53 protein-coding genes and 1 riboswitch (1 of these 54 running past the window's edge) are annotated in these 56,312 nt (G+C 72.0%); of the genes, 31 read left to right on the top strand and 22 right to left on the bottom strand.

The annotated features are described in order from the left end of the window. Positions 1-100: 100 nt before the first annotated feature. The 3 genes from ACFVJX_RS03510 to ACFVJX_RS03520 form a co-directional block, all read right to left on the bottom strand. Complete coding sequence (locus tag ACFVJX_RS03510; RefSeq protein WP_384124388.1) at positions 101-1,129, bottom strand: PHP domain-containing protein; 1,029 nt, start codon at positions 1,127-1,129, stop codon at positions 101-103. A gap of 75 nt (positions 1,130-1,204) precedes the next feature. Beyond that, positions 1,205-1,984, bottom strand: a complete 780-nt coding sequence (locus tag ACFVJX_RS03515; protein WP_384124386.1) for a maleylpyruvate isomerase family mycothiol-dependent enzyme — start codon at positions 1,982-1,984, stop codon at positions 1,205-1,207. Positions 1,985-2,023: 39 nt separating this feature from the next. After that, positions 2,024-2,575: a hypothetical protein gene (locus ACFVJX_RS03520; RefSeq protein ID WP_384124384.1), complete on the bottom strand. Its 552-nt coding sequence runs from the start codon at positions 2,573-2,575 to the stop codon at positions 2,024-2,026. 140 nt (positions 2,576-2,715) lie between these two features. Between ACFVJX_RS03520 and ACFVJX_RS03525 the strand changes: the two genes are divergently transcribed. Further along, positions 2,716-3,006 carry a hypothetical protein gene (locus ACFVJX_RS03525; RefSeq protein ID WP_384124383.1) on the top strand — a complete coding sequence of 97 codons (291 nt, stop codon included), beginning with the start codon at positions 2,716-2,718 and terminating at the stop codon, positions 3,004-3,006. A 34-nt stretch (positions 3,007-3,040) separates the two neighbouring features. Here the strand turns inward: ACFVJX_RS03525 and ACFVJX_RS03530 are convergent, their stop codons facing one another. From ACFVJX_RS03530 to ACFVJX_RS03540, 3 genes are all read right to left on the bottom strand, one after another. Continuing rightward, positions 3,041-4,114 carry a prenyltransferase gene (locus ACFVJX_RS03530; RefSeq protein WP_384124381.1) on the bottom strand — a complete coding sequence of 358 codons (1,074 nt, stop codon included), beginning with the start codon at positions 4,112-4,114 and terminating at the stop codon, positions 3,041-3,043. Continuing rightward, positions 4,111-4,872, bottom strand: coding sequence for a class I SAM-dependent methyltransferase (locus ACFVJX_RS03535; RefSeq protein WP_384124380.1), 762 nt, complete (start codon positions 4,870-4,872; stop codon positions 4,111-4,113). Before ACFVJX_RS03535 ends, ACFVJX_RS03530 begins: the two co-directional genes overlap by 4 nt. Before the next feature lie 66 nt (positions 4,873-4,938). Continuing rightward, complete coding sequence (locus ACFVJX_RS03540; protein ID WP_384124378.1) at positions 4,939-6,279, bottom strand: glycosyltransferase family 4 protein; 1,341 nt, start codon at positions 6,277-6,279, stop codon at positions 4,939-4,941. Positions 6,280-6,507: 228 nt separating this feature from the next. Here ACFVJX_RS03540 and ACFVJX_RS03545 point away from each other — a divergent pair, with 228 nt between their 5' ends. The 7 genes from ACFVJX_RS03545 to ACFVJX_RS03575 all read left to right on the top strand — a co-directional run bounded on the left by ACFVJX_RS03545 (position 6,508) and on the right by ACFVJX_RS03575 (position 12,963). Beyond that, the gene (locus ACFVJX_RS03545) at positions 6,508-7,119 is read left to right on the top strand and encodes a TetR family transcriptional regulator (protein ID WP_384124376.1); all 612 of its coding nucleotides are present in this window, start codon (positions 6,508-6,510) and stop codon (positions 7,117-7,119) included. 136 nt (positions 7,120-7,255) lie between these two features. Then, positions 7,256-8,521, top strand: a complete 1,266-nt coding sequence (locus ACFVJX_RS03550) for a substrate-binding domain-containing protein (protein ID WP_384124374.1) — start codon at positions 7,256-7,258, stop codon at positions 8,519-8,521. Between the two features lie 3 nt (positions 8,522-8,524). Further along, positions 8,525-9,316, top strand: a complete 792-nt coding sequence (locus ACFVJX_RS03555; RefSeq protein WP_384124372.1) for an ABC transporter ATP-binding protein — start codon at positions 8,525-8,527, stop codon at positions 9,314-9,316. Continuing rightward, positions 9,313-10,056, top strand: coding sequence for an ABC transporter ATP-binding protein (locus ACFVJX_RS03560; RefSeq protein ID WP_384124370.1), 744 nt, complete (start codon positions 9,313-9,315; stop codon positions 10,054-10,056). Before ACFVJX_RS03555 ends, ACFVJX_RS03560 begins: the two co-directional genes overlap by 4 nt. Continuing rightward, the gene (locus tag ACFVJX_RS03565; RefSeq protein WP_384124368.1) at positions 10,056-10,943 is read left to right on the top strand and encodes a branched-chain amino acid ABC transporter permease; all 888 of its coding nucleotides are present in this window, start codon (positions 10,056-10,058) and stop codon (positions 10,941-10,943) included. Before ACFVJX_RS03560 ends, ACFVJX_RS03565 begins: the two co-directional genes overlap by 1 nt. A gap of 77 nt (positions 10,944-11,020) precedes the next feature. Then, the gene (locus ACFVJX_RS03570) at positions 11,021-12,082 is read left to right on the top strand and encodes a branched-chain amino acid ABC transporter permease (RefSeq protein WP_384124401.1); all 1,062 of its coding nucleotides are present in this window, start codon (positions 11,021-11,023) and stop codon (positions 12,080-12,082) included. Further along, positions 12,079-12,963 carry an alpha/beta fold hydrolase gene (locus ACFVJX_RS03575; RefSeq protein ID WP_384124366.1) on the top strand — a complete coding sequence of 295 codons (885 nt, stop codon included), beginning with the start codon at positions 12,079-12,081 and terminating at the stop codon, positions 12,961-12,963. The genes ACFVJX_RS03570 and ACFVJX_RS03575 overlap by 4 nt, the downstream gene beginning before the upstream one ends. A 44-nt stretch (positions 12,964-13,007) precedes the next feature. Here the strand turns inward: ACFVJX_RS03575 and ACFVJX_RS03580 are convergent, their stop codons facing one another. Continuing rightward, the gene (locus tag ACFVJX_RS03580; RefSeq protein ID WP_384124364.1) at positions 13,008-14,483 is read right to left on the bottom strand and encodes a PHB depolymerase family esterase; all 1,476 of its coding nucleotides are present in this window, start codon (positions 14,481-14,483) and stop codon (positions 13,008-13,010) included. Positions 14,484-14,778: 295 nt separating this feature from the next. Between ACFVJX_RS03580 and ACFVJX_RS03585 the strand changes: the two genes are divergently transcribed. After that, entirely contained in the window at positions 14,779-15,600 is an 822-nt protein-coding gene (locus tag ACFVJX_RS03585; RefSeq protein WP_384124363.1) for a 3-hydroxybutyrate dehydrogenase, read from the top strand. 34 nt (positions 15,601-15,634) lie between these two features. Next, positions 15,635-17,632: a helix-turn-helix domain-containing protein gene (locus tag ACFVJX_RS03590; RefSeq protein WP_384124361.1), complete on the top strand. Its 1,998-nt coding sequence runs from the start codon at positions 15,635-15,637 to the stop codon at positions 17,630-17,632. A gap of 175 nt (positions 17,633-17,807) precedes the next feature. Here the strand turns inward: ACFVJX_RS03590 and ACFVJX_RS03595 are convergent, their stop codons facing one another. From ACFVJX_RS03595 to ACFVJX_RS03605, 3 genes are all read right to left on the bottom strand, one after another. Beyond that, positions 17,808-18,203 (bottom strand): Imm7 family immunity protein, encoded by a 396-nt coding sequence (locus tag ACFVJX_RS03595; protein ID WP_384124359.1) that lies wholly within the window; start codon positions 18,201-18,203, stop codon positions 17,808-17,810. A gap of 85 nt (positions 18,204-18,288) precedes the next feature. Next, positions 18,289-19,071, bottom strand: a complete 783-nt coding sequence (locus tag ACFVJX_RS03600; RefSeq protein ID WP_384124358.1) for a hypothetical protein — start codon at positions 19,069-19,071, stop codon at positions 18,289-18,291. Then, positions 19,068-19,418, bottom strand: a complete 351-nt coding sequence (locus ACFVJX_RS03605) for a hypothetical protein (RefSeq protein ID WP_384124356.1) — start codon at positions 19,416-19,418, stop codon at positions 19,068-19,070. The genes ACFVJX_RS03600 and ACFVJX_RS03605 overlap by 4 nt, the downstream gene beginning before the upstream one ends. Positions 19,419-19,790: 372 nt before the next feature. Here ACFVJX_RS03605 and ACFVJX_RS03610 point away from each other — a divergent pair, with 372 nt between their 5' ends. From ACFVJX_RS03610 to ACFVJX_RS03635, 6 genes are all read left to right on the top strand, one after another. Further along, a complete protein-coding gene (locus ACFVJX_RS03610; RefSeq protein WP_384124352.1) occupies positions 19,791-20,561 on the top strand; it encodes an AraC family transcriptional regulator in 771 nt (256 codons plus the stop codon). 260 nt (positions 20,562-20,821) lie between these two features. After that, entirely contained in the window at positions 20,822-21,874 is a 1,053-nt protein-coding gene (locus tag ACFVJX_RS03615) for an ABC transporter substrate-binding protein (RefSeq protein WP_384124350.1), read from the top strand. Next, positions 21,871-22,914, top strand: a complete 1,044-nt coding sequence (locus ACFVJX_RS03620; RefSeq protein WP_384124348.1) for a FecCD family ABC transporter permease — start codon at positions 21,871-21,873, stop codon at positions 22,912-22,914. Before ACFVJX_RS03615 ends, ACFVJX_RS03620 begins: the two co-directional genes overlap by 4 nt. After that, entirely contained in the window at positions 22,911-23,963 is a 1,053-nt protein-coding gene (locus tag ACFVJX_RS03625) for a FecCD family ABC transporter permease (RefSeq protein ID WP_384124346.1), read from the top strand. Before ACFVJX_RS03620 ends, ACFVJX_RS03625 begins: the two co-directional genes overlap by 4 nt. After that, complete coding sequence (locus ACFVJX_RS03630) at positions 23,960-24,862, top strand: ABC transporter ATP-binding protein (RefSeq protein ID WP_384124344.1); 903 nt, start codon at positions 23,960-23,962, stop codon at positions 24,860-24,862. Before ACFVJX_RS03625 ends, ACFVJX_RS03630 begins: the two co-directional genes overlap by 4 nt. Before the next feature lie 2 nt (positions 24,863-24,864). Then, complete coding sequence (locus tag ACFVJX_RS03635) at positions 24,865-26,151, top strand: MFS transporter (RefSeq protein WP_384124342.1); 1,287 nt, start codon at positions 24,865-24,867, stop codon at positions 26,149-26,151. Positions 26,152-26,264: 113 nt separating this feature from the next. Here the strand turns inward: ACFVJX_RS03635 and ACFVJX_RS03640 are convergent, their stop codons facing one another. Both ACFVJX_RS03640 and ACFVJX_RS03645 read right to left on the bottom strand, forming a co-directional pair. Then, a complete protein-coding gene (locus tag ACFVJX_RS03640) occupies positions 26,265-26,498 on the bottom strand; it encodes a ferredoxin (RefSeq protein ID WP_384124340.1) in 234 nt (77 codons plus the stop codon). Further along, positions 26,498-27,961, bottom strand: a complete 1,464-nt coding sequence (locus ACFVJX_RS03645) for an aldehyde dehydrogenase (protein WP_384124338.1) — start codon at positions 27,959-27,961, stop codon at positions 26,498-26,500. The genes ACFVJX_RS03640 and ACFVJX_RS03645 overlap by 1 nt, the downstream gene beginning before the upstream one ends. A 177-nt stretch (positions 27,962-28,138) precedes the next feature. Here ACFVJX_RS03645 and ACFVJX_RS03650 point away from each other — a divergent pair, with 177 nt between their 5' ends. From ACFVJX_RS03650 to ACFVJX_RS03665, 4 genes are all read left to right on the top strand, one after another. Next, positions 28,139-28,510 carry a VOC family protein gene (locus ACFVJX_RS03650; protein ID WP_384124336.1) on the top strand — a complete coding sequence of 124 codons (372 nt, stop codon included), beginning with the start codon at positions 28,139-28,141 and terminating at the stop codon, positions 28,508-28,510. Between the two features lie 136 nt (positions 28,511-28,646). Continuing rightward, the gene (locus tag ACFVJX_RS03655; RefSeq protein WP_384124334.1) at positions 28,647-29,687 is read left to right on the top strand and encodes an MBL fold metallo-hydrolase; all 1,041 of its coding nucleotides are present in this window, start codon (positions 28,647-28,649) and stop codon (positions 29,685-29,687) included. Between the two features lie 49 nt (positions 29,688-29,736). Next, a complete protein-coding gene (locus ACFVJX_RS03660) occupies positions 29,737-30,987 on the top strand; it encodes a lanthionine synthetase LanC family protein (protein ID WP_384124332.1) in 1,251 nt (416 codons plus the stop codon). 82 nt (positions 30,988-31,069) lie between these two features. Continuing rightward, positions 31,070-32,203 carry a winged helix DNA-binding domain-containing protein gene (locus ACFVJX_RS03665; RefSeq protein WP_384124330.1) on the top strand — a complete coding sequence of 378 codons (1,134 nt, stop codon included), beginning with the start codon at positions 31,070-31,072 and terminating at the stop codon, positions 32,201-32,203. Positions 32,204-32,264: 61 nt separating this feature from the next. Here ACFVJX_RS03665 and ACFVJX_RS03670 read toward each other — a convergent pair whose 3' ends face one another. The 5 genes from ACFVJX_RS03670 to ACFVJX_RS03690 all read right to left on the bottom strand — a co-directional run bounded on the left by ACFVJX_RS03670 (position 32,265) and on the right by ACFVJX_RS03690 (position 36,167). After that, a complete protein-coding gene (locus tag ACFVJX_RS03670; RefSeq protein ID WP_384124328.1) occupies positions 32,265-32,888 on the bottom strand; it encodes a sugar O-acetyltransferase in 624 nt (207 codons plus the stop codon). 99 nt (positions 32,889-32,987) lie between these two features. Continuing rightward, positions 32,988-33,593: a DUF6596 domain-containing protein gene (locus ACFVJX_RS03675; protein WP_384124326.1), complete on the bottom strand. Its 606-nt coding sequence runs from the start codon at positions 33,591-33,593 to the stop codon at positions 32,988-32,990. A 113-nt stretch (positions 33,594-33,706) separates the two neighbouring features. Then, a complete protein-coding gene (locus ACFVJX_RS03680) occupies positions 33,707-34,555 on the bottom strand; it encodes an amino acid ABC transporter ATP-binding protein (protein ID WP_384124324.1) in 849 nt (282 codons plus the stop codon). A gap of 5 nt (positions 34,556-34,560) precedes the next feature. Then, a complete protein-coding gene (locus tag ACFVJX_RS03685) occupies positions 34,561-35,346 on the bottom strand; it encodes an amino acid ABC transporter permease (protein WP_384124323.1) in 786 nt (261 codons plus the stop codon). 14 nt (positions 35,347-35,360) lie between these two features. Continuing rightward, positions 35,361-36,167 carry an ABC transporter substrate-binding protein gene (locus tag ACFVJX_RS03690; RefSeq protein WP_384124321.1) on the bottom strand — a complete coding sequence of 269 codons (807 nt, stop codon included), beginning with the start codon at positions 36,165-36,167 and terminating at the stop codon, positions 35,361-35,363. Between the two features lie 372 nt (positions 36,168-36,539). Continuing rightward, positions 36,540-36,613: riboswitch (cobalamin riboswitch) on the top strand. A 127-nt stretch (positions 36,614-36,740) separates the two neighbouring features. Between ACFVJX_RS03690 and ACFVJX_RS03695 the strand changes: the two genes are divergently transcribed. The 6 genes from ACFVJX_RS03695 to ACFVJX_RS03720 are packed head-to-tail and all read left to right on the top strand — an operon-like array spanning position 36,741 to position 42,606. Next, positions 36,741-38,009, top strand: coding sequence for a prenyltransferase/squalene oxidase repeat-containing protein (locus ACFVJX_RS03695; protein ID WP_384124319.1), 1,269 nt, complete (start codon positions 36,741-36,743; stop codon positions 38,007-38,009). Further along, positions 38,006-38,692, top strand: coding sequence for an SCO2322 family protein (locus ACFVJX_RS03700; protein ID WP_384124317.1), 687 nt, complete (start codon positions 38,006-38,008; stop codon positions 38,690-38,692). The genes ACFVJX_RS03695 and ACFVJX_RS03700 overlap by 4 nt, the downstream gene beginning before the upstream one ends. Then, positions 38,689-39,888, top strand: coding sequence for an energy-coupling factor transporter transmembrane component T (locus ACFVJX_RS03705; protein ID WP_384124315.1), 1,200 nt, complete (start codon positions 38,689-38,691; stop codon positions 39,886-39,888). The genes ACFVJX_RS03700 and ACFVJX_RS03705 overlap by 4 nt, the downstream gene beginning before the upstream one ends. Next, positions 39,885-41,627: an ABC transporter ATP-binding protein gene (locus ACFVJX_RS03710; protein WP_384124313.1), complete on the top strand. Its 1,743-nt coding sequence runs from the start codon at positions 39,885-39,887 to the stop codon at positions 41,625-41,627. Before ACFVJX_RS03705 ends, ACFVJX_RS03710 begins: the two co-directional genes overlap by 4 nt. Further along, positions 41,624-42,451 (top strand): ECF transporter S component, encoded by an 828-nt coding sequence (locus ACFVJX_RS03715; RefSeq protein WP_384124312.1) that lies wholly within the window; start codon positions 41,624-41,626, stop codon positions 42,449-42,451. Before ACFVJX_RS03710 ends, ACFVJX_RS03715 begins: the two co-directional genes overlap by 4 nt. After that, entirely contained in the window at positions 42,448-42,606 is a 159-nt protein-coding gene (locus ACFVJX_RS03720) for a hypothetical protein (RefSeq protein WP_384124310.1), read from the top strand. The genes ACFVJX_RS03715 and ACFVJX_RS03720 overlap by 4 nt, the downstream gene beginning before the upstream one ends. Before the next feature lie 80 nt (positions 42,607-42,686). Here the strand turns inward: ACFVJX_RS03720 and ACFVJX_RS03725 are convergent, their stop codons facing one another. Continuing rightward, positions 42,687-43,982: an alpha/beta hydrolase gene (locus tag ACFVJX_RS03725; protein WP_384124308.1), complete on the bottom strand. Its 1,296-nt coding sequence runs from the start codon at positions 43,980-43,982 to the stop codon at positions 42,687-42,689. Positions 43,983-44,080: 98 nt separating this feature from the next. Continuing rightward, the gene (locus ACFVJX_RS03730) at positions 44,081-45,250 is read right to left on the bottom strand and encodes a steroid 3-ketoacyl-CoA thiolase (protein WP_384124307.1); all 1,170 of its coding nucleotides are present in this window, start codon (positions 45,248-45,250) and stop codon (positions 44,081-44,083) included. Positions 45,251-45,553: 303 nt separating this feature from the next. Here ACFVJX_RS03730 and ACFVJX_RS03735 point away from each other — a divergent pair, with 303 nt between their 5' ends. Then, complete coding sequence (locus tag ACFVJX_RS03735; RefSeq protein ID WP_384124305.1) at positions 45,554-46,804, top strand: cytochrome P450; 1,251 nt, start codon at positions 45,554-45,556, stop codon at positions 46,802-46,804. A gap of 45 nt (positions 46,805-46,849) precedes the next feature. After that, complete coding sequence (locus ACFVJX_RS03740; RefSeq protein WP_384124303.1) at positions 46,850-47,887, top strand: AEC family transporter; 1,038 nt, start codon at positions 46,850-46,852, stop codon at positions 47,885-47,887. Positions 47,888-48,022: 135 nt separating this feature from the next. On the opposite strand, the gene ACFVJX_RS03745 is transcribed toward ACFVJX_RS03740, so the two are convergent. Next, a complete protein-coding gene (locus ACFVJX_RS03745) occupies positions 48,023-50,020 on the bottom strand; it encodes a bifunctional glycosyltransferase 87/phosphatase PAP2 family protein (protein ID WP_384124399.1) in 1,998 nt (665 codons plus the stop codon). A 380-nt stretch (positions 50,021-50,400) separates the two neighbouring features. On the opposite strand from ACFVJX_RS03745, the gene ACFVJX_RS03750 reads away from it, so the two are divergent. Continuing rightward, positions 50,401-51,492 carry a DUF2330 domain-containing protein gene (locus ACFVJX_RS03750; RefSeq protein WP_384124398.1) on the top strand — a complete coding sequence of 364 codons (1,092 nt, stop codon included), beginning with the start codon at positions 50,401-50,403 and terminating at the stop codon, positions 51,490-51,492. A gap of 16 nt (positions 51,493-51,508) precedes the next feature. Here ACFVJX_RS03750 and ACFVJX_RS03755 read toward each other — a convergent pair whose 3' ends face one another. Continuing rightward, positions 51,509-52,609, bottom strand: coding sequence for a serpin family protein (locus ACFVJX_RS03755; protein WP_384124301.1), 1,101 nt, complete (start codon positions 52,607-52,609; stop codon positions 51,509-51,511). Between the two features lie 60 nt (positions 52,610-52,669). On the opposite strand from ACFVJX_RS03755, the gene ACFVJX_RS03760 reads away from it, so the two are divergent. Next, positions 52,670-53,161 carry a GNAT family N-acetyltransferase gene (locus tag ACFVJX_RS03760; protein WP_384124300.1) on the top strand — a complete coding sequence of 164 codons (492 nt, stop codon included), beginning with the start codon at positions 52,670-52,672 and terminating at the stop codon, positions 53,159-53,161. Between the two features lie 12 nt (positions 53,162-53,173). Here the strand turns inward: ACFVJX_RS03760 and ACFVJX_RS03765 are convergent, their stop codons facing one another. Next, positions 53,174-55,219 carry a DHA2 family efflux MFS transporter permease subunit gene (locus ACFVJX_RS03765; RefSeq protein ID WP_384124298.1) on the bottom strand — a complete coding sequence of 682 codons (2,046 nt, stop codon included), beginning with the start codon at positions 55,217-55,219 and terminating at the stop codon, positions 53,174-53,176. A 135-nt stretch (positions 55,220-55,354) separates the two neighbouring features. Between ACFVJX_RS03765 and ACFVJX_RS03770 the strand changes: the two genes are divergently transcribed. Continuing rightward, positions 55,355-56,312, top strand: the 5' portion of a protein-coding gene (locus ACFVJX_RS03770; protein WP_384124296.1) for a peptidoglycan-binding protein. The gene runs 344 nt beyond the window's last position; only the first 958 of its 1,302 coding nucleotides appear in the window; the start codon lies at positions 55,355-55,357; the stop codon falls past the right edge of the window.

Below are 56,312 nucleotides of genomic sequence, written 5' to 3' on the forward strand. Positions count from 1 at the left end.
GTCGCCACCATGCACAACCTCGCCATGACAGGCTGACCAGCAGGTCAAACGCCATCCCGGCCTGCCCACACCCACCCTTCTGCAACAACCTTTAGTCAGGTCAGGACGGAAGACGGCCCTCGCGCGTCCAGGCGAGCAGCTCGTCCGCCGTCCATGTCGTGACGACGCGCTCCGCCGGGACCCCGCACTCCTCGGCGCGGGCGCAGCCGTGGATCTGCCAGTCCAGCTGTCCGGGCGCGTGCGCGTCGGTGTCGACGGCGAACAGGGTGCCCGCCTCGACGGCCCGGCGCAGCAGCCGCCGGGGCGGGTCCAGCCGCTCGGGTCGGCTGTTGATCTCCACCGCCGTGCCCGCCAGGGCGCAGGCGGCGAAGACCTCGTCCGCGTCGAACCGGGACTCCGGGCGGCCCCGGCCGGTGACCAGGCGCCCGGTGCAGTGCCCGAGGACGTTCGCCCGCGGATGGCGGACGGCCGCGAGCAGCCGCCGGGTCATCGCCTCCGGCTCCATCCGCAGCTTGGAGTGGACGGACACCACCACCAGGTCAAGCTGAGCGAGCAGTTCGTCCTCCTGGTCGAGGCTGCCGTCGAGGTTGATATCGCACTCGATGCCGGTCAGCAGCCGGAACGGCGCCCAGCGCTCGTTGAGTTCGGCCACCTCGGCCAGCTGCCGGCGCAGCCGCTCGGGCGAGAGCCCGTTGGCCACGGTCAGCCGGGGCGAGTGGTCGGTGAGCACCGCCCAGTCGTGGCCGAGCGCGGCGGCGGTGCGGCCCATCTCCTCGATCGGGCTGCCGCCGTCCGACCAGTCGGAGTGCAGATGGCAGTCGCCGCGCAGCAGCCCGAGCAGCCGCTCGCCGCCGTCGGCGAGCGGTCCGGCGCTCTCGGCCTCGGTCTCCAGGCGGGTCAGGTACGCGGGTACTTCTCCGGCCACCGCCTCACGGATGACCTGTGCGGTCCTGGGGCCGATGCCCTTGACCCGTTCCAGCGATCCGTCCGTCACCCGCCGTACGGCCTCGCCGTCGTCCATCGCCGCGACGGTGCGGGCGGCCGTGCGGAAGGCCTGGACACGGTAGGTGTCGGCCCTGCCGCGTTCCAGCAGGAAGGCGATCCGTTCCAGGGCCCGGACCGGGTCCATCGGCACCTCCTCGCCGGACGGGACGGGCTGCCGTTCCAGCTTGGCCCAGCGGGGCCCGCCCCGCACACCGGCCGCTCAGCCGAAGGAGGACCGTGCCAGCCAGAAGTCCAGCAGCTCCGCGTCGCCCAGGACCTCGACCCGGCCGCTGTCCGGCGCCAGCCGGCGGTTGAAGACCAGCATCAGGTCGGTGAGCGGCCCGCGCAGCGCCACGGTCGCCTTCTCGTGCGCGCGCCGCCAGACGAATCCGTCCTCGCCGAACTCGATCAGCCACTCGGCGCCGGGTTCGTCGGTGGCGTGCAGGTGGATGGAGCGCCCGGAGCCGCGCAGCTCGGCGGATTCCCGGTCGTGTCCGGAGGCCTGGGCGAAGGCGACGATCTCCAGCCATTCGTCGATGGTGTCCGCGGCGAGGTCGGGCGTCATGCTGTAGGGCACCTTCGCGGCCAGCGCCGCGTCCGCCTGGTGGACGACCGTCTCGATCGCCATGCGCCGCGCCCAGAATCCGGCGCTGTGGTCCCAGGACCAGGACCAGACCGGCAGCTCCGGTCCCGCGTCGCGCAGCGCCCCTGCGGTCAGTTCCGCGCCCTGTGCCAGCCAGGCGTCGAGCACGGCGGGATCGTCGCCCCCGGGGGTGAGGTGCGGCACCTTCTCCTCCGGGACCGGCTCGATCGCCCGGGTGCGCACGATCTCCGCTACCCAGCGGTGGGCGCCGCCGACGTGGACGGCGAGTTCGCGCAGCGTCCACTCCGGGCAGGTCGGTACGTTCGCGCCGAGGTCCGCACCGCGCACCGCGGCTCTCAACGCCGAGGTCCGCGCGACGATTTCGTCGCAGTAGCGCTCATGGGAAAGAAGGCTCATGCCCGCACCCTAAGGGCCGTGCCGATCCTCCCCCACGGATTATCCGCCCAGTTGCGAGGTGGACGGCACCTTGTCCTTCACCTCGGCGCCCGCGCTCTTTCCGGCTCCCTTGATGCTGTTGATGACGCTCTCGAAGGCGCCGATGTCTCCCTCGCCCGCGTCGCCCTTGCGGAGCTTGGTGCCGAGGCCCTTGAGCGATTCGATGCCCGCGGTCAGCGGTGCGACGGCCTTCGAGAGCAGCGGGTCGCCCTTGGCGTTGGCCGAGGCGGCCTTGAGGCGGTTGTAGGCGAAGCCGCCCGCAAGCCCGGCCTTGACGAGCGCGAAGGTCCGCCCGTCCGCCCCCTTCTTGAACTTCCCGGCGCGGTACGGCTTGACGATCCACTGGTACGTGGCGCCCGCGGCCAGTCCCGCGTTGGCGACGAACCGCGTCTTGGCGAACTTCTGCGCCTCGGCCGACGACGTGCCGGTGGGCGAAGCGGAACTGCCCGCGCCGGTGGCGTCGTCACTGCTGCACGCGGTGGCGCTCACCAGCACGGTGCAGGACAGCAGCAGTGCCACGAGCAGACGGCGAATCGGTACGGAACTGGGCACGGCGGGCCTCCCTGGCCGGGCACATCACGAGCGGTGCCGGGGCCCGGCACTCCCCCGCAAGGCTTGCCCCGGCCCGCCCCGCCCGCCACCCGGGTACGCCGTCCGGGTTTCACCGGGCGGAATGCGGCAACCCGGATGGCATGTCTCCCAGAACAGGCAACGGAAGCAATACCGCAGCACGTGTCATAGCCGTAGTGGCCGACATCATGGCCTTCATCATCGGCCTGTGGATTCTGATGTACCTGCTCGACGCCAACCGGGGCAACGACCTCGTCGAGTTCGTGCGGCACACCGCGCGCTGGCTCGCCGGCTGGTCGTACGACCTGTTCACGTTCGACGAGGCGTGGGCCAGGGTCGTCGCCGGTTACGGCCTCGCAGCCGTCGTGTACCTGTTCATCGGGCACGCGATCGCGGGCCGTATCCGCCACTGAGGCGGATACGGCACCAGGTCCGGACTGCCGCGGCTCAGCCGCAGCAGTCCGGCTCCAGTCCCTTCGGCAGCCGTTCCCCGCTGAAGACCGCGGTGGTCGCCTCGTCCCCACCGAGGGCGGCCACCGCGAGCAGCAGCGAACCGGCGGTCCAGGCCGTGCGCTCCTCCGGCCAGAACGCCCGGTTGCCCTCGAAGACGTACCCCGTCCAGTACAGGCCGTCGCCGGCCCGCAGGTGCTGGATGGACTGCAGTACCTCCAGAGCCCGGTCGGACTCGCCCATCACCCAGAGCGCCAGGGCGAGTTCGCAGCTCTCGCCGCCCGTCACCCACGGGTTGGGCAGCACACAGCGCACCCCGAGGTCCGGGACGACGAACCGGTCCCAGCCCTCCTCGATCCGCCGTGTGGCGGCCACTCCTTCGAGCGCGCCGCCGAGGACCGGGTAGTACCAGTCCATCGAGTAGTGGCTCTTGTCCAGGAAGCGTTCCGGATGGCTGCGGATCGCGTGGGCGAGTGCGCCGGTTGCCAGCTCCCAGTCGGGCTGCGGCTCCTCGCGGCGCTCCGCGATGGCGAGCGCGCAGCGCAGTGCCTGGTGGATGGAGGAGGAGCCGGTCAGCAGCGCGTCCTCGACGGGGGTGCCGTCGGCCTCCTGCTTCCAGCCGATCTGGCCGCCGGGCTGCTGGAGCCGCAGGACGAACTCGACGGCGGCGTAGACGGTCGGCCACATCCGGTCGACGAAGGCGTCGTCGCCGGTGGCGAGGTAGTGGTGCCAGACGCCGACGGCCACGTACGCGCAGAAGTTGGTCTCAAGACCGCGGTCGGTCGGCCGCTGCGGGTCACCGTCGTGGTAGGCGGCGTACCAGGAGCCGTCCGCGTTCTGGTTCCTGGCCAGCCACTCGTAGGCGCGTTCAGCGGCCTCGTGCTCACCGGAGGCGTCCAGGGCCATCGCCGCCTCGGTGTGGTCCCACGGGTCGAGGTGGTGCCCGCGGAACCAGGGCAGGGCGCCGTCCTCGCGCTGCACGGCGAGCACCGCCGCGACGGTCTCGGCCGCCTGGCCGGCGGTGAGCACCCCGGGCAGCACCAGGTGTTCGGTCCGCTCGGGAAGGGTCACGCCTCGGCCTTGGCGGAGTCGTCGGCCCGCACCGCGGCGGCGGGCAGGTGGGGCTTGGTCGCGTAGGCCACGAAGCTCTTGCCGACGACCGGGTTGAGCAGCTGCTCGGCGACCCGGGTGGCCATCGGCTTCTTCATGATGTCCCAGACCAGCAGCTTGTGGTACGCCCGCACCGGCAGCGCCTTGTCGTTGTCGACGCCGAACGCGCACTTCAGCCACCAGTACGGCGAGTGCAGCGCGTGCGCGTGGTGGGTGCCGTACGGCTTGAGGCCGGCGCCGCGCATCTTGCCGAGGAGCTCGTCGGCCCGGTAGATGCGGATGTGGCCGCCCTCGACCTCGTGGTAGGCGTCGGAGAGTGTCCAGCAGACCTTCTCGGGGCCGTAGCGCGGCACGGTGACCGCGATCCGGCCGCCGGGCTTCAGTACCCGGACCATCTCGGCGAGCACGCCCTTGTCGTCGGGGATGTGCTCCATCACCTCGGAGATGATCACGACGTCGAAGGACTCGTCGGGGAACGGCAGGTTGAGCGCGTCACCCTCCATCGCGGTGGCGGTGGCGCCCTCGGGGGCCTCCCCGGCCTCCTTCATCGCGGCGAACCACTTCGCGACCTCGCGGATCTCCTCACCGTTCTGGTCGAGCGCCACCACCTGGGCGCCGCGCCGGTAGCACTCGAAGGCGTGGCGTCCGGCGCCGCAGCCCAGGTCGAGCACTCGGTCGCCTGCGGCGAGCGGGAAGCGGGTGAAGTCCACGGTCAGCACGAATGCCTGCTTTCGCGGTCGGGGGTTCGAAGGGGGCGGGGGAAAGGCGTCAGGGGTGGTGCGGTGTCACCGGCGGCCGTCCGGCCCGGTGGCGGCACGGGCGGCGATGGCCTCCCGGTAGAGCGCGGCGGTACCGATCGCCGCCTGCTTCCAGGTGAAGCGGGCGAGGACCCGTGCGCGGCCCGCCGCTCCGAGCCGGGCGCGCAGCGCGGCGTCGCCGAGGAGCCGGCCGAGCGCGTCGGCCAGGGCCCCGGCGTCGGCGGGCGGGACGGCCAGGCAGGTCTCTCCGTCGGGGCCGGCCACCTCGGGGATCGCACCGCCGGTGGTGGCGACGAGCGGGGTGCCGGTGGCCATGGCCTCGGCGGCCGGCAGCGAGAAGCCCTCGTACAGGGAGGGGACACAGGCGATCTGGGCGCCGCGCACCAGGTCGACGAGTTCGGCGTCGCTGATGCCCTTGACGAACTCGACGGCGTCCCCGAGGCCGTGCCGCTCGATGGCCTGCGCGACCGGCCCGTCCTCGGCCCTGCGGCCGACGACCACGAGGTGCGCCGCCGGGTTGCCGGCCCGGATCTTGGCGAGCGCCTCCACGAGGTGGACGAGGCCCTTGAGCGGCACGTCGGCGCTGGAGGTGGTGACGATGCGGCCATCGACCTCGGCGACCGAGGGGTCGGGCGACCACAGGTCGGTGTCCGCGCCGATGTGGACGACGCGGACGCGGCGCTCCTCCACCCCGAGGTGCTCGACGATCTCCTGCTTGGAGGAGCCGGAGACGGTGAGCACGGACGGGAGCCTGCGGGCGACCCGCTTCTGCATCCGGGTGAAGGCGTACCAGCGGCGTACGGAGGCGCGGCGGCGGCGGGTCGGGGCGGCGTCCAGGTCGAGCTGCCGGTCGACGGTGATGGGGTGGTGGATGGTGGTGACCAGGGGGGCGCCGAGGTCCGCGAGAAGCCCGTAGCCAAGCGTCTGGTTGTCGTGGATGACGTCGAACTCGCCGCGCCTGGAGGCGAGATGACGCCGGGCCCGCAGGCTGAAGGTGAGCGGCTCGGGGAAGCCGCCGGTCCACATGGTGGCGACCTCGGCCGCGTCGATCCAGTCCCGGTACTCGCCGCGCTTCGGGGTGCGGAACGGGTCGGGGTGCCGGTAGAGGTCCAGGCTCGGCAGCTCGGTGAGCGGGACGCCCTCGTCGAGCACGGGGTAGGGCTGCGCGCCGATCACCTCGACGCTGTGGCCCAGCCGGGCGAGCTCGCGGGCGAGGTGGCGTACGTAGACGCCCTGGCCGCCGCAGAAGGGGTTGCCCTTGTAGGTGAGGAGCGCGATGCGCAACGGCCGGTCGCCGTCGGGGTCTGCTCCCGTGTCCGACGTACCGACGCCCGTGCGGGGGCCCGACTCTATGGCCTCAGCGGTCACACTCGGCCCCCTTCTCACTGCGTGTTCGCCGGAGCGTAACCGCTCGCGCTAATCTAGAACAAGTTACAGACCGGATCGTCGATGAGCTACGAATCTACCGGCAGGTAGCGTCGGTGCAACGGCCGGATCAGGTGATTCGCGCCACGACACACACCCTGGCATGCTGTGCGCCGCCGCACCGGCCGCCGCGTCCTCGCGGTCGCGGTCAGAAGCACGGGGATGGGACACATGACAGCGGAAGCCAGACCGGCATCGCCGCCCCTGACAGAACGCCAGGAGGCCCGCCGCCGCCGCATTCTGCACGCCAGCGCCCAGCTCGCCAGCAGGGGCGGGTTCGAGGCGGTCCAGATGCGCGAGGTGGCGGAGGCCGCCGGGGTCGCCCTGGGCACCCTGTACCGCTATTTCCCGTCCAAGATCCATCTGCTGGTCGCCACCATGCAGGACCAGCTCCAGCGCATGCACACGACCCTGCGCAAACGCCCGCCGGCCGGGGCCGACGCGGCGGACCGGGTCGCCGACACCCTGATGCGGGCGTTCCGCGCGCTCCAGCGCGAACCGCATCTGGCGGACGCGATGGTGCGCGCGCTGACCTTCGCGGACCGCAGCGTGAGCCCCGAGGTGGACACCGTCTCGCGGCTCACGACGGCGATCATCCTGGACTCGATGGGGCTGGAGCACCCGACGCCGGAGCAGCTCTCGGCCGTTCGGGTCATCGAGCACACCTGGCACTCGGCGCTGATCACCTGGCTGTCCGGCCGGGCGTCGATCGCTCAGGTGAAGATAGACATCGAGACGGTGTGCCGGCTGATCGACCTGACGGCACCGGATCCGGCCCGCTGAGCCATCCGGGGCACTGCCCATGTGCGGCACCCACACGCCTCCCGGGGCAGGTGGGGTGCCCTGCACCATATCGACGACGGCACGGTGTTCATACGGTTCGGCGACATCACAGGAATACGCCGAGGAGCCGGTCACCATGCGTCGTAGAACCGTCAGAGCCAGCGGAGCCGGCGGGGCCGCCCGCACCGTCCAGTCGAGATCCCTGTCCGCCGTCGCAGTGCTGGCCGCCGCCGGTCTGCTGCTGACCGGATGCACCGCCGCCGGGAAGGCGGGCGACTCCGGCTCGGGGAAGTCCGCCGACGACGCGGCCGTCGAGGTGGGCCTGGTCTACTCCCGGACCGGGCTGCTCGCCGACTACGGCAAGCAGTACCGGGACGGCTTCATGGCGGGCCTGGACTACGCCACGAAGGGCACCCGCAAGGTCGACGGACACCGCATCGAGATCACCGAGCAGGACGACGCGGGCGACCCCGGCAAGGCCGTCTCCGCGGCGAAGAGCCTGATCGGCAAGGGCTACAAGGTGCTGGCCGGCACCACCGACTCCGGTGTGGCCCTCCAGATGGCGCCGCTGGCCGCCCAGAACAAGGTGCTGTACATCAGCGGCCCGGCCGCGACCGACGCGGTGACCGGCATCAACGACTACACCTTCCGTTCGGGCCGCCAGTCCTACCAGGACATCCTCACGGCGGGCGCGATGCTCGGGGACGCCAAGGGCAAGAAGGTCACGGTGCTGGCCCAGGACTCGACGTTCGGCCAGGCGAACGTCGCCGCGGTGAAGGCGGTGCTCGGCGCGAAGGGCGCGAAGGTGGGCTCCGTCCTGGCGCCGCCCAGCGCGACCGACCTGACGCCGTTCGCCCGCCAGGTGAAGGCGGGCAGGCCCGATCTGGTCTTCGTGGCCTGGGCGGGTTCCACCGCGCCGGCGCTGTGGACCGCGCTGGACCAGCAGGGGGTGCTGGGTGCGGGCAAGGTCGTCACCGGGCTGGCCGGCACGGCCTCGTACCCGGTCTTCGGGACGGCCGGGGCCAAGGTCTCGTTCCTGGCCCACTACTTCCCGGGCGCGGGCGGTGGCAACGCCGCGGAGAAGGCCATGCTCGACGCGGTGACGAAGGCCGGCGGCACCCCCGACCTGTTCACCCCGGACGGTTTCACCGCGGCCCAGATGATCGTGCACGCCGTGGCCGAGGGCAGTGCCACCGACCCGGCCGCGATGGTGAAGGCCCTGGAGGGCTGGAGCTTCGACGGGGTGAAGGGCAAGGCACAGGTCCGGGCCGCGGACCACGCCCTGGTGCAGCCGATGTTCGTGGCCCGGCTGACCGGCAAGGGCGCCGCCGCGAAGCCGGAGCTGCTGGACACCGAGCCGATGGACGCCGTGGCGCCGCCCGCGAAGCCCTCGGCGGGCTGAACCGTGACCGCACCGCACACCCCCCTCCACCGCGACGGGCGGGCGGAGCAGGCCGCGCCGGTGCTCCGGCTGGACGGGCTCGGCTGGAGCATCGGGGGCGCGACCATCGTCGAGGACATCACGCTCGGCGTCCGCGAGGGCGAGTTCCTCGCCTTCATCGGCCCCAACGGGGCGGGAAAGACCTCCCTGTTCAACCTCATCAGCGGACTGGCCATGCCGACCGCCGGCACGATCGCGCTGGACGGCGCCGACATGACCGACCGGCCCGCGCACGTGCGGGCCAGGCGCGGCATCGGCCGGACGTTCCAGACGTCCAGCCTCTGGCCCGCCATGACGGTGGCCGACCACGTCCGGCTGGCGGCGCAGGCGGCCCGGGGCGGCTCCCACCGGCTCTGGCGTCGCGCCGATCCGTACACCGCGGAGGTGACCGGCGTGCTGGAACGCACCGGCCTCGGCCACCGGTCCGGGGCGACGGCGGCCGAGCTGTCGCACGGCGAGAAGCGGAAGCTGGAGCTGGCCGTGCTGCTGGTGGGTGAGCCCCGGCTGATGCTGCTCGACGAGCCGATGGCCGGGGTGAGCGCGGAGGAGGTCCCGGCGCTCACCGAGCTGATCCGCACCCTGCACCGGGAGGAGGGGCGCACGGTCCTCATGGTCGAGCACCACATGGACGTGCTGCTGGGCCTGGCCGACCGGCTCGCCGTGATGCACCACGGCCGGCTGCTGGCACTGGACACCCCGCAGGCCGTCACCGCCGATGCGACCGTGCAACAGGCCTACCTCGGGGAGGGGTTGTGAGCGAGACCCTGCTCGCCGTCCGGGACCTGCGGGTCCTGATCGGCGGCCGGCACATCCTGCACGGCGTCGACCTGGACGTCGCCGCGCACGGCGTGACCGCGCTGCTGGGCCGCAACGGCGCCGGGAAGACCACCACCGTACGGGGCATCCTCGGGCTCGTCCCGCGCAGCGGAAGCGTGCGGCTGGACGGCGAGGAGACCGTGTCCCTGCCCACCCACGCCGTGGTCCGCCGGGGTGTGGGGTACGCCCCGGAGGACCGCGGCATCTTCGCCGGGCTGACCGTGGCGGAGAACCTGCGGCTCGCCGAACGGCGCGGCGCGGGCGAGCCCCGCTACGCACTCGTCCATGAGCTCTTCCCCGAACTGAAGCAGCGAGCACGGCAGTTGGCCGGGACGCTCTCCGGCGGTCAGCAGCAGATGGTCGCCATCGGCCGCACCCTGCTCAACACCAACCGGCTGGTCATCGCGGATGAACCCACCAAGGGCCTGGCGCCGAAGGTGGTCACCGAGGTGGCGCAGGTCCTGGAGCGGGCCGCCGAGGCGGTGCCGGTGCTGCTCGTGGAGCAGAACCTCGCCGTCGTACGCCGTCTCGCCGAGCACTGTGTGGTGCTGGCCGACGGCCGGACCGCCCACCGGGGCCCGGCGGACGGGCTGCTCGGCGACGCGGAGGCGGCCCGCCGGCTGCTCGGTGTGGGCCACGGCCCGGTCACCGCGGAACCTGATCCGAAGGCGGATTCCTGATGTCCACCCTGGTCCTGCTCACCATGACCGGACTCGGTCTGGGAGCCCTCTACTTCCTCGTCGCGTCCGGACTCTCACTGATCTTCGGCCTGATGGACGTGCTCAACTTCGCGCACGGGGCCCTGCTGTCCATCGGCGCGTACGGCACCTGGTGGGCGGCGTCCGGGAATCTGCCCGGCGCGGGTCCCGGCGGGGCCGGCTTCGTCCTCGCGGTGCTGTTCGGCACGGCGGTGGGCACCGCGGCCGCTGTGCTCCTCGAACTCGCCGTCGTCCGCCCGCTCTACACCCGGCCGCGCGAGCAGGTGCTCGCCACGGTCGGGGTGGGGCTCGCCGTACCGGCTCTGCTGTCGGGGATCTGGGGCTCGGACGCCCGGACGTTCCCGGGCCCCGAGGCACTGTCCGGCACCTTCGGACTGCTGGGCGCCCAGGTACCCGTCAACCGTCTCGTCCTGGTCGCGGCGGCGCTCGTCGTGCTGGTGGCACTGCGGCTCTTCCTCGGCAGGACCCGGCACGGCCTCGTCGTACGGGCCGGGGTCGAGGACCGGGCGATGGTCACCGCTCTCGGCATCGACGTACGCAAGGCGTTCACCCTCGTCTTCGCGATCGGGGGGTGCGCGGCCGCACTCGGCGGGGCGCTCGGCGGGCTGTACTTCGGCTCGGTCGACCCCCGTCAGGGCACCTCGCTGCTGATCTTCGCGTTCGTCGTCGTGGTCACCGGCGGCATGGGTTCGGTGACCGGGGCCGCCGTGGCGTCCGTGGTCATCGGGCTGGTCCAGCAGTTCGCCAACTACTACACCGCAGCGGGCCTCGGCGATCTGGCGGTCGTCGTCCTGCTCGCCGCGCTGCTGCTGATCCGGCCGCGCGGACTGACGGGGAGGCTCGCGTGAGCGCCACCATCGAGACTCCCGGCCGAACCGACGGCGGAACCCCGGCCGCGTCCGCGCCTGCGGGCCGGTCCCGGCGGATGCTGCGTCTGTGGCCCGCCGCCGTCCTGCTGCTCCTGGTCGTGGTGCCGTACAGCGCGGTGCCGGTGCCGGGTTTGCTGGACGGGCCGCTCGGCAGCGCGGGGAGCCTGCAACTGCTCGCCACCTGCCTGCTGTTCGGCGCCCTGGCCACCGGCTACGACCTGCTGCTCGGCCGCACCGGACTGCTCTCCTTCGGCCACGCCCTGTACTTCGCGGCGGGCAGCTACGCCACGAACATGTTCCTGCTGGAGGCGGGGCTGCCCTTCGCGCTCGCCGCGGTCCTGGGCCTCCTCTTCGGGATCGCGCTGGCCGTGGTCCTGGGGTCGGTGAGCCTGCGCGTCACCGGCATCGGCTTCTCCATGGTGACTCTGGCCTTCGCCCAGGCGGGCTCGATCCTGGTCTCCCGCGACCCCGGTGGTATCACCGGCGGCGAGGAGGGCCGGGCCGCACCCGCGGATCTGCTGCCCTCCTGGCTCGTCGGCATCGACAACACGGCGAACCTCTACTGGATCGCACTCGCCTATCTCGTCCTCACCCTGGGCGTCGTCCACTGGGCGGTCCGCTCCCCCACCGGCCGCGTCTGGGAGGGCATCAGGGAGAACGAGCGCCGGGTGGAGGTGCTGGGGCTGAAGCCGTACGGGTTCAAGCTGGCGGCCTTCGTCGTGGCGGGCGCCCTCGCCGCGCTCGGCGGCATCGTGCACCTGCTGCTGACGGGCGGTTCCACTCCGCAGACGACCACGTCGGACTTCACGCTGTCGCTGCTGGTGATGGTCGTACTGGGCGGCTCCGGGACCCGCTGGGGGCCGATGGTCGGCGGCATCCTCTACACCTGGGCCGACCACCGGCTCGGCGATCTGGCCGGTTCGGGCGCGGTCGCCGGCCTCCCCGCCGTACTCCGCGTCCCGCTCTCCCAACCGCTGTTCCTGCTGGGCGTGCTGTTCGTGGCCGTGGTACATCTGCTGCCGGGCGGCCTGGCCCGGCTGCCGTCCAGACTGGCCGCGTCGGTCCGAAGCGGGCCCGCCGCCCAGATCCCGCCCCGGAAGGAGAACGGAACCCCGTGATTCCGTACGAAGAGATCAAGGTCCCCGTGGCCGGGGGCGAACTCGCGGCCGTGCGCTGGCCGGCCGACGATCCGCGGGCGCCGGTGGTGATCGCCCTGCACGGCATCACGGCCAACGCCCTTTCCTGGGGACCGGTGGCCCGGCAGCTGGCCGGACGCGTCACCCTGGTCGCCCCCGATCTGCGGGGCAGAGCGGGCAGTTCGCGACTCCCCGGCCCGTACGGCATCGCCGCGCACACCGACGACGTCGCCGCCCTGGCCGAGGCCCTGAGCCCGGACCGGGTGGTGCTGGCCGGCCATTCGATGGGCGCGTTCGTGGCGGCGCTCGCCGCGGTGCGCCATCCCGGCCGCTTCGGTCCGCTGCTACTCGTCGACGGCGGCATCGGCTTCCCGGCGCCCACGCATCTGTCACCGGACGAGCTGATGACGGCGGTGATCGGCCCGGCGATGGACCGGCTGTCGATGACGTTCACGGACCGGGCCGCCTACCGCGCCTTCTGGCAGGCGCACCCCGCGTTCGCGGGTGCCTGGTCCGACGAGGTGGACGCGTACATCCAGCGCGATCTGACGGGCGACGAACCGGCCATGCGCTCGACGTGCCGGATCGAGGCGATCCGCACGGACGGCATCGGCCTCTTCGACGAGGAGGTGCTCTCGGCGGTCCGGAAACTGCCCGCCGACGCGACACTGCTGTGGGCCGCACGCGGCCTGATGGACGAGGAGCAGGGCCTTTACGACGAACAGCGCCTCGCGGCGGCGGATCTCGCGGGTACCGGGCTGACACCGGTGGCGGTGCCGGACGTGAACCACTACACGGTCCTCACGGGCGAGCGCGGCGGGCGGGAGATCGCCGACCGGCTGGTGGCGTACGCACGCACCTGACACGTGGGCCGGGTCCGGCACGGGGTGCCGGACCCGGTCCACGCTCAGGCGGTGCAGCCGCTGTCCGCGATGACGAAGTACCCCGCCGGTGATTCCTTGAGGGTGTGGGTGACGAAGACGTTGTACAGGCCCATGTCGGCGTCCGAGCCGTTGGCGTAGACGTACCCGCCCGAGGTGTGGGCCCGGCCCGCCGCCACCTGGGCGTAGTTGGTGGCGGTGAAGCACTGCGCCGGCGCACCGCCCGTCGTGGTCGCCGTGGCCTCGGCCGACGCCGCACCGGTCGCGCCCTCCCCGTCGACCGCCGCCACCTTGTAGCGGTAGGCGGTGCCGGCGGTCAGACCGGTGTCCGTGTACGTCGTGCCCGTCGGCGACCCGACCTTCGTACCGTTGCGGAGCACCGCGTACGAGGCGGCGCCCTCGACCGCGTTCCAGGACAGCGAGGCCGTGGTGCCGGTGACGCCGGTGACCGTGACGCCCGCCGGGGCGGGCAACTGGTCGTCGCCGCCACCGGGGTTGCTGCCGCCGTCCAGGCCCCAGAAGACTCCCGTGTAGTACGAGGAGCAGATCGTGTTCAGGAAGTACGCGCCCGCCGAACCGCACTGATCCGCACCCGAACCCGGGCTCACCGGAAGGCCGTGGCCCATGCCGGAGACCGAGTACGTCTCGACGGCCGGCCGGCCGGCGGAGTCCTCGTAGACGCTGCGCGTGGTGTTCCCGGGAAGGGTGTCGGTGGAGGACGGGGTCTGGCCGATGCCCCAGACGTCCGTCCACTGGTCGCGCAGGGCGGTGGCGTTGGCCGGGTACACCGTGTAGTCGGAGGTGCCCTGCCAGATGGCCACCCGGGGCCACGGGCCGCCGTAACCGGGGTAGGCGCCGCGGACCTTGTCGCCCCACTGCGCGGGGGTGAGCTTCTGCGGGCCCGTCTGGCAGCCCGAAGCGGCGGCCTGGCTCGTCGCGCACTGGGCGGGCAGCCCCGAGGCCACCGAGCCGCCCGCGAACACGTCGGGGTAGGCGGCCAGCAGGTCCGCGGTCATGCCGCCGCCCGCCGAGAGCCCGGTGACGTACACCCGGCCGGCGTCCGAGCCGCGGCTCTGCTTCGCGTGCTCCACCATCTGCACGACGGAGGCGGCCTCGCCCTTGCCCCGGCTGTCCTCGGCCGGGTCGAACCAGCCGAAGCAGGAGAGCGCGTTGTTCGCGGACGTGGTCTGCGGGAAGACGACGTCGAAGCCCCACCGGTCGGCGAGGGCCGGCCAGCCGGAGTTGCTGTAGTACGCGTCGGCCGTCTGCGTACAGCCGTGCAGGGCGACGACCAGCGGCGCGTTCGCGGGGAGGCCGGCCGGGGTGTACTCGTACATCTGCAGATTGCCCGGGTTGGAGCCGAAGCCGGTGACCTGCTGGAGGCCGCCGGCCGCCGCGGCCGGCTCCGCGCCCGCCGTGATGCTCAGTGTCGCCGCGAGCAGGCCGAGGGCGGCCGTGGGCGCGGCGCGGCGGAAGAGACGTCTCAGGATCGATGGGCGCACGGGTGCCTCCCTGGTCGGTGCGTGCGGGGGTACGGACTGCTGCCGGAACCTACGAGCAGGGCCCTCCCGCGCCCATGGGACAGGCGGACACTCCCCGGCCCCGGCTGTGTGCGCCGCCGCCCTTGCGCGGCCCGCCACCACCACAGCTGTCCGGGCCGGACCTGCCGGGCCCGCGCCCCCGGCCGGGTGGCCCGGGCCGGGGCACGCACCATGTACGCCGCCACCATGCCGGGCCGGGAGGGTATGTGCACCGGCCCCGTGTGACGCGGGCCTTCGCGTACCTACGGTGACGGCCATGGAGACTTCCCGCAGACCGGATCACGAGCCCCCCGCCCCCTCCCCCGGCGGCGGAACACCGCAGGCGCCCCCGGAACCGTTCCTGGCCGGACGGACCGCGCTGGTGACGGGCGCGGCGAGCGGTATCGGGCGGGCCTGTGCGCAGGCACTGGCGGCGGCCGGCGCCCATGTGCACGTCGTGGACAAGGCGGACGGGGCCGCCAGGGACCTGGCCGGGGAGATCGGCGGGACGGCCTGGGTGGTGGACCTGTCCGACCCGGCCGTGGTGGACACGCTGCCGGCCGACGCGGACGTGGTGGTCAACAACGCGGGGCTCCAGCACGTCGCCCCCGTCCACACCTTCCCGCCGGACCGCTTCGCGCTGATCCAGCGCGTGATGGTGGAGACCCCGTTCCGCATCTTGCGCCGGACCCTGCCGGGCATGTACGAACGCGGCTGGGGGCGCGTGGTCAACATCTCGTCGGTGCACGGGTTGCGCGCGAGCCCGTACAAGTCGGCGTACGTGACGGCCAAGCACGCACTGGAGGGGCTGAGCAAGGTGGTGGCGCTCGAAGCGGCGGAGCACGGGGTGACGAGCAACTGCGTCAGCCCCGGTTACGTACGCACCCCGCTGGTCGAGAACCAGATCGCCGACCAGGCCCGTACGCACGGCATCTCGGAGGAGGACGTGGTGGGGCGGGTGATGCTGGAGCGCAGTGCGATCAAGCGCCTGATCGAACCGGCGGACGTCGCCGAGGCAGTCCTGTGGCTGTGCGGTCCGCGCACCGGGCACATCACCGGCACCTCGCTCTCCATGGACGGCGGCTGGACCGCCAACTGACCCCCTACCGCCCTGTCGACGAACGCTGGCCGCCATGTCTGAACCGTCCCCCTCCGCCGCGCCCCACCTCCGGCACCTGTTCGACCTGCTGTCCGACGACGCCCCGGCCGAGGCTTTGGGCGCGGTCCTGTCGACGGCTCGGGCCGACGGGGTGCCGGCCCGGGAGCTCGCCGAGGTGGAGCGGGCCACCGCCACCGCGCTGCGGATCAGGGGCGCGCTGCGCCAGCACCGGCGCCGTGAGCTCCAGCTCACCGCGCTCTTCGACACGGCGGGCGACCTGGCGGCCTCGCGTGATCTGGACGACGTGCTGAAGGCGATCGTGCGGCGGGCCAGGATGCTGCTGGGCACGGACACGGCGTATCTGACCCTCCCGGACGAGGAGGCGGGCGACACCTACATGCGGGTGACCGACGGTTCGGTGTCGGTGCTCTTCCAGCGGCTGCGCCTGGAACTCGGCGAGGGCCTCGGCGGTCTCGTGGCGCAGACGGCGAGCCCGTACGCGACCCCGGACTACCGCACCGACGAGCGCTTCCACCACACCCACAACATCAACGCCGGGGTCCTGGACGAGGGCCTGGTCGCCATCCTGGGCGTTCCGCTGCTGCTCGGCTCCAGCCGCGGGGACACGGGAAAGGTGATCGGCGTCCTCTTCGCGGCCGACCGGGCGCCCCGCGTCTTCAGTCCCGACGAGGTGGCCCTGCTGTGCTCGCTCGCCGCCCATGCCGCGATCGCGATCGACACCGCCCGCGCACTGGCCGACACCACCTCGGCCCTGGCCGAACTGGCCGAGGCGAACGCGGAGCTGGCCGAGGCGAACGCCTCCGTTCGGGCCCACTCGGCGGCCATGCGGAGGGCCGAGGAGTCGCACGACCGGCTGACGGATCTGGTGCTGCGCGGCCGGGACGTCAAGGACGTGGCGGCGGCCGTCGCCGGACTCCTCGACTCCCCCCTGACGATCCACGACCCGGGCGGGCGCCCACTGGCGGCGGTCCGCCCGGACGGCACGGGCTTCGCCGCCGACAGCATGGACGCCGGCTGGCTCGCGGAGGCCGCCGAGGAGTCCCGTACGGGGGCACGTGCCGTGCACCGCGACGGGCGGGTGGTCTGCGCGGTGCTCGCCGGGCAGGAGCTGCTGGCCGGTCTGGTGCTGCACCGCAGCCGGCAGCTGGACGACTCCGACCGGCGGCTCTTCGAGCGGTCCGCCGTGGTCACCGGACTGCTGCTGCTCCTGCGGCGGACGGTGGCCGAGACGGAGAACCGCATCCGCGGCGAACTGATCGCCGACCTGCTGACGGACACCGGCCGCGACCCGGCGGGCCTCGCGGAACGCGGCCGCAGACTGGGCATCGACCTGGACCGCCCGCACCTCCTGCTGGTGGCGGAGACCGGCGCCCGGGAGCGGCTGGCCCCGGCCGCGATGCGCTATCTGTTCGGCGGGGACATCCATGGGGTGAGCGCCGAACACGCGGGCACGGTGGTGCTGTTGATAGAGACGGACGACTGCGGGCCGGTGGCCGGGGCGGGTGCCGGGACCGCCGCCCGCACCGCGGCGGCCCAGCTGGGGCAGCTGGCGCAGGCGCCGGTCACGGTCGCCGCCACGGGCCCGGCCCGCGGCCCGGGTGAGCTGGCCGCCGCGTACGCGGAGGCGGCACGCTGTCTGCGGGCCATGCGGGTACTCGGCCGCACGGGCGAGGGTGCCTGCGTGGACGAACTCGGCTTCCTGGGCGTGGTGCTGGGCAACGGCCAGGACGTCGACGGCTTCGTGTCGGCGACGCTGGGGCCGCTGCTGGAGTACGACGCCCAGCGCGGCACCCATCTGGTGCGCACGCTCGGCGCGTACTTCGGCGCGGGCGGCAGCCTGATCCGGGCCAAGGACGAACTGCACGTCCATGTGAACACGGTGGTGCAGCGGCTGGACCGCATCCAGGTGCTGCTGGGGCGGGACTGGAACGCCCCGGACCGGGCCCTGGAGCTGCAGCTGGCGCTGCGCCTGCACCTGCTGTCGGGCTCCCGGCCCGAGACCGGCCGCTGAGGAACACCGTCCCACGGCCGAGGAACGCGCTCTGAGACGGCCCACAGACGCCAGATCAAGCGCACCATTCCCGAGCCGTAGCTACGCGGTACGGCAAGAGAGCCTTTGTCTTTCACGGCACCGTCGTGGGCGGCGGCGGTCCGTCCGTGGCTCCGGCCGATAAGCCAGACAGAACCTAAACAGTGAAGGGGTCTTCCAGCGTCGGGATGCAAGGAGACAGCAGCGCCTCCGTGTGATGCGTGACCGTGCCCCGAGCGAGCCTGAGTACCCGTACCTCGTTCTCATGCCCCGTGTGCTCGCCATCGCGCATGTGGAGGAGGCCGTAGGAGCCGGGAGCGACCTTCGCGACATGTTCGAACAGCTCGACGACATCCGGCGACGAGCGGTGATTGGAATTGCCTCCCACGTGGATGAACGGCTCACCGTTCATCCACCTGAGATCAAGGAGGTAGGGACTGGCCAGCTGAGCGATGCGAAGCCGAAGCTCATCGACGACCTGCCGCAGTCGGACGTCATCGTCGGCGCTGACTGCGGTCTCCCTGACAGCGATCCAGCCGTGGTACTCGAACACACAGAGAGTCTAACGGGGTCAGCTGGGTCTCGACGGCCTCGACCACCGCATGATCCGCCGGACACTGCCTAGGCGGGCCCGCACGTCAGTCCTCATGCCTCACCTGCATCCACCCGTCCCGCCATGCGTACGGAGAGTCCGGCGAGTAGGCGACAGGGAAGGTGCGCTGCCTCCAGTACTGGGGTTCGTTGGTGAACTTCCACGCTCCGTCCTGCCACTTGACGATCAGGTCTGCGGTGTCGCCCTTGATGGGGTCCTCGTCCGTGGCCTTTTCGGGCGTGGTCGCGAAGCGGTCGAAGCTCATCCAGATGTGAACGACGTCGCCCCGCGGCAGGTCTGTGCTTTTGAGCGAGCGGCCCCTGACGGCCTGAACGGTGGTGGTGATCGTGAGCCCGGCAGGTGCGCCGCCAGAGGTCGGCAGGTTGACGCCCTCGCGTGTCTTGCGAATCTCGGAGATCTGCTCGTCGATGTAGCCGGTGGCATCGGGCGAGACCACCGCTTCGAGTTGTTGGCGGGCCTTCTGATCATCAAGCCAGGCGTACTCCTCCCAGAAGTACACGGCGGCCGAGATCGCCCCGCCGGGCGAGTGCGGAAATCCTGTCGAGACACCGTTGGCCTGCCCGGTCGGGACGCGCAGCGGGACCTTCTTCGCCTTCTCCGGCGTCATCGCAGCTCCGGACCCTGTCGCGGATTCGGAGCTGGAGGGTTTCGGTGTGGCCGCCGGGGCCTTGTTAGCGGTGGCGTTGGAGTCGTCGGGGCCGACCATCGAGTAGACGACAAGTCCGCCGCCCACGAGGGCCGCGGCCACCAGGACGCCGAGGGCACCCAGGGTCAGTTTTGCCTTTCGGGCATTGCGGTCGCTGTTCATGCCTGGACCTCAGGCCCCGTCATGTTGTGGACGGCCAGCACGAGGCCGCTGGTGACCCCGATGCCGCCAGCGCCGATCAGGCTCCAGAACACGCTCTGCTTCCCACGTGCCGCGAGCGGGGCGCGCTCGCTGTTGTGCCCGATCGCGACCAGCAGCCATCCGATCAGCCCACCAGCCGCTGCTGCGGTAAGTCCGCCTCCCGCCGTCCACGAAGGGATGGTGGAGACAGAGCCGTTCACTTCCTCAGGCAGCGCCGGTGTGTAGCCCGGAACGATGGGGTCCTCGGCTGCCCATAGGTGAACGGACGGATCCGTGGCAATGCTTTGGGACGCGGTCAGGAAAGTCACAACCAGCACCTCGTCAAGCTCGTGGCAGATCAGGAAAGGGAGCGAATAACGGCGAGCGGCGCCGGTTGCGGCGCGGCAGGAAGCGTAGTCCCCATACAGCGCCGGCTGCGTCCAGAACCGATGCGCGAGCAGTACGGCGGCCTGCTGTGTTCGCGTACGGAGCCGGTGATTGCTGCGCGTCGGCAGGGGCGGGACTGGAACGCCCCGGACCGGGCCCTGGAGCTGCAGCTGGCGCTGCGCCTGCACCTGCTGTCGGGCTCCCGGCCCGAGACCGGCCGCTGAGGAACGCCGTCCCACGGCCGTCGGGCCACGAACGTCGGCACGAACGACGGGGCCCCGAACGACGGGCCACGGCCGGTCTAGCCTGGGCGCATGCGTGTCACCAGGGAGCTGCCGACGCTCGCCGCCGGAGAAGTGGACGTCCCCTTCGTGATCCAGGGGTACGAGGAGGCTGTCGCCGACGACACGGCGTGGAACGAGCACTCGCACCCGTGGCACGAACTGCTCTGGAACGAGAGCGGTGCTTCCACGGCCGTGGTGGGGACCCAGGTGTGGTGCATCACGCCGACGCTGGGGCTGTGGATGCCGGCGGGCCAGCTGCACTCGGCCTCCGCGGTCGCGGGCACCTCCTACCGCGCCCACTTCTTCCGGCACGGCACGGTGTCCGCGCTGCCCGACGTCCCGGTGGCCGTGGACATCACGCCGCTGCTCCGGCTCCTGCTGGACCGGCTGGAGGAGGCGGACCTGTCACCGCACTCGCGGGCCGTGACCGAGGCGGCGGTGCTCGACGTCCTGCGGCCCTCGCCGCGGGCGCTGCTGGTGCAGCTGCCCACATCGGCGTTGCTGCAGCCGGTCGTGGACACGGTGCGGGCCGATCCCGCCGATCAGCGGACGCTGGCCGACTGGGCCTCTTCGCTGGGGTGCAGCGCCCGCACGCTGACCCGCGCCTTCCGGGCCGAGACGGGCACGAGCTTCGCCCGTTGGGTGGCAGCGGTGCGGGCCCAGCACGCCGTGCAGCTCCTCTCCCGCGGGTTCGAGGTCGATGTGGTGGCCGATGCGGTCGGCTATCGCTCGGCAAGTGCCTTCGGAGCAGCGTTCCGGCGGACGACCGGCACGACTCCCGGCAGGTTCCGGACGCACTGACGCGACAGCCGCCGGGGCGGGCCGGCGGAGGTGGGGCGGGCGGGCTGCCGGCTCGCGTCAGCCTGCCCGGCCGAATGTCCCGATCGCTACAAGGCATGTCGAAAACGCTCGATTGATGACGACGCACCTCGCCCGTATGCTTCCTCAGGCAAGCCTTACCTAAGTTTGCTCTTGCAAGTGCGGTGCCCTGCTCCACGACCCCGATCCGCGGTCCGGATGCGTGAGCCTGGCATCCCGGATCGAAAGTGACACTCGGGTCGATGAGATCACCCCGCCTTCGCGTACTCGCCCTCGCGGCGACCCTCCTGTTCGGCCTCACCGCCTGCGGCGGCCAGGACGACAGCAAGGAGGACAGCAGTGCCGCATCCGACGCCGGCACCGCATCCGCCGACCGGTTCCCCGTGAAGATCAAGCACGCACTGGGGACGACGGTCATCCCCTCCAAGCCCAAGCGCGTCGCCACCGTCAACTGGGCCAACGACGAGGTGCCGCTCGCACTCGGTGTCGTTCCCGTCGGCATGGCCAAGGCCAACTTCGGCGACGACGACGACAACGGCGTGCTGCCCTGGACCGAGGACCGGCTCAAGGAACTCGGCGCCAGGACCCCGGTCCTGTTCGACGAGACCGACGGCATCGACTTCGAGGCGGTCGCCGACACGAAGCCGGACGTCATCCTCGCCTCGTACTCCGGGCTCACCGAGCAGGACTACGAGACCCTGAGCCGGATCGCGCCCGTCGTGGCCTATCCCGAGGCCGCCTGGGCGACCCCGTGGCGCGACATCATCCGCCTGAACAGCAAGGCCATCGGACTGGCCGGCAAGGGCGACGAACTGATCGACGACCTTGAGGGACAGATCAAGAAGACCGTCGCCAAGTACCCCCAGATCAAGGGCAAGTCGGCGATGTTCATGACGCACGTGTCCTCCAAGGACGTCAGTGAGGTCGGCTTCTACACCACCCACGACACCCGCACGCTGTTCTTCGAGGACCTCGGGATGAAGATCCCGGCCAGCGTCTCCGAACCGTCCGCGGCATCCAAGAAGTTCGTTCTCACCAAGAGCGCCGAGCGCATCGACGACTTCAACGACGTCGACATCGTCACCGGCTACGGAGACGACAAGGGCGAACTGCTGAAGGCGCTCAGGAGCGACCCGCTGACCTCGAAGCTGAAGGCCGTCGAGCAGGGCTCCATCTACCTGCTGCCCGGCAGCACCCCCATGGCGACCGCCGCGAACCCGACACCGCTGTCGATCCCGTACGTCCTGGAGGACTACGTGAAGGCGCTCGCCGCTGCCGCGGACAAGGCCAAGTGACCGTTACCGCCGCCCCGCCCGTGCCGGACGCCGCCTCCGTACGGCGTCCGGCGCGCGTCCGCGTCGTCCTGCTCCTGGTGGTGGCCGCCGTACTGGTCGCCGTCGTCACGGCCTCCCTGGCCTTCGGCTCCCGCGACGTCGCCTGGTCCGACGTGTGGTCGGCGCTCGGCGGGGCGGACCACAGCCTGGAGGAGGCGGCGGTCGCCAAACGCATACCGCGTACGCTCCTCGCCGTCGTCGTGGGCGCCGCCCTCGGGCTCGCCGGCGCCGTGATGCAGGGAGTGACCCGCAATCCGCTGGCCGACCCCGGCATCCTCGGCGTCAACATGGGGGCCTCCCTGGCCGTGGTCACCGCCATGGCCTACTTCGGCCTCGCGTCGGCCTCCTCGTACATCTGGGTGGCCATGCTGGGGGCCGGTCTGGCCGCCGGGTTCGTGTACGCGGTCGGCTCGCTGGGGCGCGGTGGCGCCACCCCGCTCAAACTGGCCCTCGCCGGCGCCGCCATCTCGGCCGCGCTCGCCTCGCTGGTGAGCGCCGTCGTCCTGCCGCGCAACGATATCTCCGACACCTTCCGGCTGTGGCAGATCGGCGGGGTCGGCGGGGCCTCGTACGCGCAGCTCGGCAGCGTCCTGCCGTTCCTCGCCGTGGGTTCCGTGATCTGCCTGGCATCCGCCCGCGCCCTCAACTCGCTTGCCCTGGGCGACGACCTGGCCGCCGGGCTCGGTGAACGGGTGGCACTCGTCCGGGCCGCGGCGGCGCTCGGCGCGGTCGTGCTGTGCGGCGCGTCCACCGCCGTCGCCGGGCCGATCGGCTTCGTCGGTCTCGTCGTACCGCACGCCTGCCGGCTCCTGGTGGGCATCGACCACCGCTGGCTGCTCCCGTTCTCCGCGCTGACCGGCGCCGTCCTGCTCACCACCGCGGACGTGGTGGGACGGATCGTGGCACGGCCGTCCGAGATCGACGTGGGGATCGTGACCGCGTTGGTCGGCGCGCCGTTCTTCATCCACATCGTCCGCCGGCAGAAGGTCAGGTCCCTGTGAGCGCCCCCGCGGTCAGCGCCCCGTCCACGCTGCGGACCGTCACCCGGGCACGGGTCCGCCGCGCGTACCGGCGACGGCTCCTCGTCCTTGTCCTGCTGCTTCTCGTCGTCGTCGCGTTCGTCACGACGCTCATGGCCGGGCACACCTTCTATCCGGCACGCGACGTGCTGCGCGTCGTCATGGGCGAGGACGTCCCCGGCGCGTCCTTCACGGTCGGCACACTGCGACTGCCACGGGCCGTGCTCGCCCTGACCGCCGGATTCTCCTTCGGTATCGCCGGTGTCACCTTCCAGACGATGCTCCGCAACCCGCTCGCCAGCCCCGACATCATCGGGATCAGCGCGGGAGCGAGCGCGGCGGCGGCGATCGCCATCGTGACCTTCTCGCTGGGCGGGACCGAGGTGTCGGCCGTGGCCATCGCCGCCGCGCTCGGCGTGGCCCTGCTCGTGTACACCCTCGCCTTCCGTGACGGGGTCGCCGGCACCCGGCTCATCCTCATCGGCATCGGGGTCTCCGCCCTGCTGGACAGCGTCACTTCGTACGTACTGTCGCAGGCGGCCGAATGGGACCTCCAGGAGGCGATGCGCTGGCTGACGGGCAGCCTCAACGGCACCACCTGGCAGGAGACCGTGCCCGCGGTCCTCGCCGTGGTCGTGCTCAGTCCGGTGCTGCTGCACCAGTCCCGCAATCTCGGCGCGCTGAGTCTGGGGGAGGACACGGCGTCCGCGCTCGGCGTCCGCGTCGAACGCACCCGGATCACGGTCATCGTCGCGGCCGTGGGCCTGATCGCGTTCGCGACGGCCGCCGCGGGGCCGATCGCCTTCGTCGCGTTCCTGTCCGGGCCGATCGCCGCCCGGCTCGTGGGCACCGGCGGGTCCCTGCTGGTACCCGCGGGCCTGGTCGGTTCCCTGCTCGTACTGGTCGCCGACTTCACCGGTCAGTACGCCTTCGACACCCGCTACCCCGTGGGCGTCGTCACCGGAGTCCTGGGAGCGCCCTACCTCGTGTACCTGATCGTCCGCACCAACCGGGCCGGAGGCTCGCTGTGACCGCTTCCCACACCCTCTCCACCGAGGACCTCACACTCGGCTACGGAGACCGTGCCGTCATCGAGGGCCTGGACCTGACCCTCGCGGCCGGGAGGATCACGGTGATCGTCGGCGCCAACGCCTGCGGGAAGTCGACGCTGCTGCGGTCGATGTCCCGGCTGCTCGTCCCGCGCGCCGGACGCGTCGTCCTGGACGGCAAGGAGGTCCACCGCACCCCCGCCAAGGAACTCGCCCGCACCCTGGGGCTGCTGCCCCAGTCCCCTGTCACCCCCGAGGGCATCACGGTGCTCGACCTGGTGGGCCGGGGCCGCCACCCCCATCAGCGCGCGTTCTCCCGCTGGACGGCCGAGGACGACGCGGCGGTCACCGCCGCGCTGGAGGCCACTCAGACCGCCGGGCTGATGGACCGGGCCGTCGACGAACTCTCCGGCGGACAGCGCCAGCGCGTGTGGATCGCCATGGCCCTGGCCCAGCAGACCGATCTGCTGCTGCTCGACGAGCCGACCACGTTTCTGGACATCAGCCACCAGATCGAGGTCCTCGACCTGCTGACCGATCTGAACCGGACCCGGGGCACCACCATCGCCATGGTCCTGCACGACCTCAATCTGGCCGCACGCTACGCGGACCGGCTCGTCGCGCTGGCATCCGGCCGGCTGCACGCGGCCGGTACGACCGCGGAGGTGATGACCGAGGACACGGTCCGGGCCGTCTACGGCATGGAGAGCCGCATCATCGAGGACCCCGTCTCGGGCAGGCCCCTCGTCCTGCCGATCGGACGCCATCACTCACGGGCCGCGGACACCGGTGCCGCGGATACCGGGGCTTCGCCCCCGGACGGGGCGGCCCGCGGGGCGACCGGAACGCATCCGGTGTCCGGGCCGGCCGGGGGCTGCTGACCATGGCCGCCAAACTCGCCGCGCTGCTGCCCGACCTCGCGCCCTGGCGATCGTCCCGGGACTTCCGCCTCCTGTGGGTGCAGGGCCTGGTCACCTACCTCGGGAGCGTGATGGCGCTCATCGCGCTGCCGCTCCAGATCAAGGACCTCACCGGCTCACCGCTCGCGGTCGGCGTGATGGGCGCCGTCGAACTGATCCCGCTGGTGGTGTTCGGCCTGTACGGCGGTGCACTCGCCGACGCGGTGGACCGGCGCAAGGTCATCGTGTGGACCGAGGCGGGCCTGGGGCTGGTGGCGGCCGTCCTGCTCGTCAACGCGTTGCTGCCGCATCCCATGCTGTGGCCGCTGTACGTGGCGGCGGCCGGGGTGGCGGCTCTCGCCGGACTCCAACGGCCCGCGCTGGACTCGTTGCTGGCCCGGATCGTCCCGCACGACCAGCTCGCCGCGGCTGCCGCGCTGAACGCACTGCGCTGGCAGACCGGCGCGATCGCCGGGCCCGCGCTGGCGGGCCTCGTCGTGGCGTACGCCGGCAACGTCCCCGCTTACGCCACGACGGTGGTCTGCCTCCTCGTCTCCGTCCTGATGTGCCGCCGGCTCTCGCCGGTCCCGCCCGTCGAGCACGCGGACAGACCGTCATGGCGCGGTATCGCCGAAGGTGCCCGCTACGCGTGGTCCAGGCCGGTGCTGCTGGGCACGTACGCGATCGACATGGCAGCGATGTTCTTCGCCTTCCCGAACACGATCTTTCCCTTCCTCGCCGATGATCTCGACGCCGAATGGGCGCTGGGGCTGATGTACGCCGCGGGCGCCGTCGGATCCCTGGCGGTCAGTCTGACCAGCGGCTGGGTCTCCCGCACCCAACGCCACGGTCTGCTGGTGGTGTTCGGCGCCACCGGCTGGGGTGTCGCCATCGCGGCGGCCGGCTGGACGTCGAACATCTGGCTGGTGCTGGTGTGCCTGGCGCTGGCGGGATCGGGCGACATGCTGAGCGGTCTCGGCCGCTCGACCATCTGGAACCAGACCATCCCCGACCGGCTGCGCGGCCGCCTGGCCGGTATCGAGGTCCTCTCGTACAGCGCCGGTCCCCAACTCGGCCAGGTCCGCGCCGGAGCGATGGCCGGCTGGACCGGCGCCCGCCCCGCGATCTGGTCCGGCGGTCTCGCCTGTGTCGTCACGGTGGCCGCGCTCGCCGCCACACTCCCCAAACTCATCAGCTATGACGCACACAACGACGAGGACGCCCTCCGCCGCGCCGGCCGGTACGAGGAACCGCACGCCCAGGAGGCCTGACACCCGGCGGTGAGACGGCCGCTCCTTCAGACCTCCCGCCCCTGCTCAGCCCTCCCGACCTCCCGATCCCGCCCCTCTCAGACCTCCCGGCCCTCTCCGCCTTCCCGGTCCTCTCAGTCCTCCGGCGGAAACACCACTTCCCCCGAGTCGGCCAGCGCGATCGTGATCGCCTCGACCGGGCAGCCCTCGGCCGCGGCGAGCACCTGCTCACTGGCGTCGGTCTCCGGGTCGACGGGGTGGGACTGCCGGGCGGAGTCCAGCCGGAATCCGCCCGGTGCGTGGTTGACGCACATCCCCGACCCGATGCACACCCCGCGGTCGACCTCGACGCTCCAGCGGTCGCCCATCAGGCCCCTCCCCCGTAGCCGGCGGGCAGATGGATCATCTTGTGCTCGAAGTACTCCCCGTACCCCTCGGGCCCGAACTCCCGCCCCACACCGGAGTTCTTGTAGCCGCCGAAGGGCCCGAGCATGTCGAGGCTGAAGGTGTTCACGCTGTACGTACCGGTCCTGACCCGGCGCGCGATGTCGATGCCGCGCTCGGTGTCGGCGGTCCAGACGCTGCCACTGAGCCCGTACTCGGAGTCGTTGGCGATCTTCACGGCCTCGTCCTCGTCGCCGTACGGCAGCAGGCAGATGACCGGTCCGAAGATCTCCTCGCGAGCGACACGCATGGAGTTGTCGACGTCCCCGAAGAGCGTCGGCTCGACGTACCAGCCGCGCTCCTGGGAGGCCGGACGGCCGCCTCCGGTCAGCACCTTCGCCCCCTCCTCCTGCCCGATCCGGATGTAGTCGAGGGAGCGCTGCTGCTGGCGCCGCGCGACGAGCGGTCCGAGTTCGGTGGCGGGGTCGAGCGGGTCTCCGACCCTGAGCGCACCGGCGGCGGCGGCGAACGCCTCGGAGATCTCCCCGTAGCGGGAGCGCGGTACGAGGATCCGGGTCTGGGCCACGCAGGCCTGCCCGTTGATCATCCAGGCGAAGGGCACGATTCCGGCGACGGCGGCGTCCAGATCGGCGTCGGGGAGGATCACGGCGGCGGACTTCCCGCCCAGTTCCAGGGTGACGCGGGTGAGGTTGCGCGAGGCGACCTCCATGACGCGCCGCCCGGCTGCCACCGACCCGGTGAAGGAGACCTTGTCGACACCGGGGTGCCCGACCAGGTACTCACTCACCTCGCGGTCGGCGGGCAGGATCGACAGCACCCCCTCCGGCAGCCCGGCCTCGGCGACGATCTCGGCCAGGATGTAGGCGTCCAGCGGCGATTCGGGAGACACCTTCAGCACGGCCGAACACCCGGCCAGCAGCGCGGGCGCGAGCTTGGCGGCGGCGGTGAACTGCGGCACGTTCCACGGCACCACGGCCGCGACCACGCCTACGGGTTCCCGGCGCACCAGCAGCGGCCCGAGCGCCCCGTCCCGCCGCTCCTCGTACGGGAAGGTGCGGGCGACGGTGATCGCCGCGTCCCACACCATCATCGCCGCGAGCGCCTGGACCATGACGCTGGAGCTGTAGGGGGTGCCGTTCTCCGAGCTGATGACCCGGGCTATCTCCTCGTACCGCACGGCGAACGCGTCCTTGATCCGGGTGACGACGGCGATCCGCTCGTCCACCGTCATCCGGGGCCATGGGCCCTCGTCGAACGCCCGCCGGGCTGCGGCGACGGCCCGGTCCACATCCCCCTCGGCGGCGTGCGGCACCCGGCCGATGACCTGCTCGGTGTGCGGGGAGACGACCTCGATGACCTCCCGCCCGAGCGGATCGACCAACTCCCCGCCGATGAACAGTTTTCCGTGTTCGACAAGCTCGCTCATGGCTGCTGCCTCCCGCGACGCGGCACGTGACCCGACTCGTTGACCGACTGGACCGGCCGGACCGGCCAGGCATCTGACTCCGTGTCAGAACTGATACCAGTTACAGTTCCAGGAGTCCACGGCTGGGACAACGGGGACAACGTCCGCGACACCCTCGGGCGGTGCAGACTGGGCCGCATGACCGCCTCTCTCCACCACATCGTCATCGACGCCCACGACCTGTCCGGCCTGGCCCGCTTCTGGGCCGCAGTACTGAAATGGCGCGTCCTCTCCGAGCGGGAGCGGGAGGTCGTGATCGGGCCGGACGTGGACTCCCCGGTGGGGATCTGCTTCATGCCCTCACCCGAGACGAAGACCGTGAAGAACCGTCTGCACCTCGACCTGACCACGGAGCCCGGCGAGGGGGAGGCGGAGATCGAGCGCGTCCTCGCACTCGGCGCGCGCCGTGCGGACATCGGCCAGACGGGCGAGGAGTCGTGGACCGTGCTCGAGGACCCGGAGGGCAACGAGTTCTGCATCGTGCGACCGAAGGCCACCCTGATCGGATAGCCGACGCGGACCGGAAGGCCCCGTGGATCAGATGGTCGACCGGGGCTACCACTGGAACAAGTTCTCGTTACAGTGGACCCGGCGGGTCGTGGCCGTACCCCGCACGCCGCCCGGACCGCGGAGAGATGGGGAGTCCATGACGCAGGTGATGAACCACGGTGGGGGCGTCCACAGCATCAAAGTCCCCATCCCTGACAACCCGTTGGGCCACACCCTGGTCCACGTCCTGGAGACGGACCGGGGCCCGGTGCTGATCGACACCGGCTGGGACGATCCGGAGGCCTGGGACACGCTCACGGCCGGGCTGACCAGCGTCGGCGTCGGCATCACCGACATCCACGGCGTGGTCATCACCCACCACCACCCGGACCACCACGGCCTCTCCGGCCAGGTGCGCGAGGCGTCCGGGGCCTGGATCGCGATGCACGCCGCCGACACGGCGATCGTCCGCCGCACCCGCGAGTCCGAACCGGGCACCTGGCTCTCGTACCTCGCGAAGAAGCTGGCCACGGTGGGCGCACCCGATGACCACATCGCCCCCCTGCTGGCCGCCCGCGAGAAGGGCGGCCGGATGCGCACCCTGCCCGGCCTGCGGGCCGCGCTGCCGGACCGCGAGATCGTGCCGGGTGAACTCCTCGACCTGGCGGGCCGCAGGCTCCGCGCGATCTGGACGCCGGGCCACACCCCGGGCCATGTCTGCCTGCACCTGGAGGAGGACCACCCTGCCGGCCTCCCCGGCCGCGGCCGCCTCTTCTCGGGTGACCACCTCCTCCCCGGCATCAGCCCGCACGTGGGCCTCTACGAGGACCCGGACGACGCGACGGAGACCGACCCGCTCGGGGACTACCTCGCCTCCCTGGAACGGATCGGCGGCCTGGGCGTGGCCGAGGTGCTCCCGGCCCACCAGCACGCGTTCGCGGACGCGGCGGGCCGCGTACGGGAACTCCTCGACCACCACGAGGACCGCCTCACCGGCCTCCTGACCCTGCTGGCCGAACCGCTCACGCCGTGGCAGCTGGCCGAACGGATGGAGTGGAACCGCCCGTGGGAGCAGATCCCCTACGGATCACGGAACATCGCGGTCTCGGAGGCCGAGGCGCATGTGCGCCGGCTGGTGAAACTGGGCCGTGCGGAGGCCGTGGCGGGCAGCGGCCCGGTCACGTTCGTGGCGGTGTGAGGCCCATGTCGTCATACCCGGCACCCGGCGGTATCGGCCGGGGATCCAGGTGATCGCTCGCGACGCCGAGGACGCGGCGGTGAGTGCGCTCGACTGGCTCCTCGGCACCGCACGCCCGGCCCCGGGCGGCGGCCTGACCTGGACGACCAGGCCGAGCGATGACGAGCTCAACCCGAGTCTCTACAGCGGCACTTCGGGGGTCGTGCTGGCACTGTTGGAGGCGGAGCGGCATTTCGGCGACGCCCGCTACGGCGATGCGGCGTCGCGCGGTGCCCGGAGCATCGCGGCGGCGGCCGAGGGCTGGGACCTCTCCTCGCTGTATTTCGGGCTGACCGGGATGGCTTTCGCCCTGCGTGCCGTCCACGGGCGGCTGGGCGACGCCGCCGCGGGCGTGGCCGCGTCCCGTGCCCTCGGCCTCGTGCGGTCCCGGTTCGACGGAACACGCTGGGGACCGCAGTCCGACCTGCTCGGCGGCAATGCCGGCATCGCACTCGGAGCCCTGGCCGGCGGCGACATCGAACTGGCCGTCCTCGCGGTGACGCCCTACACGGCCACGTGGGAGGCCACCCCGGCCGGTGTCCAGTGGGAGACGCGGGCCGGGAGGCAGTCGCGCCTGCACCACATCTCGCACGGCACGCTGGGTGTCGTACACGCGCTGGCGGCAGTGGGCCGTGCGGCAGACCGCGCTGATCTGATCGAGCTCGCGGCGGCCGGCGCAGCCGATGTGGCGGCCCGGAACGAGGCCGGACCGGAGGGGTTCCTCGTTCCCCACTCGGACCCTCAGGACCAGCCAGGGCGCAACGAGCGTTACAGCTACGGCTGGTGCAACGGCCCGGCCGGCGACGCGCAGACGTTCCGGCTGCTGGGCGAAGTACTGGGCGCCGACCCGGACTGGTCGGCCCTCGCCGACGGCTGCTGGCACACCGTCACCCGCTCCGGCCTCCCCCGACGGCTGCGTCCCGGCTTCTGGGACAACAGCGGACGGTGCTGCGGCACGGCGGGAGTGCTCGCGTTCGCCTGTGACCGACACGTCGAACACGGCGACGGCCTGGACTTCGCACACGTCCTCGCCGCGGACCTGCTGGCCCGGACCACCGTGGATACGTCCGGCACGCGCTGGTCGAACACCGAGCACCGGTCCGCACCGAGCTCCCTCGAGCCCACGCCGGGGTGGGCGATGGGCAACGCGGGCATCGTCCGGGAACTGCTCCGCTTCGCGCGCCTCGGCACGGACGGTGACCAGGGTTACGCGGTCGCCTGGCCCGATCATCCGGCGGCCGTCCGCCGGAGAGCTCACTGAGGTCGATCCGGGCCCCCGTCCCGCTGCCCCCCCACCGGCCGAACCGCTACCGACAGGCATGAGACAGGGCAGAATCCTGGTCGTGACGATCACCGCGCGCGAACTGAACCGGTCCACCCTCAGCCGTCAGCTGCTGCTGGAGCGCGAGCCGTTGACCGTTCCCGAAGGTGTGCGCCGTGTGGTCGCCCTCCAGGCCCAGCACCCGGCCTCCCCGTACATCGCCCTGTGGAACCGGCTCACCGGCTTCACCCCCGCCGAGCTCGACGCCGCCTTCACCGCGCGATCGGTGGTCAAGGCGACGCTGATGCGGATCACCCTGCACGCGGTGCACGCCGATGACTACCCGGCCTTCCGCGCGGCGATGCAGCCCACCCTGTACGCCTCCAAACTCGGCTCCCGCTTCGCCGAAGCCGGGCTGACCCCGGCGGACGCCGAGGAGCTGGTGCTTGAACTGCTGGCCTTCGCCCGCCTGCCGCGGACCTCGGCCCAGATGCAGGCGTGGGCGGAGGAGCGGCTCGGGTCCGAGAAGAAGGACGGGGCGTGGTGGGGGCTGAAGGGCTATGCGCCCCTGCACCACGCCCCGACGGACGCACCATGGGCGTTCGGTCACCGGCCGTCCTTCGTCGCAGCCGGAACGGAGCCCGTAACCGGGGGCCGGGCCGTCGATCCACTGGCGCTGCGGACCCTGATCCTGCGCTATCTGGCCGGGTTCGGGCCCGCGTCCGTAGCGGACGTGGCGCAGTTCGCCATGGTGCAGCGGACGGCCGTCCGCGCGGCGCTCACGACCATGGACGACGCCGTCGAGCAGCTCCGCGGACCGGACGGCAGCACCTTGTTCGACCTCCCCGGCGCCCCACGGCCGGCCGCCGAAACCCCCGCCCCTCCCCGGCTCATGGCCATGTGGGACAGCACCCTGCTCGCCTACGCCGACCGCGGCCGGGTCATACCCCCCGACTACCGCGCCCTGGTGATCCGGCGCAACGGCGACGTGCTGCCCACCCTGCTGGTGGACGGCCATGTCGCCGGCGTGTGGCGCCCCACGGCCGACGGCATCGAGGCCACGACCTTCCAGCCACTGTCACCCGCCACCTGGGACGGACTCGCCGCGGAGGCCCAGTCCTTGACGGGTTTCCTCAACGGCCGCGAGACGGCTGTCTACAGCCGGTACCACCACTGGTGGGCCAAGCTCCCGGAGGCCGAGGTACGGATGCTGTAGCCGACGCTGTGGGCCGAGCTCCGGAGGCCGAGGTACGGACGCTGTAACCGACGCCTCGGAGTCAGTGAAGCCCGCTCCGTTCGGTCCCGCCCGCAGCGCGCGCGGTGAGGTCCTCGTCCGTGATCCGCCGGACCACACGGCAGGGCGCTCCGAGTGCGACGGTCATCGGCGGAACGTCGCGGCTGACGACGCTGCCCGCGCCGATGACCGATCCGTATCCGATCCGGACACCGGGCAGGACCACCACGTTGCTGCCGATCCACACCTTGTCCTCGATCACGATCGGTTCGGAGAAGCGGCCGAAGTCGGCTCGGCGCGCGGGATGCACCGGATGGCCCGTCGTGGTCAGCGTCACGCTGGGAGCGATCATGACGCCGTCGCCGATGCGGATGGCCACGTCGTCGACGAACGTCAGGTTGACGTTGCCGAAGAAGTCGTCGCCGATGTGGACGTTGCTGCCGAAGCCGGCGTGGAACGGCGGTAGCAGGACCGTGCGTTCACCGACCGAGCCGAGGATGGCGACGAGCAGCGACCGACGTCTCGCGGCATCGCGCGGGGGTGTCCGGTTGTACTCGAAGATCTCGTCCGTCCGGCGCCCGGAGTTCTGGAAGGCCGCCTCCGACTCGGTGTAGACGAGACCTTCGGCGATCCTGGCGAGTACTTCTTGGTTGTGCGCGTCCGTCACAGCGGGACGCTCCCTTCATCCGGTCGTCCGGTCGTCCGGTTCCTCGGGCACAGGCGCCCAGAGCCTATGCGCGGCTACGGGTGCGTGCCCGGGGTTTTGTCAGCCGTCCGGTTCCAGCTCCGCGGCCCGGCGTGCGCACTCCCGGGCGATCGTCGTGTTCGGGGCGAGCGCCCCTGCCGCGCGATATGCCGCCGCTGCCTCGCGGGTGCGGCCGAGGCGGCGAAGCGCGTCCGCGCGGACTGCGGGCACGGCGTGGTTCCCGGCCACTTCCCTGGGGTCGCCCAGGGCGTCGACGGCTGCCGGCTGCGCCTGCGGGCCGCCGCGCATGCCGCCGGCGACCGCGCGGTTGAGCGCCACCGCCGGGTTCGCACGCAGGGCGAGGAGGCCGTCGTACAGCGCCACGATCGCCACCCAGTCGGTCGCGGCCGGCACCCGGGCGCGGGCGTGCTGCGCGGCGATCGCGGCACGGAGCGCGTACGGGCCGCCCTCCGCGACCGCCCCGTGGGCGAGGGCGACGCCCTCGGCTACGAGCGCGTGGTCCCACCGCGCCCGGTCCTGGTGCTCCAGCGTGACCGGCGCGCCGTCCGCGTCGAACCGTGCGGCGCGCCTCGAATGCTGGAGGCGCAGAAGCGCGAGCAGCCCCCGCGCCTCCGGCTCGTCCGGTGACTCGGCGGCACCGGCGATCCCGGCAACCTCGCCCAGCACGTCGCCGTGGGCTCGCTGCGTCTGTCCGAGGACGAACTCACCTTCCTGAACCCGGGGCTCACCGGGGAGGGGGACGGCGGCTCGTCCTCCGGTCCCCTCCCCGGCAGCCCGCTCTAGAGCGGGCCGGACCGCTTTCCCAACCCGTCGGCGTCCGCGGCCGGGTCCTCGCGCAGGCCCGCGGTGGCCGGGGTCAGCAGGCGGGCGAGGAAGGACCGGGTGCGGACATGGCTCGGCGCGCCGATCACCCGGGCCGGGGTGCCTTCCTCGACGATGACCCCGCCGTCCATGAAGACGACGCGGTCCGCCACCTCCTCGGCGAAGCTCATCTCGTGGGTGACGACGAGCATGGTCATTCCCTCGTCGGCCAGTGAGCGCATCACGGCCAGGACGTCCCCCACGAGTTCCGGGTCGAGGGCCGAGGTCGGCTCGTCGAAGAGCATCAGCTCCGGGTCCATGGCCAGTGCCCGCGCGATGGCCACCCGCTGCTGCTGACCGCCGGACAGCTGTGCCGGGTAGGTGGACTCCTTGTCGGTCAGGCCCACCCGGGCCAGCCGTTCGCGGGCGATCCGGGAGGCCTCCGCCTTGTCGCGTCCAAGGACACGTCGCTGTGGGAGCGTCAGGTTCTCCAACACCGTCAGGTGCGGGAAGAGGTTGAACGACTGGAAGACCATGCCGATCCGCCGGCGCACCCTGTCGATGTCCACGTCCGGGTCGGTGACTTCGGTGCCGGCCACCGTGACCGTCCCCGAGGTCGGTTCCTCCAGCAGGTTCACGCAACGCAGCAGCGTGGACTTGCCCGAGCCGGACGGTCCGATGACGCACACCACCTCGCCCCGGCCGACCGTGAAGTCGATGCCCGCGAGCACTTCCAGCGTCCCGAACGACTTGTGCAGATCCCGTACTTCGATGGCCGGTGTGTTCGCCGTCGCCGCGCCGTCCGCCGCCCCAGGAACGTCCTTCACCGCGTTCACCTCGCCCTCGCCGTACGCGCTTCGAGCCGCCGGACCAGATGGCCGAGCGGCAGGGTAATGATCAGATAGCAGAGCCCTGCGATGAGGATCGGGGTCAGGCTGCGGTTCTGGTTCAGGGCGTCCCGGCCGAACTTGGCCAGCTCGTACTGGGAGAGCGACAGGCCCAGCAAATACACCAGGGACGAGTCCTTGGTCAGCAGGATCAGTTCATTGGTGAGCGGAGGAAGAACGATGCGCAGGGCCTGCGGGATGATGATGGACACCATGGCCCGGCCCTGCGACATGCCGAGCGAACGCGCCGCTTCCATCTGCCCCTTGGGAACCGCCTGGATTCCGGCCCGAATCGTCTCCGCCATATAGGCGGCGCCGACCAGGCCCAGGGCCAGCATCACGGTCACGTACTGGTTGAGCGCCACCTGGAAGGCCAGCGGGACGCCGAATCCGAGGGCGATGAAGACCAGCAGGGTGGGGACCCCGCGGAAGAACTCGATATAGGCAATGGCCAGCCAGCGGTACGGAGGTACGTGCGACAGCCTCATCAGTGCGAGGACGAGACCGGCGACCAGCCCGAAACTGAAGCCGAGCAGCGTGTAGATGACGGTGTTGACGAGGGCGGTGGTGATGATGTCGGGGAACTGCGCCTTGGCCACGCCCACATCGAAGAACGCCCGTCGGATCTCACCCCAGTCGGTGGCCAGGGCGACTACGAGCAGAACGGCGGCGAGGACGGCGTACTGAACACCACGAACGGCTCGGGTCCGTTGTCGGCGAGATAGGGACATCGGTAGAGGGTTCCTCACTTCTTGGGAGCGGCGGGGAACCACTTCTTGTAGATGCGGTCATAACTGCCGTCGGATTTGGCCTCACTGATGGCTGAGTTGATCTCCTTGCGCAAGGCGTCGTTTCCGGTGCGCACCGCGATGCCGTACTTCTCACCGGTTGCGAACTCGGCGGTGACCTGGGTATCCGGGTTCTTCCGCACGTATTCGAAGAGCACACCGTTGTCGCCCACCGCGGCGTCGATCTGTCCGGTCTTGACGGCCGTGAGCAGCAGGGCCAGGTCCTCGAACTGGACGGTGGTCACCCCCGCCGCGTGCTTCTGCGCGTACGTCTCTCCTGTGGTGCCCTGCTGGACTCCGAGCTTCTTTCCCTTGAGGCTCGCCAGCGAGGTGAAGGAGGAACCCTTCTTGGCGATCAGGGCCTGTGTGGCGTCGAAGTAGCCGGCGGAGAAGTCCAGGTTCTTCGCGCGCACCGGCGTGATCGTCATGCCCGCCGCGGCCAGGTCGCACTTGCGGGTGTTGAGGTCTTCACCGCTCTGGATGCCCTCGAAGGGCGTGTCCACGATCTCCTGGGTGACTTCGAGTTTCTTGGCGACCAGATCCACGAGGTCCACGTCGAAGCCGACGATGGCGTTGCCCTTGCGTATCTGGAAGGGTTCATACGGCAGATGTGTGCAGGTCGTGAGCTTGCCGGATTTCACCAGGTCCACCTCCGTGCCGCCCGATGCCGAGGGCTTGGTGCTCGTGCAGCCCGTGAGTACGGCAACGGCGGTGGCGGCGGTGGTCGCGGTGGCTAGAAAGCACAGCACGGAACGATCGGACACGACATCTCCCAAGTGCGGTCGGCCAACGAACCCACCTCGTCGGTGAGTTGCGCCGATCTTGTCATCGGAGGGGCTCGATGTCGCCTGTTGATGTCCGGTCCCGACCCGATCCCCACACCCTCACCGCCGTCCGGCACCGCCGTCCGACCGGCCCTCGGCCTGGCACCGCCCGGCCTGTGTCCACCGTGGCCGAGAACGGATGTCATGCACCCGCCCGACCGGGGACGCGCCCGCCCGGCCACGAGAGCGGCCGTCCTCCCCCGCCCCACGTGAGCTGCCTTCCTCCCCGCGTCCTCCCCCGGCACCACCGCCCGGTCAGGGCCCCCGCAGCGCCCGCCCGGTAGAGTGTGCGAGTCGTCATCATGCCCGTTCAGGGGGAAGCCGGTGCGAATCCGGCACTGACCACGCAGCCGTGACCGCCCTGGCCGGCGGGAGTCGGAATGCCCTGTACGTGTCGTGACCGGCTCGTGCCATCGGGACCCCGGTGGCCGGCACCGTCGAGGTATACGGAGCCGGAGCCTGGTGCCTCTGTGTGCCTGTGCCCGGTTTCCCACAGGAGAGGCCCCGCCCGCCATGACCGTACGCCGCAGCGCAGCTGTGCTCGCCGCCACCGCCACCGTGCTCTGCGCGGCCGCGGCCACGGCCCCGTCCGCGGTCGCCGCGCCTTCCCCCTCCCCCTCTCCGTCCGCGGCACTGCCCTCGGGGCTGTACGGCACCACGGACCCGACGTACGACGGGGTCTGGCGGCAGTCGCTGGCCTTCGTCTCGCAGCGGGCCGTGGGGGTCACACCGGCCAAGAAGGCGGTGGACTGGCTGGTCGGCCAGCAGTGCGACAGCGGGGCGTTCCCCGCGTACCGCCCCGATCCCTCGGTGCCGTGCACCGACAAGACCATGGTCGACACCAATGCCACGGCGGCCGCCGTGCAGGCGCTGCACGAGGTCGGCAAGCACACGGACCTCGTCGCCGACGGGGTGCACTGGCTGAAGTCCGTACAGAACAAGGACGGCGGCTGGGGCTACACCGCCGGCGGGGCCAGTGACGCGAACTCCACCTCGATCGTGATCGGCGCCCTCGCCCGCGCCGGACAGCGCCTCGGCGACGTGACGACGGACGGCGGCAAGACCCCGTACGACGCCCTGCTCACCTTCGCCATCCCGTGCGGCGGCAAGGACGGCGGGGCCTTCGCCTACCAGCCGGACAAGGCCGGCAAGCTCGTCGCCAACGGCGACGCCACCGCGGCGGGCGTGCTCGGCGCGCTCGGCAAGGGGCTCGTCGTCGGCAACAACGCCGCGGTCAAGGCCCCCAGCTGCAGCAAGGCAACCCCGCTCAAGCCGGAGCAGGCCGCGCAGAACGGGGCCCACTACCTCGCCGGGGCCCTCGCGAAGACGGGGCACCTCGACCTGGCGCCGATGCCCGGGGCCGACGACGACAGCCCGCAGCCCGACTTCGGCAACACCGCGGACGCGGTCGTCGCCCTGTCCGCCGCCGGTCACAAGGACAAGGCCGCCTCTTCCGTCGACTGGCTCGCGAAGAACTCCGCGGACTGGGCGAAGCAGAGCGGTCCCGCCGCCTACGCGCAGTTGGTCATGGCCGCCCACTCGACCGGGGCCGACGTGCACGACTTCGGCGGTGTCGACCTCGTCGCCCGGCTGAACGCGACCGGGCCCGCGCCCGCCGCCGTGAAGAAGCCGACGGCGAGCCCCACCGAGGACGAGGAGAAGAAGGACAGCGGTGACGGCGACGGCATCGGCGGCGTCTGGTGGTTCGTCGGGATCGGTCTCGTCGTCGGCGCGGGCATCGGCTTCCTGATCAGCGGCCGCCGCAAGAACCAGCAGCTGTGAGGGGCGCCGGAAGGGCCGCCGCGCTGCTGGTGGTCCTGGGCGCCGTCCTGGCCGTGCTCGGCGCGGGCACGGCCCAGGCGGCGGGTTACCGCTACTGGTCTTTCTGGGAGGGCTCCGGCAGCGGATGGGCGTACGCCACCCAGGGGCCGTCGCTGCTCCGGCCCGACGACGGTTCGGTACAGGGTTTCCGCTTCTCCGTGAGCGCCGACTCCCAGGACGCCTCGAAGCCGCGCCGCGCCCCCGACTTCGCGAAGATCTGCGCGGACACGCCCGCCGATGACGGGACCAAGCGGGTCGCGCTCGTCATCGACCCCGGCACCGCCGCCGACGCCCCGGACGGCGAGACGCCGCCCGCGCCGCGTACCGCCTGCGCCCGGGTCCCGAAGGACGCGAGCAGCGCGGAGGCGCTCGCGTCGGTGGCCAAGCCGCTGCGCTACGGGAACGACGCGCTGCTCTGCGCGATCTCCGGCTACCCGGCCAAGGGCTGCGGTGAGCAGGTTCCGGGGAACGGGGACAGCAGCAGGCCGGCCACCACCGCCGCTTCCGCGCCCACGTCAGCGTCGGCCGCCACCGGCAGCGGTGGTTCCGGCGGCGGCCCGTCCGCCGGGGTGCTCTTCGGAGTCGGCGCCGTACTCCTGCTCGGCATCGCCGCAGTCGCGCAGGCCCGCCGCCGCCGCGGATGAACGGCCCCACGGACGGCGCCGGGAACGCCCGGCCGGCCGGTGGCGCCGGGCACTCGGCCGTCCGCTCCGCCGACGCCCCGGACCGCGCCTGGCGCGCGCCCGCCGCGACCCGGAGCAACGCGCTGCCCGCCGGGGCCTGGTGGCTGTGGGCGCTCGGGCTCGCCACCGCCGCGTCCCGGACCACCAACCCACTGCTGCTCGGCCTGCTGGTCGGGGTGGCGGGATATGTGGTGGCCGCGCGCCGTACGGACGCGCCGTGGGCCCGTTCGTACGGGGCGTTCATCAAGATCGGGCTGTTCGTCATCGGGGTGCGGCTGCTCTTCTCCGTCTTCCTCGGCTCGCCGATCCCGGGCACGCACGAGGTGTTCACGCTCCCAGAGGTACCGCTGTCCGACTGGGCGAAGGGTGTCCGGATCGGTGGCCGGGTCACCGCCGAGCAGCTGCTCTTCGCGCTGTACGACGGGGCGAAACTGGCCACGCTGCTGATCTGCGTCGGCGCGGCGAACTCCCTCGCCAACCCGGCCCGGCTGCTGAAGTCGCTGCCCGGTGCGCTGTACGAGGCCGGGGTCGCCGTCGTCGTCGCGATGACGTTCGCGCCGAACATGGTCGCTGACGTGGTGCGGCTGCGCACCGCCCGCCGGCTGCGCGGCCGGCCGACCGGTGGTGTCGGGGCCGTGCTCCAGATCGGGCTGCCCGTCCTGGAGGGCGCGCTGGAGCGCTCGGTCGCGGTGGCGGCCTCGATGGACGCGCGCGGCTACGGGCGCACCGCGCAGGTGCCTGCCACGGTCCGGCACACCACGAACGTCCTCACTCTCGGCGGGCTGCTCGGCGTCTGCGCCGGTACGTACGGTCTGCTGGCCGCGCAGGGTGCCGTGTACGGGCTGCCGCTGCTGGTCGCGGGGCTGGTCGCCGCGATGGCCGGGCTGCGGCTCGGCGGGGCGCGTTCGGTGCGGACCCGCTACCGGCCCGACCGGTGGGGCGTGCGGGCCTGGCTGGTCGCGGGGTCCGGTGCGGCGGTCGCGGTGGCGATGATCCGGGCGGGCGGCACGGACCCGGCGGCGCTGCATCCCGGAGTCGTACCGCTGATCGCGCCGGTGCTGCCGTTGTGGCCCGCCGCCGCGGTGCTGATCGGTCTGCTGCCCGCGCTGGTCGCACCCGTCCCGCCCTCCCCCACAGGCTTCGAGGAGCAGGTGTGATCCGGTTCGACGATGTTTCGGTGCGGTACGAGGGGGCCGAGCGCGCCACCCTGTCGGGGGTCGATCTGACCGTCCCGGAGGGTGAGCTGGTGCTGCTCGTCGGGCCGTCGGGGGTCGGTAAGTCGACATTGCTGGGCGCCGTATCGGGGCTCGTTCCGCACTTCACCGGCGGCCGGCTGAGCGGGCGGGTCACCGTCGGCGGGCGCGACACCCGTACGCACAAGCCGCGTGAGCTCGCCGATCTCGTCGGCACGGTGGGTCAGGACCCGCTCTCCCACTTCGTGACCGACACGGTCGAGGACGAGCTGGCGTACGGCATGGAGTCGCTGGGGCTGGCCCCGGACGTGATGCGGCGACGGGTCGAGGAGACCCTCGATCTGCTGGGTCTCGCCGGACTGCGCGACCGGCCGATCGCCACGCTCTCCGGCGGTCAGCAGCAGCGGGTCGCGATCGGTTCGGTCCTCACCCCGCACCCCCGGGTCCTGGTGCTTGACGAGCCGACGTCCGCGCTGGACCCCGCGGCGGCCGAGGAGGTACTCGCGGTGCTCCAGCGGCTCGTCCACGACCTGGGGACGACGGTCCTGATGGCGGAGCACCGGCTGGAGCGGGTGGTGCAGTACGCCGACCAGGTCGTCCTGCTGTCCTCGCCGGGTGCGGCCCCGCTGATGGGCGCGCCCGCCGATGTCATGGCGGTGTCGCCGGTGCATCCGCCGGTCGTGGCGCTCGGGCGGCTGGCGGGGTGGGAGCCGCTTCCGCTCTCGGTCCGGGACGCCCGGCGGCGGGCCTCGGGGATGCGGGACCGGCTGGCGGGCACGGCGCCCGCGCCGGTCGGCGGTGCGGCCTCGCCACCGTCGCCGGAGGCGGCGCGGCCGCCGGCCGGGGTTGTCGCCGCGCCCCGCCCCGCGGCGCCCCGGTCCGCCCTGGCCCGGCTCTTCGGCCGCCGTCCGCAGGAGACCACCGCAGCCGGGCCCGTCACCGACGCCACCACCCGGATCGAGCGCCTCGGTGTGCGGCGCGGCCGGGTCGAGGCACTGCGCCGGGTGACGCTCACCGTCGCCCCCGGCGAGACGGTCGCACTGATGGGACGCAACGGTGCCGGCAAGTCCACTCTGCTCGCCGCCCTCGTGGGCATGGTCGAGCCCACCTCCGGCACCGTCCTGGTCGGCGGCCTGACCCCGCACCGCACACCGCCGCGCGAGATGGTGCGCCGGGTCGGCCTCGTACCGCAGGAACCGCGCGATCTGCTGTACGCGGACACGGTCGCCGCCGAGTGCGCGGCGGCCGACACCGACGCGGGCGCCGAGCCGGGCAGCTGCCGGGCGCTGGTGTCCGAGCTGCTGCCAGGTGTACCGGACGACACCCATCCCCGTGATCTCTCCGAGGGGCAGCGGCTCGCCCTGGCCCTCGCCATCGTGCTCACCGCCCGGCCCCCGCTGCTGCTCCTGGACGAGCCGACCCGGGGCCTGGACTACGCGGCGAAGGCCCGGCTCGTCGGGGTGCTGCGCACACTCGCCGCAGAGGGCCACGCCATCGTCCTGGCCACCCATGACGTGGAGCTGGCCGCAGAGCTGGCCCACCGGGTGGTGATCCTCGCCGACGGGGAGGTGGTGGCCGACGGGCCGACCCCGCGGGTCGTGGTCTCGTCCCCGGCGTTCGCCCCGCAGGTCGCCAAGGTCCTCGCCCCGCAGGAGTGGCTCACGGTGTCCCAGGTGCGCGCGGCGCTGGGGGGTGGCGCGTGAGCGGCACGGCCCGCCGGGGCGCGCGGCCGGTGCGGCTCGGGCCGCGTGCCGTCGCCGCGCTGGTGCTGATCAGCGCGATCGGCGTGGTCGCCTTCGGCTGGCCGCTGCTGGCCGGGGCCGATTCGGGTCTCGCCCACTCGCAGGACGCTCCGTGGCTGTTCGCCGCGTTGCTGCCGCTGCTGGTCGGGGTGGTGGTCGCGATGATCGCGGACGCCGGGCTCGACGCGAAGGCGGTGGCGATGCTCGGGGTGCTGGCCGCGGTCGGCGCCGCGCTGCGGCCGCTGGGGGCGGGCACGGCGGGCCTTGAACCGATGTTCTTCCTGATGGTGCTGAGCGGGCGGGTGCTCGGCCCCGGCTTCGGCTTCGTGCTGGGCTCGGTGACGATGTTCGCCTCCGCGCTGCTGACCGGCGGAGTGGGTCCCTGGATGCCGTTCCAGATGCTGTCGATGGGCTGGTTCACGATGGGCGCGGGGCTGCTTCCCGCACCGGACCGGCTGCGCGGTCGCGCCGAGCTGCTGATGCTGGCGGCGTACGGGGCCGTCGCGGCGTTCGCGTACGGGACGGTCATGAATCTGTACGGCTGGACGATCGTGCCGGGCCTCGGCTCCGGCATCTCCTTCCATCCCGGTGACGCGCTCGGCGACAACCTGGTGCGCTTCCTGGCCTACTGCGCGGCCACCTCGCTCGGCTGGGACCTGGGCCGGGCCGTGCTGACCGTCGTGCTGACGCTGACCGTCGGCGCGGCGCTCCTGAAGGCGCTGCGCCGGGCCACCCGCCGCGCCGCCTTCGAGGCCCGGGTCACATTCGAGGTCCCGGACGAGTGAGGGCACCCACAGGACCTCGGCCCGGTCCCGCGGTCTCCGACTGGAAGACCGACGCGGGCGCCCGGATCAAGTGGGGTGTGGACTGCATGAGCTCCCGCTACGGCGGCCCGTGCGGCGCCCGGTCGTGCCGGCAGGCCAACAGCTACTACTACTGACCGGCCGGGGGCTCCGTCCGGCAGTGGGCGAAGGCCCCGACCGCAGCGCGGCCGGGGCCTTCGCCGTCGGCGTAGGGCCGTCAGCGCCGGGCCGCCGCGTCGAACCAGCGCACGATCTGCGGGCCCGACTTCAGATACGTCTCGTTGTGACTGGCCGGTCCCTGGTCGATCACCGGCGCCTCGACGCCCCGCTTCGCCAGATCGGCCGCGCAGTTACGGGCGTTGGCGATGGGTACGTCGGTGTCGCCCGACGAGGAGTAGAGGCGTACCGGGACGTCCGGCTTCCAGGCACAGGTGCCGTCCTGTGCGCGGACGGCGGCGAGCAGGGCCCCGGTCGGGTGCTGGACCTGCCGGTAGTAGTCGTCGGTGAGCAGTTCCCTCAGTGTCGCGGGGAGCGCCGGGAAGATCTCCTCCTCCGTGTGGTGGGTGTCGAAGAGGCCCTCGACGACGTCCGCGTACGGCTCCCGGAATGCCTCGGACGGGTCCTTCCACAGCGGGTGGAGCCGGTTCTGCGCGGTGAGGAAGTACGTCATGTAGAAGATCCCGCTCGTGTCGTTGACGCTGCCGTCGAATAGGCCGGGCATCTCGGCGTGTTCGATGTCGTACGGCCCCGAGACGGGGGCCAGGGCCCGCAGGGTGAAGCGCCGGTCGGCACCGCCTTCGATGGCCTTGCCCACCGCCATGGCGACCTGGCCGCCCTGCGAGAAGCCGCTCGCGTACACGTCTCCGGTCAGCGGACGGCCCAGCTTCATGGCGGCGGTGCGTGAGGCGCGGAGCATGTCGATCGAGGCGGTGACGGCGGAGCCGGTGTCCATGTACGGGTGGAATCCGGGGCCTTCGCCCAGGCCCAGGTAGTCGGGGGCGGCGACCGCCCGCCCGGCCGATGCCTGGAGGTAGGCGGCGTAACGGCCGGAGTCCTCGCTGACGGAGGGCGCGTAGTCGCGGTCGACCATCGTGCCGTGCGTGTCGGAGACCAGGTCAAGCCGGTGGGCGCCGCCGTCCGGGAGCACGAGGAGGCCGGTCGCGGTGGTGGGTCCGCCCTGCGGGGTGACGGTGCGGTAGGTGAGGCGGTAGGCCCGGACGCCGTGTCTGACGGTGTCCGTGTCCATGCCCGCCGTGGCGAGGAAGTCAGCGACGCCGCTCCGGCCGACGCGTGCGACGGGGGTGATCGCGATGAGCCCGCCGCGGGCGTCGTGCCGCCCGGCGGCCGGTACGGATGTGTGCTGTCCGGGCGCCTGCCGGTCGGTCACCGACTGCCCGGCCGCGGCGGCGGGAACCGTACTCAGTGCGGCGATGACCACCACGGTGGCGGCCGCCAGAAGTCGTCGTGTGCCGTTCGTCCGGGCCGGGTTGGTCGCGTTGTTTTCCATGGCCATGACGCTAGGCAGCAGCGCCCGTCGCCGACATCCGCGTACGCCCCCGGCCCAAGGGTGTACCTGACAGCACCCTCGGGCTGGGGCATGCCCCCGCCGGGCTACAGCCGCTGGATGATCGTGCCGGTGGCCAGCGCACCGCCCGCGCACATCGTGATCAGTGCGAACTCCTTGTCGCCGCGCTCCAGTTCGTGCAGGGCGGTGGTGATCAGCCGGGCCCCGGTGGCGCCGACCGGGTGGCCCAGCGCGATCGCGCCCCCGTTGACGTTGACCTTCTCCAGATCCTGGTCGAAGACCTGCGCCCAGCTCAGCACCACGGATGCGAAGGCCTCGTTGATCTCCACGACGTCGATGTCCTTGAGGGACATCCCGGCCTTCCCGAGCACGGCCCGGGTGGCGTCGATGGGTCCATCGAGGTGGAAGTGCGGATCGGAGCCGACCAGCGCCTGGGCCACGATCCGGGCTCGCGGCTTGAGTTTGAGCGCCCGCGCCATGCGCTTGGACGCCCACATGATCGCGCAGGCGCCGTCGGATATCTGCGAGGCGTTGCCCGCGGTGTGGATGGCGGTGGGCATCACCGGCTTGAGCCCGGCGAGCCCCTCCATCGTGGTGTCACGCAGCCCCTCGTCGCGGTCGACCAGCCGCCACATGCCCTGGCCGGCGGCCTGCTCCGCCTCGGTGGTGGGCACCTGGACCGCGTACGTCTCGCGTTTGAAGCGCTCCTCGGCCCAGGCGACGGCCGCCCGCTCCTGCGACCTCAGGCCCAGCGAGTCGACGTTCTCACGGGTGAGTCCGCGCTTGCGGGCGATGCGCTCGGCGGCCTCGAACTGGTTGGGCAGGTCGACGTTCCACTCATCGGGCCACGGCTTGCCAGGACCGTGCTTGGAACCGCTGCCGAGCGGCACCCGCGACATCGCCTCGACCCCGCAGCTGATGCCCACGTCGATCACCCCGGCCGCGATCATGTTGGCGACCATGTGGGAGGCCTGCTGCGAGGAGCCGCACTGGCAGTCCACGGTCGTCGCGGCGGTCTCGTACGGAAGCCCCACGGTGAGCCAGGCGTTGCGCGCGGGGTTCATGGACTGTTCGCCGGCGTGGGTGACGGTGCCGCCGACGATCTGTTCGACGCAGTCGGCGTGGATGCCGGTCCGGCCGAGAAGTTCACGGTAGGTCTCGCCCAGCAGATAGGCGGGGTGCAGATTGGCGAGTGCGCCTCCGCGCCTGCCGATCGGGGTGCGTACGGCTTCGACGATGACGGGTTCCGCGGCCATGAGCTCGTCCTCTCCTCGCACTTCCGCAGAGGCGTCCCGGCGCCCACGGAAGGAACTAGTACGCGTTCTAGTTCTGCGTGCAGTCTTATGAGGATTACCCCCGGTACGCAAGGGTCTTGCACGGACCATGCCCACGCTTCACGGGCAGCACCCACCACAATCCAGCCCGGTTCACCGATGCTTCACGCAACAGATCCGGCCACGCCCCTTGTCAGTTGTAGAACTCGTTACTACCTTTCGGGCAACTTCTGATGGGCCGTCAGGCATTGCCCGGGCGGCTCTCGGACCGACCTGGAGTTGCCGATGCCCTGCCCCCATCTGCCCGAAGGGTTCGACTTCACCGACCCCGACCTGCTCCAAGCCCGCGTCCCGCACCCGGAGTTCGCCCGGATGCGGGAGACCGCGCCGGTCTGGTGGTGCACCCAGCCCGCCGGCATCTCCGGCTTCGACGACGAGGGCTACTGGGTCGTCACCCGGCACGCGGACGTCAAGTACGTCTCGACCCGCCCCGAGCTGTTCTCGTCCAACACGAACACCGCGGTGATCCGCTTCAACGAGACGATCAGCCGCGACCAGATCGACGTCCAGAAGCTGATCATGCTGAACATGGACCCGCCGGAGCACACCCGGGTCCGGCAGATCGTCCAGCGCGGCTTCACGCCCCGCGCCGTCCGCTCCCTGGAGCAGGCGCTGCGCACCCGGGCGCGATCCATCGTCGAGACGGCGCTGGCCGCCGCGGACGACGAGGGCTCGTTCGACTTCGTCAACAACATCGCCGTCGAACTGCCGCTCCAGGCCATCGCGGAGCTCATCGGCGTACCGCAGGAGGACCGGACCCGGATCTTCGACTGGTCCAACAAGATGGCCTCGTACGACGATCCGGAGTACGCGATCACCGAGGAGATCGGCGCGGAGGCGGCCATGGAGCTCGTCTCGTACTCGATGAACCTCGCGGCGGCGCGCAAGGAGTGCCCGGCCAAGGACATCGTCTCCCAGCTGGTCGCCGCGGAGGGCGAGGGGAACCTGCTGTCCGACGAATTCGGCTTCTTCGTCATCCTGCTCGCCGTGGCCGGAAACGAGACCACGCGCAACGCCATCAGCCACGGCATGCACGCCTTCCTGACCCATCCCGAGCAGTGGGAGCTCTACAAGCGCGAACGGCCGGGGACGACCGCCGAGGAGATCGTCCGCTGGGCGACGCCCGTGGTGTCCTTCCAGCGGACCGCCACCCAGGACGTCGAACTGGGCGGACAGCGGATCAAGAAGGGCGACCGGGTCGGGCTGTTCTACTCATCGGCCAATAACGACCCGGCGGTCTTCGAGGAACCGGAGCGGTTCGACATCACCCGCGACCCCAATCCGCACCTCGGCTTCGGTGGCGGCGGCCCGCACTTCTGCCTGGGCAAGTCCCTCGCCGTGATGGAGATCGACCTGATCTTCAACGCGATCGCGGACGTACTGCCGGACCTGCGGCTCGTCGGCGATCCGCGACGGCTGCGGTCGGCCTGGCTCAACGGCATCAAACAACTCCAGGTGAGCACCACGGCCGGCTGAGACCGGGCTCCGCCGGGGCGCGTACCGGCGCCAGTCCGTACCCCCGTGCCGGCGCCCGTCCGCACCCCCGCACCGGCGTCCGTCCGCACCCCCGTACGGGTGCCGGACGGGCGTACCGGGATCATGGCGGGCATGCACGCCCTGCTCTCCGCCTTCACGCCGATCTGGCTGCTGACCGCCGCCGGTTACGCGGTCGGCCGCAGCGGCCTCCTGGGGGCGCAGGCCGAAGCGGTGCTCGGCCGGTTCGTCTTCCACGTCGCCATGCCCGCCGCCCTGTTCAGCATGGTGTCGGGGGCGCGGCCGTCCTCCTTCGCCCATCCGTCGATGGTGGCGTTCGCGGCGGGCACCGCGCTGGTGTCCGCCGCGGGTTACGCGGTGGCCCGGCGGTTCTTCGGACGTGGGCGGGCCGACGGCGCGATCAGCGGCATGGCGGCCGGTTACGTCAACTCCGCCAATCTGGGCATCCCGGTGGCGGTGCAGGTGCTCGGCGACGCCTCGTTCGTCGCGCAGGTCATCCTGTTCCAGGTGCTGCTGGTCTCCCCCGTGATCCTGACCCTGCTGGACTCCGGCACTCGGGCGGACGGCGGGCGCCCCGGCGACGGGCTGCGGCGGATGCTCACCATGCCGGTCCGCAATCCGATCATCATGGCCTCGCTGCTCGGAGTCGCCGTCTCCGTGGCCGGGGTGCCCCTGCCCGCCGCCCTCACCCACTCCTGCGATCTGCTGGGGGCCGCGGCCGTGCCGACGGCCCTGGTCACGCTGGGGCTGTCCCTGCACGGCGGCCCGAGCCAGGGGGGCGGAGGTGCCACCGGCCGCGCGGAGGCCGGGGCCGCGGTCGCCCTCAAGACCCTGGCGCAGCCCCTTATCGCCTACCTCGTCGCCGGTCCGCTCATGGGGTTGCCGGACCACCAGGTGCTGGCCGTGGTGCTCTGCTCGGCGCTGCCGACGGCGCAGAACGCCTTCATCTACGCCCGGGAGTACGGCCTGGACACCGGCCTCGCCCGTAACTCGGTGGTGGCGTCCACGGTCGTCTCGATGCTCACGCTGTCCTTCGCCGCATGGGCTCTGGGGCCCACCCGCTGAACCGCGGGCCCGTTCGAGTGGCGGGCGGGGACGGGCGGGCGGATGCTGGGAGCGCGACGATCCATATGCCGAAGGGGTGCCGGGGACGTTCTCGTCCCCGGCACCCCTTCGGCGCGTGTGTACGTCAGCCGGTGGCTAGACCTTGCCGGCCGCCGCCTCACCGCTCACCTTCGGTGCCGCTTGCGGCACCATCGCCGTCCCGTCCCGCGGGCGCGTGATCGACGGGGGCCCGGGGGCCTCCCCGGCGGGCTCCTGGAGTTCGCGCGGTCCGGACAGCACATAGGTCAGCCCGAAGCCGAGGGCGACCACGGCCGCGCCGCCCACCGCGTCGAGCACCCAGTGGTTGCCCGTCGCGACGATCGTGGAGAGCGTGAACAGCGGGTGCAGCACCCCCAGTAGCTTCATCCAAGCCTTCGGCGCGAGCATCACGATCACCACACCGCACCACAGCGACCAGCCGAAGTGCAGCGAGGGCATCGCGGCGTACTGGTTGGTCACCCCGGTCAGCGTGCCGTAGTCCGGCTTCGCGAAGTCCTGCACGCCGTGGACCGTGTCGATGAAGCCGAGCCCCGGCATCAGCCGCGGCGGGGCCAGCGGGTAGAGCCAGAACCCGACCAGGGCCAGGAGGGTGGCGAAGCCGATGGAGCTGCGGACCCAGCGGTAGTCCGCGGGGCGGCGTACGTAGAGCACCCCGAGGATCGCCAGGGGAACGATGAAGTGGAACGTCGAGTAGTAGTAGTCGAAGAAGTCCCGCAGCCAGGTGATCTTGACGACCTCGTGGTTGACCCAGTGCTCGAGGTCGATGTGCAGCCACTGCTCGGCCGCGTGGATCTGCCGGCCGTGGTGCTCGGCGGTGGCACGGCCGGCCGTCGCGGCCAGCCTGACGTGCTGGTACGCGGAGTAGACGACCCTGATCAGCAGGAGTTCCAGCAGCAGGTTGGGGCGGCTGAGCACCCGCCGCCAGACCGGCAGCAGCGGCACCCTGCTCCAGCGGGCCGGGACCGGGGCCGCGTAACCGGTGGGAATGGGCTGCTGCCAGTACGGCGAGGTGCGCGGGAGGAACGGGGCGACGCACGCGGCCCCGAGCGCGGCGATCAGCAGCACGTTGTCACGTACCGGGAACACCGCCTCGATGTTCGGCAGCAGCATCTTGCCGGGCAGCGTGATCACGAGGACCACGACGGCCGGCCACACCATCCGGTCCGACGCGCGCTTGCCGACCCGGCCGACGACGGCGAGCAGCACCCATAGCAACTGGTGCTGCCAGGCGGTCGGTGAGACGGCGACGGAGACACAGCCGGTCACGGCCACGGCGAGCAGCAGCTGACCGTCGCTCGCATAGCGTGCGGCGCGGCGCAGACCGAACCAGCAGACGGCGGCGGCCAGCACCAGGAAGAGCACGATCTCCAGCGGGCCCTCGAGACCGAACCGGAGCAGCGCACCGTGCAGGGACTGGTTGGCGAGGCTGTCCGCCTCCTGGTCGCCGAGGCCGGCCCCGGCCACGTGGTGCACCCAGTACGTCCACGAGTCGTGCGGCATCGCCGCCCAGGCCAGTGCCGTACAGGCGGCGAACGCGCCGCCCGCGGTCACGGCCGCCCTGCGTCTCCCGGTCAGCCAGAGCAGCGCGGCGAACAGCAGCACGGTCGGCTGGAGGGCTGCCGCGATCCCGATCAGGACGCCCGAGGCGCGTTCGCCGCGGACCACGAAGCAGCCGACGAGGACGAGGAGGACCGGCAGGATGCTGGTCTGGCCGAGGTGGAGGGCGTTGCGGACCGGCAGCGAGAGCATCAGCAGGCTGATCGCGACGGGTGCGGCGAGCAGCGCCGTGCGCCGGCTGACCGGGGTCGGCAGGGCGCGCGCCGCGATGACGCCGAGCGCGGCGACGAGCAGCAGCGAACCGAAGGTCCAGGCGACTCCGAGGCTCTGTTCGGCGGTGCGGGCCAGTGGCTTCAGCACGAGTCCGGCGAAGGGGGTACCGGTGAACCGGTCGGCGTCGTACAGCGAGCCCGTCACATGAAGCACACCGTTCTCACCGATCCAGGTCTCCAGATCGGTGAGCCGCTCGCCAGGCGGCTGCCGCAGCACCACCGCCATCTGCCGGACGGCCAACGCGGCCACAACCAGCCAGAGCACGGCCCGGGCCGCGCCCGTCCTCGCCCCTGTCGTCGCATCTCCGCGCACACTGTGATCCGCATTCGCCACGCTGCGCCGACCCTCCCGCCGTCTTGTACCGACCCTCGATCCGGGCATGCTGTGAAACCTTCGCATTGCGCTATGAGGTAGACACAATCAACCCCCTCTTCGCCTGACTGTCACCCCGCTTTTGTCCGAAAGAATGCTCGGCGGGGCAATCCGGACAGCGCACGGTGCCCGGAACCGGGCGGGTCACCGCCACGTCTGAGCCCGTGATCAGGGCTACGGGGGAGGACCGGCGCATGCGGTGGGCAGGAACGGATCAAGGAGCACGGACCGGACCGCGCGCATGGGCGGTCCGCGCGCTCTCGCTGGTCATGATGGTGGTGTCACTGCAGTTGGGCTCTCTGATCGCACCGGCGTATGCCTGCGGTTGCGGAGCGATGGTCGTGGACCGGAACAGCCGGATGACGGTCGACCGGGAGACGTCGGCCGTCGGCTGGGACGGCAGCACCGAGCAGATCGTGATGCAGCTCACTGTCCGGGGGGACGCGCCGGAGGCGGCGTGGATCATGCCCGTGCCGCACCGTGCCACGGTCGAGCTCGGTGACGCCGCGGTCTTCTCCGAGCTCGAGACCCTCACCGCGCCGGTCCGCGAGACCCGGCACTACTTCTGGCCACGCTCCGGGGACTGGCCGTTCGGCGGTCCGGACAACACGTCCGGTGACGCCGCCGCCCCCTCGGCCGCCGCCCCGGTCGGGGTGGTGGGCCGGGAGCGGCTCGGCCCCTTCGACGTGGCCCGGCTGACCGCGACCGATCCCACGGCCCTGGAGGGCTGGCTGACGGACAACGGCTTCGATCTCCCGGACCGGCTGTCGACGGCGCTGCGGCCCTACGTCGAGAAGAAGTGGGAGTACGTGGCGATCCGCCTCGCACCGCAGGAGAAGGGCGGTCCGCTGCTCGGCCGGCTCGACCCGCTTCGGCTGCGATTCGCCAGCGACGAGCTGGTCTATCCGATGCGCCTGTCCCGGCTCGCCACGACGCCGCAGTCACTGGGTCTCTACGTGCTGGCGGACCACCGCATGGAGCCGCGCGGCACGATCGGCGGGCAGCGGCCGGAGGTGACGTACGCGGGACGGGTCGACACCGGGGGCGACAGCGGCGAGTACCCGGCGCTGGGCGCGCTGACCGGCGGGAAGCCGGTGTTCGTCACGGCGCTCAGCCAGTCGTTCCCGCGTCCGGAGCTGATCGACGGCGACCACGAGCTGCGGGCCGCGGCCGCCGACACCCCGTACCGGACCACGTACTACCGGGACGAGCTGCTGACCGTGGGCCCCTTCCCCGCCTGGGTGCTGTCCCTGCTCGGCGGCGCGGTCGTGGTGGTCGTGGCAGTGCTGCTGGTGCTGCGGGCCGGGCGCCGGCGCCCGGTGGCGCCGCCGCCGCCGGTCACCGCACCGCCGCCGCTGCGGTGACCGGGGCACGGGCCGCTCAGTCCGCCACCGGGGTGTCCGCCTGCCAGCCCGTGAAGAGCGGGACCTCGCCGGCGCCGTCCAGGACCACGATCCCGAACGGGCGGTCGAAGGCGATGTGCCGGCAGCGCTCGGGGCCGGGCGCCGCTCCCCCGGGTGCGGCGAGGACCGTCACGGCAGCGGCCTGCACGCCCTCCTCGGCCACCTTGACCACGGTCTCCTGCACCACCTGGCCGATCGTGAGCCGCTCGGGCGAGATCCCCGAGAAGTCGGCGCCGCCGCTCGTCGCGAGCCGAATGCCGAGCGCCGGCAACTGATCGGTCACCCGAACATTCGTACGCAAGGTGAATCGCGGGACCGCGATACTCAGGACGTCCGCGTCCAGCGGGGTGCGCGACGCCGCCGGCGCCCAGCCCGCGGGCAGTACGTCAGCCGCTCCCGCGCCCGGCTCACCCAGCACCAGCCGGACCCGGGCCGGGGCGCCGCCCGCCCGCTCGGTGCGGCAGCGGAGCTCGACGACATGGGCGCCGCCCACCGTCCAGCCGTCCCACGGCCCCGGTGTGCCGTACATGGTCGGCACCTCGCGGACCACCCCGGACGCGTCGGTGAACGGCAGGTCCTCGGTGTCGCCCGGCTCGAACGGCTCCTCCCAGCGCGCCTTCAGCGCCAGCACGTTGACGAGCACCAGCAGCATCTCGTCGCTGATGTCCAGGGGCAGCCGCTCGATCAGCCCGCCGGTCGCCTCCCGCACCCAGGCGTCGACCTCTGCGGTGTCCATCGGGCCGAACCCGATGTCAGCCAGCGCCTCCCGGTACGCGCGGTAGACCGGCACCCGGCTCCACACCCGGGTCGCCACCCCCAGCGCCTCGGTGGCCGCCAGCTCACGCACCCCGGCCGTCACCGCATCGGCGGCCTCCTGCTCCGCAACCCCCAGCACCGCCCGGAGCTCGTCCGCGGTCTCCCCGCGTGCCCCCGCGGCGACGACGGCCAGTGCCAGCCAGAGCCCGGCGGGCGAGCACACGAAGCTCCCGCCGCCCGTCCCGGCGAGCTCGCGTATCCACCGCTCTCCGAGCCGCCGGACCGCCCCGGCGCCCGTCGTCGATCCCGTCTCCTGCGTCACCGATGCCCCCTGCACCCAATTCACTTCTCCGCACGGTTGTGCGGAAGACAGAATGAACCAATGACGTGGACCGTGACGCCCGAACGCTTCGACTCGCCCGACGCCGCGCTGCTGCGCCGGGACTACTACGGCGAGGTCGCCGGCCGCTACTGGGGGCGGCCCGCGACCGTCGCGGAGATCGACGAGGGGCTCACGGACGACGGCGCGCGGCTGCTGGTCCCGCCCACCGGTGAGTTCGTCGTCGGCAGGTTCGACGGACGGGCGGCGGCCTGCGCCGGGCTGATCGTGACGGAGCCCGGGGTCGCCGAGCTGACCAGGGTGTTCGTGCGCCCCGATGTGCGCGGCACGGGGGGCGGCGGGCTGCTCATCGCAGCCGTCGAGAGCCGGGCCCGGGACCTCGGTATCCGGCTGATCCGGCTCGACACCCGTAATGACCTGGTCGAGGCGCGCGGGCTGTACGCGAAGCACGGATACCGGGAGGTCCCGGCGTTCCACCACCGCAACCAGTACGCGGAGCACTGGTTCGCCAAGGAGCTGCGCACCAGCGTGTGACGGACCCCGCGCTCAGGGCGCGTGGTGGTCGCGCCTCGGTTCCGGGCTGTGCGGCCGTTCCCTGCTCGAACCGCTCGTCTCGGCCGTGAGCTCCGACACCAGGGCGACCAGGTCGGTCGGCCGGTCCGGCCCCCACCAGTCGCCCAACAGCTCCGCCAGTGACTCCTCCCGGGCCCGCGACAGCTTCACCACGGCCTCCGCGCCGGGTTCGGTGAGCACCAGCTGGACGCCCACCCGGCGGGCCAGCCCCCGCTCCTCCAGCTGCCGGGCCGCCTCGCTGATCACCCGCAGCGGCACCGGGGCGACCTCGGCGAGCCGGGCGGGCTCGACGGTGCCGTGCCGTTTGATGCGCAGCAGCATCCAGCTCGCGGCGGGCAGCAGATCCAGACCGGCCGCCTCGGTGATCTTCACGTAGACCTCGCGGCGCCCCTCTCTGGTGGCGAGGACCGACAGGGCGCGGGCGCACTCGTCGTACGAGGAGCGCTGGACCGGGTTGGAGGCCAGGGTCTCGGTGGAGTCCGGGGCGGTCACCGAGCCGCGCAGCTTGTCCTCCTTGAGCAGCCAGGCGAAGACGAAGGCGACCAGGACGACGGGCGCCGCGTAGAGGAACACATCGGTGATCGACGTCGAGTACGCGCTGAGCACGGGCCGGCGCAGGGTGGGCGGCAACTGGCCGACGGCGCGGGGGTCGGCGGCCAGTCCCTTCGCGCTGACCCCGGGCGGCAGCGACTGGCCGGCGAGCGCCGCACCGAGCTTGGTCGTGAGCCGGTTGGTGAAGATGGTGCCGAAGATGGCGACACCGAACGAGGCGCCGATGGAGCGGAAGAAGGTCGCACCCGAGGTGGCGACACCGAGGTCCTGGTAGGACACCGCGTTCTGCACGATCAGGACGAGGACCTGCATCACCAGGCCGAGCCCCGCACCGAACACGAAGAAGTACAGGCTCATCTCCAGGGTGCTGCTGTTCTCCGTGAGCCGGTGCAGGAGCAGCAGGCCGATCGCGGTGATGCCGGTGCCGAGGATCGGGAAGATCTTCCAGCGGCCCGTACGGCTGACGATCTGGCCGGACCCGGTCGAGGTGATGAGCAGGCCGAGCACCATCGGGAGCATGTGGACTCCGGACAGCGTCGGCGTGATGTCGTGCACCACCTGGAGGAACGTCGGCAGATAGGTCATCGCGCCGAACATCGCGAAGCCGATGACGAAGCTGATCACGGCGACGAGGCTGAAGGTCCTGATCCGGAACAGCTTCAGCGGCAGCACGGGTTCGACGGCACGCCGCTCGACGAGCACGAAGGCGATCAGCAGCAGCACGCTCGCCACGGCGAGAGCGATGATCTGCGCCGAGGCCCAGGGCCAGGTGGTGCCGCCGAGCGAGGCGACCAGCACCAGACAGGTGGCGACCGAGGCGATGAGGAAGGTGCCGAGGTAGTCGATCGTGTGCTTCGTCCGGCGGACCGGGATGTGCAGCACGGCGGCGATCACCACGAGGGCGATGACGCCGATCGGGAGGTTGATGTAGAAGACCCAGCGCCAGCTGAGCTGTTCGGTGAAGAAGCCGCCGAGCAGCGGTCCCAGGACGCTCGTCGCGCCGAACACCGCTCCGAACAGTCCCTGGTACTTGCCACGTTCGCGCGGCGGGACGATATCCCCGACGATCGCCATCGACAGCACGATCAGACCGCCGCCGCCGAGGCCCTGGAGGGCGCGGAAGCCGATCAGCTGCGGCATGTTCTGGGCGATGCCGCAGAGCGCCGAACCGATCAGGAAGATGACGATGGCGATCTGGAAGAGCCGTTTGCGCCCGTACTGGTCGCCGAGCTTGCCCCAGAGCGGGGTCGCGGCGGTCGACGCCAGCAGATAGGCCGTCACCACCCACGACAGATGCTCCAGACCGCCGAGGTCACTGACGATGGTCGGCAGCGCGGTGGAGACGATGGTCTGGTCGAGCGCGGCGAGGAGCATGCCGAGCAGCAGCGCCCCGATCGCCACCAGGACCGACCGCGTGGACCGTTGCTCGCCGGGAGCCGGGGCCGGCGGGCTCGACTGCTGGGCCATGAAACATCTCCTCGGATCCGCTACAACCCCATCCTGTCCGTTTCGCACCGTTACGGCCTGCCGAGGAGCCGGATGATTGGGCTTACTGGCGGCGGGCTGCATAATCGCAGGCAGTTCAAGGGGAGGGGACCCACAATGGCCGGACATATGTGCCCGGAGTGCGGTACGGACAACAGACCCGGCACCGGTCCGGGATGCGCCTGCGCGGAACGCGGGGCGCAGCGCGGCGCCGGGCAGCAGCGGCACGGCGGCGGACAGGGGCGGGACGCCGGCGGGCAGAGGCGGGACGCCGGGGAACACGGCGCCGACGGGCCGCGGCAGGCCGCCGGGCACCATGGCACTGACGGGGCGGGGCAAGCCGCCGGGCAGCACCATGGCGGCACCGAGCGGGAGCAGCGGGCCGCCGCGCAGCACCGCATCGTCGAGGAGCACCACGCAGAGCGGTCCGCCGAGTTCGCGGCCGCGGAGGACTTCGATCCGCTGCGCATCCGGCCGTACGTGGCCCTGGGGGGCGGGGAGACGGTGGCCGACGGGTACGGACCGACCGGGGACGAAGCGGCCGAGGGGTACGGACCGACCGGGGACGCGACGAGGGGCCATATGGGGGACGCGCCGGAGAAGCGAGCGGGGGAGCCGGCAAACGGGCGAGCGGAAAACACGCCGGAACGCCACGCGGGGGACGCGGCCACCACGATGCCGTTGTTCCTGGACCCGGCGGGCCCGCTCCCGGACGCCGTGGAACCCGTCGGCCCGGGCGGCCGCCCGGGTGCCGCGGCCCTCGCGTCCGGCGCCGATCCCGTACAGCCCAGGCGCCGGAGGCCCTTCGCGGCGATGGCCGTGGCGGCCGCCGTCGTGGCGGTGGTGGGCACGGCGGCCTTCGTCGGCGGGCTGTTCGACGGGGATACCGAGGGGAGCACCGATCTGGACCCGGTCCTGCCCTCCACCGTGACCAGCCTCCCCGAGGAGAGCGCCGCGCCGTCGCCATCAAGGACTCCGTCGCCGTCCGTCTCACCGTCCCGGTCGGCCGCCGTGTCACCGTCGGCGTCCTCGTCCGCCTCGCCGTCGACGTCGGCGTCCTCGTCGGCGAGCGCGC

The sequence above is a fragment of the Streptomyces sp. NPDC127177 genome (assembly GCF_042672475.1).
In the GTDB taxonomy this organism is placed as follows: Bacteria; Actinomycetota; Actinomycetes; order Streptomycetales; family Streptomycetaceae; genus Streptomyces.

What these genes read in the sequence shown, in the direction of transcription:
- ACFVJX_RS03510 (WP_384124388.1), bottom strand. Translation starts at nt 1,129, where the DNA reads ATGGACCCGGTCCGGGCCCTGGAACGGATCGCCTTCCTGCTGGAACGC.
- ACFVJX_RS03515 (WP_384124386.1), bottom strand. Translation starts at nt 1,984, where the DNA reads ATGAGCCTTCTTTCCCATGAGCGCTACTGCGACGAAATCGTCGCGCGG.
- ACFVJX_RS03525 (WP_384124383.1), top strand. Translation starts at nt 2,716, where the DNA reads ATGTCTCCCAGAACAGGCAACGGAAGCAATACCGCAGCACGTGTCATA.
- ACFVJX_RS03545 (WP_384124376.1), top strand. Translation starts at nt 6,508, where the DNA reads ATGACAGCGGAAGCCAGACCGGCATCGCCGCCCCTGACAGAACGCCAG.
- ACFVJX_RS03550 (WP_384124374.1), top strand. Translation starts at nt 7,256, where the DNA reads ATGCGTCGTAGAACCGTCAGAGCCAGCGGAGCCGGCGGGGCCGCCCGC.
- ACFVJX_RS03565 (WP_384124368.1), top strand. Translation starts at nt 10,056, where the DNA reads ATGTCCACCCTGGTCCTGCTCACCATGACCGGACTCGGTCTGGGAGCC.
- ACFVJX_RS03570 (WP_384124401.1), top strand. Translation starts at nt 11,021, where the DNA reads ATGCTGCGTCTGTGGCCCGCCGCCGTCCTGCTGCTCCTGGTCGTGGTG.
- ACFVJX_RS03585 (WP_384124363.1), top strand. Translation starts at nt 14,779, where the DNA reads ATGGAGACTTCCCGCAGACCGGATCACGAGCCCCCCGCCCCCTCCCCC.
- ACFVJX_RS03590 (WP_384124361.1), top strand. Translation starts at nt 15,635, where the DNA reads ATGTCTGAACCGTCCCCCTCCGCCGCGCCCCACCTCCGGCACCTGTTC.
- ACFVJX_RS03600 (WP_384124358.1), bottom strand. Translation starts at nt 19,071, where the DNA reads ATGAACAGCGACCGCAATGCCCGAAAGGCAAAACTGACCCTGGGTGCC.
- ACFVJX_RS03610 (WP_384124352.1), top strand. Translation starts at nt 19,791, where the DNA reads ATGCGTGTCACCAGGGAGCTGCCGACGCTCGCCGCCGGAGAAGTGGAC.
- ACFVJX_RS03615 (WP_384124350.1), top strand. Translation starts at nt 20,822, where the DNA reads ATGAGATCACCCCGCCTTCGCGTACTCGCCCTCGCGGCGACCCTCCTG.
- ACFVJX_RS03635 (WP_384124342.1), top strand. Translation starts at nt 24,865, where the DNA reads ATGGCCGCCAAACTCGCCGCGCTGCTGCCCGACCTCGCGCCCTGGCGA.
- ACFVJX_RS03640 (WP_384124340.1), bottom strand. Translation starts at nt 26,498, where the DNA reads ATGGGCGACCGCTGGAGCGTCGAGGTCGACCGCGGGGTGTGCATCGGG.
- ACFVJX_RS03645 (WP_384124338.1), bottom strand. Translation starts at nt 27,961, where the DNA reads ATGAGCGAGCTTGTCGAACACGGAAAACTGTTCATCGGCGGGGAGTTG.
- ACFVJX_RS03650 (WP_384124336.1), top strand. Translation starts at nt 28,139, where the DNA reads ATGACCGCCTCTCTCCACCACATCGTCATCGACGCCCACGACCTGTCC.
- ACFVJX_RS03655 (WP_384124334.1), top strand. Translation starts at nt 28,647, where the DNA reads ATGACGCAGGTGATGAACCACGGTGGGGGCGTCCACAGCATCAAAGTC.
- ACFVJX_RS03685 (WP_384124323.1), bottom strand. Translation starts at nt 35,346, where the DNA reads ATGTCCCTATCTCGCCGACAACGGACCCGAGCCGTTCGTGGTGTTCAG.
- ACFVJX_RS03695 (WP_384124319.1), top strand. Translation starts at nt 36,741, where the DNA reads ATGACCGTACGCCGCAGCGCAGCTGTGCTCGCCGCCACCGCCACCGTG.
- ACFVJX_RS03705 (WP_384124315.1), top strand. Translation starts at nt 38,689, where the DNA reads ATGAACGGCCCCACGGACGGCGCCGGGAACGCCCGGCCGGCCGGTGGC.
- ACFVJX_RS03725 (WP_384124308.1), bottom strand. Translation starts at nt 43,982, where the DNA reads ATGGCCATGGAAAACAACGCGACCAACCCGGCCCGGACGAACGGCACA.
- ACFVJX_RS03730 (WP_384124307.1), bottom strand. Translation starts at nt 45,250, where the DNA reads ATGGCCGCGGAACCCGTCATCGTCGAAGCCGTACGCACCCCGATCGGC.
- ACFVJX_RS03735 (WP_384124305.1), top strand. Translation starts at nt 45,554, where the DNA reads ATGCCCTGCCCCCATCTGCCCGAAGGGTTCGACTTCACCGACCCCGAC.
- ACFVJX_RS03750 (WP_384124398.1), top strand. Translation starts at nt 50,401, where the DNA reads ATGGTGGTGTCACTGCAGTTGGGCTCTCTGATCGCACCGGCGTATGCC.
- ACFVJX_RS03760 (WP_384124300.1), top strand. Translation starts at nt 52,670, where the DNA reads ATGACGTGGACCGTGACGCCCGAACGCTTCGACTCGCCCGACGCCGCG.
- ACFVJX_RS03765 (WP_384124298.1), bottom strand. Translation starts at nt 55,219, where the DNA reads ATGGCCCAGCAGTCGAGCCCGCCGGCCCCGGCTCCCGGCGAGCAACGG.